A 57,671-nucleotide genomic window follows, 5' to 3' on the forward strand; every position below is an offset into this window, starting at 1 on the left:
TGATTATTTAGAGCGCGTAGCAAAACCCTATTTTCAAGCTGTCGTTCACTGGCTTGAAACCATTCGAATCGGACTATTAGGACGAGAAATGTACCAAGCAATTGAAGAACAGTTACCAAAAGAAATCTATCACTGGCATTTGAATCCTGGGCATTTAGTTTCGGATGATGAATGGATGTCGTCGCCTATTTATCCAGATTCAGCCATTCGCTTGGAAAGTGGCATGCTCTTTCAAGTGGATATTATTCCTTCTGTACCTGGTTATACAGGGGTGAGTGCAGAAGAATGTGTGGCTTTGGCTGATGAAACATTGCAAAAAGAGATTCAGCAAACTTATCCAGACATGTGGCAACGGATTGCGACACGCAAAGCCTATTTAAAGGAGACATTGAAGATTGACTTACCAACGGAGGTTTTACCAATGTCTAATTTAGTTGGTTACTTACGGCCTTTTTATCTAGCTAAAGACAAAGCTTTGTGTGTAGAAAAACCAGCTCCTAAATGAGTAGGCTCCTTTTTTGAGTTTCTTTTGGGCCTTATTTATAATCAATATAGCAAAGGAAGAACACCAGAAGAGAGGCGTGATGGTAAATGCACTATCCTGAACATCTGAAACAAGCAGTTTTAGCTAAAGCGAAAGACTTACCATTAGAAGGTTTTGTGGAAGGGCAAGGTCCGCAACAGCCAAAAGTGATGCTGATTGGGGAAGCCCCTGGAAAAGAAGAAATTAAAGAAAACGTACCATTTATAGGGCGTTCAGGTCAATTGTTGATGGAACAATTACAACAAGTTGGCTTAAGTCGTGAAACGGTGTATATCACCAGTGCGGTTAGGAGTCGACCTTTTTCTGTGAAAACGAAGCAGATTGCAAAAACGGGAGAAAGAGTAACCAAATTTCCTAATCGAACGCCAACCAAAGAAGAAATCAAAATTTTTGCGCCTTTGCTTGATTGGGAGATCGCTGTTTGCCAACCTGAACTAATTTTGACACTGGGGAATATTGGGTTGCAACGACTTTTAGGACCAAAGCCAACAATCACTGCAGTGCACGGAACGGTCATTCAGTCGCCCATTCAAACATTTGATGAGCAATCACAAAGCTATCATTGGACGCAGAAAACCTATCAAATCATTCCACTCTTCCATCCAGCGGCTGTCTTTTATAATTATCGTTTAAAAGAAGTCGTGAAAGAAGATTGGCAAGTAGTTCAAAAACAACTGCAACTGCTTAAGAAAGTTTAAAATGAGAAAAATAAAAGGATGGTTGTTTTTTCGAAGAGAGAATGCTACCCTAGAAGTATCAATAAATAGACAGATTATTTAATCGCTGGGTTGAATAATTGAAGGATTCTGATTTTTGCGTAAGCCTTGAAGCAAAAAGAATGAGTCCTTTTTTTGTTAGAAGGAGATTTGGGTATGGAGCAAACACAGCAAAACCATTTTACTGCGTTGTTTTATAAAAATGTTCTGTTAGGAATTTTAAGTATGGCGGCGCAATCAATTTTTATTTTGGCGGACACATTTTTCATTGCAAATGGGATCGGCACCGAGGCGTTGGCGGGGCTTAACATTGTCTTACCACTCGTTAATATTATTAATGGATTAGGTTGGATGTTTGGCGTTGGCGGCGCTACGTTGTTTTCGACCACGGTTGCGCAAAAAGAAATCAAAAAAGCTAATCAGTATTTTAGTTTAACGATTGGGTTAGTTTTCGTTATAGGGAGTCTCTTTACTTTAGCGAGCTTGATTTTTTCCGATCAAATTATTCGGGGACTTCAGGGGACCGGTGTCTTGTTTGGTTTGGCAAAGGAATATTATATGATTTACCTTAGCTGTTCATTATTATTTATTTTAAACAATTGCTTGATTACTTTTTTAAGAAATGACCATAATCCTCGTTTGGCAACGATTGCTTTTGTCAGTGGGGGAATTGTCAATATTATCTTGGACTATGTCTTTATTTATCAATTTGGGTGGGGCATGGCAGGTGCGGCCATTGCAACGGTGATGTCACCTTTAACAAGCTTAATCCTGATTACGTTGCATAAGTGGTCGCCGCAACGAGTTTTACGTTTTGAAAAGTTTAAAGTGAAATTTCAGGATGTTCGAGAAATTATGTCGATTGGTTTTTCTTCCTTTTTAAATGAATTTTCTTCGGCCTTTGTCATGTTTTTATTTAATATTGTTTTGTTAAACTTAGTTGGTCATGTGGCGATTTCAGCTTATGCGATTGTTGCCAACCTCAATATTATTGCGATTGCCATTTTTACAGGGATTGGGCAAGGGGCGCAACCATTACTCAGCAGATATTATGGTTTAGGGGAAACGAAGGTGTTGCGTAAATTTGTTAAACTTAGCTTTATTACGTACTTGGTCGCCGGCTTCCTGTTCTTTTTAATCAGCCAAGTGTTTACGGGACAAATTATTGAGGTCTTTAATAGCGAAGGGAACGACCAGTTGGCGCAAATTGCTAGGACAGCCATCCGCTTATATGCGATTTCCTTCTTGTTTACAGGATTGAATTTTATGGGGATTTATTACTTTTCGGCAGTTCGTAAACCGAAAATGGCGCTAATGATTTCCTCTTTGCGTGGATTCTTTTTAATTGTGCCAGTTTTATTTATTTTGGTGAAATTACTAGGATTAACCGGTGTTTGGCTAGCCATGCCCGTAGTTGAATTTGTTACGTTTGGACTAATGCTTGTGGGCTACCTTGCATATCGAAACTATTTGAAAAAAAGAGAAGCAGTAACCTGATGTTGGTTACTGCTTCTTTTTTGCTTAGTTTACATAGTTTTCAGTTAAAGTCATGAATTGTTCCACATCTTTTAGGACTTGATCAATGCCGGCTTGCCAGAAATCAGGTTTTGTTAAGTCAACATTTAAATGTTTTTTCGCTAATTCTTCGCTTGTCATCGAAGCAGTGTCTCTTAATAACGCAATGTATTGGTCTTCAAAAGAACTGCCTTGTTGATTGGCATACGCATAGATACCCATGCTGAATAGATAGCCAAAAGTATATGGGAAATTATAGAAAGGCACATCATCAATAAAGAAGTGCAATTTGCTCGCCCAGAAATGAGGATGATAACTGCCAAGACTATCTTTGTAGCTTTCTTTTTGCGCCGCTAACATTAATTCAGTAATATCTTCTTCCGCTACTAAACCTTTTTGGCGCGCTTGATAAAAATTATTTTCAAAGATAAAACGCGCATGAATGTTCATAAACATAGCAATGGCATTTTGCATTTTTGTGTCTAAAAGGTTAATCTTTTCAACATCTGATTTGGCCTCTTTTAAGGTGGCGTCAGCAACAATCAATTCTGCAAAGGTACTAGCTGTTTCTGCTACGTTCATGGCATACTCTCGATTCAATGAAGGTAAATCCCACATCACGCTACTATGGAAAGCGTGACCTAATTCATGGGCTAAAGTAGCTACTTCGTTGATTGAATTGCCAAAGGTCATGAAAATCCGCGACTCTTGTGTTTCAGGTAATTCTGTACAATACCCCCCAGGACGTTTGCCTGGACGATCTTCAGCTTCAATCCAACTTTTTTCAAAAGCCATTTGGGCAAAATCGGCCATTTTCGGACTGAATTTACGGAAATTTTCTAAAATAAAGGCAGCGGCTTGATCAAAGGAATACGTTTTTTCTTCTAAATCACCTAAAATAATTGGTGCATCTTGGTCTTGCCAATCCATTTTTTCTTTGCCGAATAATTGCGCTTTGCGCGTTAGAAAGTCGACGAATGGTTGTTTATTTTTTTGGATGGTTTCCCACATAACCGTTAATGTTTCTTGACTCATTCGATTATAGTTTAAGGGATTTTCTAAATAATCTGTAGTGCCATGCAATTTGTAATCAGATAAACGGAACCCATCCAAGTGATTTAGGGTGTCTGCCAAAATTGAAGCTTTGCCACTCCAAGCTTTCTCCCAGGCTGTAAACAAACGTTGACGAACCTTTTTATCAGGATCTCCCATCATGCGGTTAAAGGCTTGGCCTGCAGATAGTTCTGTCACAGAGCCATCTTTTTCTTCAAAAGGAATCACAATGGAAGCAACAATCGTATCGTAATGTGTACTCCAAGCATTTAAACCATCTAGAGAAAGCGTATTGATGATATTTTCTTCTTGTTCGGAAAGCAGTTTTTTTCCATCACGGCGTAATTCATTTAAGCGAAAAGCCATTGTTTTAAACGGTTCTTCGGCTAACAGGTCTTGCCAATGTTCTGCTGAAATCTCGGTGATTTTTTTAGTAAAAATGGTTTCAGCTAATTGAATCGCTGGCAACAGATTGTATAAATCACCTGATAAAATTTTGGCCTTGGTATCATTAGTATTAGCAGAAATTAAAGCAGTTAAAAAACTATTACATTGTGAAAAGCCATTTGAGATTTTCCCTTGTAACGTTAAAATTTCAGCAAATTGTTCTTTGCCTTGGGCACTTTCTGGTGTCCATTCTGTGATTAATTGATGGTACTCTTTTGTCTGTTCGGTTAATTGAGTCATTCGTTGGCTAAGTTCTTTGGACTCGCTCCCATTGGGGAAAATACTGTCTAAATCCCATGTAATAGAATAGGTCATATCCAATCCTTCTTTCATTTTTTTCTTTTCAGTATATCATAAGACCTAAGAGAAGTTGTTTCTTTTTCCCTCGAAACCGACTATAATAAAAAAGAATTTTCCGTGGCAGGCACGGGGCAACATGAAACCAAGAAAAGAGGATTATATGAAAAATTATTTGAAAGATAGTAATTTATATTTAGTCATTGCGTTTGTTATTATGGCCATTTTATTTTTCAGTTCATCACAGACGTATGAACAGCAATCACAAGTTGGTCTTTTAGATAAACTTCTGAGCAGTCATCCTTTTGAAGAACAATTAAAAAATATTTCTTTTCAATATGCTGGCAGTGAAGTGAGCATTCAAGCTAGTGGTTATAGTAAATTTGTTGAATTTTTTATTCGTAAGGGAGCCCATTTTGGTACGTATTTTCTATTAGGTGGTAGTTGGTTTATTGGATTAGTGCCAAGAATCAAAGGTCTGTTTTTAACAGCTGTTGTTTCCTGGCTAGCTGCTACTGGCTATGCAGGTTTAGATGAATTTCATCAAATGATCACAGGCGGAAGGACCCCTCTTTTTCAAGATGTTATGTTGGATGCCATGGGTGCTTTGACAGCCATCGTCATTTGTTTGGTGGTTCATGGTTTGAAGAAAAATAAAAAAAGAAGACGCTAATTTAGAAGAGCTTCGTTTATTCGTCAGAAAGGTGGGTAAGCGAGGGTCTTTTTTTGGTAGCGCTTGTTCCTAACTGAAAAGAAGAGTAGAATAAAGGAGAATAGTAACGAAAAGTCAGGAGGAATCAAGGATGTCAGGACACAGCAAATGGAGCAACATTCAAGGGCGTAAAAATGCGCAAGATGCCAAACGTGGGAAAATTTTCCAAAAAGTTTCAAGGGAAATCTATATGGCGGCAAAAGCAGGTGGCCCTGACCCCGCAATGAATCCTGCTTTACGTTTAGCAGTCGATAAAGCTAAGTCAGCCAATATGCCCAATGATAATATTGCTCGCGCCATAAAAAAAGCCAGTAGTGCTGGTGAAGGGGAACATTATGACGAGGTAACTTATGAAGGATACGGGCCAGGTGGCGTGGCAGTTTTAGTTCATGCACTAACAGATAACCGCAACCGAACGGCCACCAATGTTCGCGTCGCGTTTACTCGAAATGGTGGCTCTTTAGGTGAAACGGGTTCGGTGAATTATATGTTTGATCGTAAAGGCTATATTGTCATTAAGAGAGAAGATCATGCAATTGAGGAAGACGACATGCTAGAAGTCGTTTTGGAAGCAGGCGGCGAGGATTTAGAAACATCACCAGAAGTATTTGAAATTTACACAGCACCAGAAGATTTTACAGCGGTTCGCGATGCTTTAGAACAAGCAGGTTATTCATTAGCACAAGCTGAATTAACAATGGTTCCGCAAACCTTACTAACCTTGAACGAGGAACAAAAAGCGCAATTAGAGCGCTTGGTTGACAAGTTAGAAGACGATGATGATGTGTCAGAAGTATTTACCTCTGCAGAAAATCTATAAAATAAAGGGATGCTTGGCGTCCTTTTATTCATAAAATGAAAGCGGATACAGAATGGAGGGCATTTTGAAAAAGAGAATTTGTTTACAAGCAATCAGGGAAGAAGCGGAAGCCTATTATCGTAACGGTGATTTTTATTGCTCGGAAGCGATTGTGGCGACCATTCGGCAACACTTCGATGCGGAGATTCCCATTGAAGCTGTGGCCATGGCTTCTGGGTTTCCTGTAGGTGTTGGAGGAGCGAAGTGTATTTGTGGTGCTCTTTCAGGCGGGGTTATGTGTCTGGGCTACTTTTTTGGTCGGACAGAAGCCAAAGGAGAACAAGTAAATAAAACGATGGCTTTAGCCAACGAATTGCATCAAAGTTTTCGACAAAAGCATCGAGTGGTTTGCTGCAGTATTTTGACAAGTAAAATGACGATGGGTTCACCTGAGCATATGGAACAATGCATTGGCTTTACTGGAGAAATCGCTGAAACAACCGCAAAAATTATTGCACGAGAACTTGCTTACGAATTAGTCTAGTAAAAAATGAGAGAGGAGCAACCAGATTCATTCACCTGAATCTGGTTGCTCCTCTCTCATTTAATGCGTAATCAATTAACCAAGTACTTTTTCATAAGCTTCCACTTGAGATAAGACACGTTGGAGCTGTAATTCATTTTCAATATAGTTGATTGAATTACCTAAATCTTCTTGGCGGTTTGTTTCTAAACGATCGACTTCTTTTTTTGCTTCGTTCAATAAGTGTAGAACTTCTTCCTTAGATAACATGTACTCACCTCCTTGCGCAGTTCATCTACTATTAGTGTACTCCTTTTTTTCAAAAAAGGGCAATAATAGGATATTAAAAAACAAAAATAGCGGTCCTAACCGCTATTTTTGTTCAATCATGGCGTTGTTGTGCTAAAATCGCTTCGATTCGTTCTCTTTGATCTGCCAAAAAGTGAGGCAAATAAAGGGGGATTTCATCAAAGTTTGAGCTTTGATTTTCATAGGCTTCGGCATCTAGCAGGCCTTTTTGTGTGGCTATTTCAAATAATAAGTGGTTCGGTTCTCTAAAATACAATGATTTGAAAAATTCACGGTCTTTAATCCCTGAGTTTGTAAAATTCTTTTCATCCAACAGGCTGTCAACTTGCGTTAATTCTTGCGTATCTTCCACCCCAAAGGCGACGTGATGAACGCCACCAATTCCTTCAATGGCAAGCGGATTGGTACGGTCATCAATGATGTGCACCTCTTGATAAAACTGTGGATGATGATTTTCCAGAACGGTTACTTCATGCGCAGTTTCAAAAAAAGGTACTGTTTCTTTTTCATGCCAATGTAAATAATCCACTAAAGGTTGTTTGGTAGCTGCGGCATATTGGACGCGTAATTGAATTGCATCAATGCCTAAAATTGCATGTTCTACTGGAATTTCAGCATGCTCAGCTGGAAAATAATCTTCCGCATTTTCAAATTCACGTAACGGAACAAGCGCCATTTGCGTATTATCGGGCGCTTCAAAACGTAAAATTGGGTGTTGGTTAAATGTTTCCACACCATAGTGGCAGATACCCGCTTGCTCAAGACGTTCTGCCCAAAAATCCAAAGAGGCGCGCGTTGGTACTTTTAAAATAGTTCGTTCAATCGTATTTGTCCCAAAGGATTGATCTTGGCCATCATTCAATTCAAAAAAAGTTAATTCGGTACCTGTTCGTTGCTCATTATCTGAGAAAAACAAGTGATACATGGTGTGGTCATCTTGGTTGATCGTTTTCATTAGTAATTTTAATCCCAGTGTATTATGATAGAAGTCAAATGTAGGCTTTATCAATCGATTTAAAATAGAGATGTGATGAATTTGTGCATACATAGTAAAATTCCTTTCTTGGAGGTTTATTAAATGAAACAATTTTTTCAAAAAGGGTCGAAACCTAATCAATTAGTTGTCGCTTTCCATGGTACTGGTGGCAATGAATATCAATTATTAACCACCATCGCAACCCTTTATCCAGAAGCGAGTGTTCTAAGTTACTTAGGGACAGAAGGTGTAGGCGAACAGCGACGCTTTTTTGCGCCATTAGTCAATGGAGCATTACCTCGTGCTAACTTTGATGAGCGAGTGACGGCGTTTCTAGAAGAAGTTTGGCAACCGCAAAAGTTATACGATGAAGTTATTTTTATAGGGTACTCTAACGGTGCCAATTTTATTTTAGGCCTGTTAGAAAAGAACCCGACTATTGCTAACACTGTTATTTTACTGCATCCAAGCAATTTAGGCTATCAATATGTATCTGGTGAGTTTGCGACAAAAGTGATTGTCACAACAGGGGCTCAGGATGAGTTGAGTATTCCGGGACAAGTTCTTTCTTTAGCTAACCAATTAAAGAAACATTTTCCAGTTGACTTTTTGCTCGTTGATGGCGGTCATGGCTTATCAGAAGAAGAAGTAACGAAAATAAAAGAAGTTCTTTAAAAAACAAGCTGCAACCACTTATCAGCAAAGGTTGCAGCTTGTTTTTTTATGTGTGTTTAAATAATTTAGTTCTTTTTATTAATGAAAGCTTCCGCAAGTGCAAAGTCTCCTGCGTAAGGTTCATCTACGCCGTTTACTTTTTGATAAAGGTCGGCGCCTTTACCAGCTAAGACAATCGCATCATCAGCCGTTGTGCTTAAAGATAATGCGTGAGCAATTGCTTCGCCACGATCTAAAACGGTGTAAACAGGCATTTCTTTGGTAATATGGGTTTGAATTTCTTGGCAAATTTTTGCTGGATCTTCACTGGCTGGGTCATCGGTTGTTAGGACTGCAACATCAGCCAATTCAGAAAGAACCCTACCAAAGTCTTTGCGGCGAGAAATCGCTTTGTCTCCCGTGCTACCGACAAGAACAATTAAGCGGCCGTCAGGATGTTCTTCACGGACAAAGGTTAAAAGATTCTTCAAACTGTCATAGTTATGAGCGTAATCAACATAGACGGTTGCACCATTGGTATTCGTTAAAGATTCCATCCGGCCAGGGACGGTGGTTGCTGCGATCCCTTGTTGACACTCTTCTTTTGAAGCTCCCACAAGGACACTAGCAATCGCCGCACTTAACGCATTACCTTTGTTAAAATCACCACCTAAACGAAGGTGATAAGAGCCGGCCAATCCTAACGCATCTGCAGGACTTTCAACGATAAAACGTAAGGAATCCTCTGAAGAAACAGCGAATGAATAGTCTACTTCTGGAGCCGGCTGACTGCCATAGACAATGGCAGGGACTTTTTGCTGTTGTGCAGTTTCTTTAAGTAATGGAAAATAATCAGCTTCGTGATTCAACACAATGACTTTAGAATGTGTAATCAATTGACGTTTGCAATAAAAGTAATCGTCAAAGGTTGGATGTTCAATTGGACTGATATGGTCGGGGGTAATGTTTAAAAAAATGCCGACATCAAAAAATAACTTGTAGACACGATTAGTTTTGTAGGCTTGGGAAGAAACTTCCATAATAAAATGAGTCATCCCGTTAGCAACAGCGGTTGCCATCATTCGATACAAGTCCAAAGATTCGGGTGTAGTCAAGGCAGATTTAAAGAATGTTTTGCCATCTAATGTCGAATTCATGGTAGAAAGCAAGGCTGTTTTTTGTTGTGTAGCAACATCTAAAATATATTTGGTGAAATAAGCCGCTGTTGTTTTACCTTTGGTTCCAGTAAAGCCAATCAGTTTTAATTTATTTTGTGGATAATCATAAAAAGCCATGCTTAACACAGCCATTGCTTTTTTAATGTCAGTCACGATAATTCCTAGTTGTGCAGGAACCTCATAAGGCACCTCAGAAACATAGATTTCTAGGCCGTCTTTTACAGCATTTTCTAAATAGATTTCTTTAAAGTTTAATCCTTTACAAAAAAAGAGTGTTTTTGCTGTTACGTCTCTCGAATCGTAAGAAAGAGCCGTTACTTCTCGTTGACCTAACGTGTCGGAAAGAGTCAAGTGCCAGCCTTCTGGTGAAATAAATTCTTTTAATAAATCTTCTTTTTCTAAGCAATCGCGAATTGCGAATAATGAAATCGTCACTTTTTTTGCCTCCAAACGTTTCAACGAAATTTCAAAACTGATGTCATTATAGCATTATTTTTCTTTTAAAAAAACCATCTCGTTAGCGTGAGAAAATCCATGAGAAATGTTAAAATAGGATAATTCTTCGAGAAAGTCGTTGCATATCCCAAGATGAACAATTAAAATAAAGAAAGCATACTCAAAGAATATTGGAGGACAAAATGATCAATCAACCAAATTCAGTTGATCAACCAATCCTGACGAACCAAGAAAAAATGGTCAAAGGCTCAGCTTGGATGACAGCTAGTAATATTATCTCCCGCATGTTAGGGGCGATTTACATCATCCCCTGGTACGCTTGGATGGGCGAGCACGGAAACGAAGCGAACAGTTTGTTTTCAATGGGGTATACGATTTATGCCTTATTCCTAATGATCTCTACCGCCGGAATTCCAGGTGCGATTGCCAAGCAGACCTCGCATTATAATTCATTGAACGAATATAAAATTAGTCGACAGCTTTTTTATCGTGCCTTACAACTAATGGGTGGCTTAGGTGTGGTTTTTGCTATTGTGATGTATTTGGCATCTCCGGCATTAGCAGCTTTGTCTGGCGGAGGACCTGAATTAGTTCCAACAATGCGTTCATTAAGTTTAGCCGTTTTAGTTTTCCCAAGCATGAGTGTCATTCGCGGTTATTTCCAAGGAAATCAAGAAATGATGCCCTTTGCTTTATCACAAATTGTTGAACAAGTAGCACGAGTTTTTTACATGTTATTAACTGCTTTTATTATCATGAAAGTCTTTGAAGGTAATTACGTTACAGCGGTGACCCAAGCCACTTTTGCGGCATTTATTGGGATGCTCGCAAGTTTTGCGGTTTTAGGTTATTACATGTACAAACAAAAACCATTATTTGATTATTTAGAAGAACACAGCGCCAATGAGCATGAGATTGCTCCAAAAGAGTTATTGAGTGAAACTTTTAAAGAGGCGATTCCTTTTATCGTAGTTGGCTCAGGGGTGACGGTCTTTAAACTTGTCGATCAGTTTACTTTCTCAAACTTTATGCGTTTGTTTACGGATTATTCAGATACCCAATTACGAGAGCTTTTCGGTATTTTTAATGCCAATCCGGACAAATTAACCATGATTGTCGTGGCTTTAGCGACTTCGATTTCGGCTACTGGATTACCGTTGATTACAGAAGCGGTCACCTTAAAAAATCACCGTGAGTTAGCGCGTTTGATTAGTAATAATTTACAACTTTTTGTGTTTGTAATGTTGCCAGCAACATTCGGTATGATTGTTTTAGCGCAACCACTATACACTGTTTTTTACATGCCAGATGCTTTAGGCACTTCTTTATTAGTGCAAGCTTGTTACGCTAGTTTATTCTTGGGCTTGTATATGTTAGTGTCAAATATGTTGATGGGGATGTATGAAAATCGTGACGCAATGCGTTATTTAGGAATTGGTTTAGCAGTGAAATTAATCGTGCAATTCCCCGCAATCCGTTTATTTGAAGTTTACGGTCCGTTATTAGCAACGATGATTGGCTTTACGGTTTCTTGCGTATTGATTCTAAGAAGAATTCGTCAAGTGACACGTTTTAATTACAAATTAACCTTACGGCGAACATTGTTAATGTTCTGTATTACAGTCATCATGATGATTATCGCTTTGATTTTCCGTCAGTTCTTGTATCTATTTTTAGATCCAACTAGACGTTTCCAAGCCTTCATTATCGTTGTAATTGTGGCTGCTGCAGGAGGCGCTTTTTATGGCTATTCGGTCTTGAAGATTCGCTTAGCTGATCGTTTATTAGGGAAAAATGCTGCAAAATTACGTGCAAAATTCAATATTAAATAATAGCTGATTGAACTCCTTTCAGCAGATTCTCTTAAGAGACAAGGCTTGAGACATCGATCGATTCGATTTATGTCCCAAGCTATTTTTTTAAAGGAAAGAGGAATGACGATGCGTTTAGATAAATTTTTAGCCGATGTTGGTATCGGTAGTCGTAAAGAAATCAAACAATTGTTAAAGAAAAAAGTCGTTACGGTGAATGGTGACGTCGTAAAAGAAGCCAAAACACAAGTAAATGAAGAAACAGATCAAATTGCCTTGATGGGAGAAATTCTTACGTATCAGAAATTCTTTTATTACATGTTGCATAAACCACAAGGTGTCATTTCTGCGACGGAAGATCAGCGAGATGAAACGGTAATTGACTTGTTAACTGATCAGGATTACCGTGCCGACTTGTTCCCAGTTGGTCGCTTGGATAAAGATACCGAAGGCTTGCTTCTGTTAACAAATGATGGCCAGTTAGCGCATCAATTATTATCACCCAAAAAGCATGTGGATAAAGAATATTTAGCTGAAGTTGAGGGACTTGTGACAGCGGAAGATTGTCAACTGTTTGCGCAAGGATTTGCCTTGAAAGATGGAGAAATGGTTAAACCAAGTCGCTTAGTCATTGAGACGATCAATGAGGAAGAAGGGACTTCCGTAGTCCGTTTAGTGATTCAAGAGGGAAAATTCCATCAAGTCAAACGGATGTTAGCCACTGTAGGCAAACCTGTGACGTATTTAAAACGATTACGAATGGGCGAACTATGGTTGGATGAAACGTTAGAACTAGGGGAATATCGGCCCTTAACAGAAGCCGAATTGCAACAACTACAACCTAAACAATCATGCCTCAATTAAAATAAACAAAAACCCAGCCCTTTCTGCGGAAAAGATAAAAAATTTCTCGAAAAATAGTGTCGGGTTTCTTTCTTTTTCTGCATAAAATGGTATGATTGACTATGTAGAACTTTATGAATAGGAGTGACAACAAATGACAATTGATTGGACAAAAGAAGTCGAAGCACGTAAAGACGACTTATTAGAAGATTTACAAAACTTATTACGGATCAACAGTGAACGTGATGATGCGCAAGCAACACCTGAAGCGCCCTTTGGACCTGGACCAGTTGCTGGCTTAAAACACATGTTAGCTTATGGTGAACGTGATGGCTTTACGGTGAAAAATGTCGACAATTACGCTGGACACATTGAATATGGTGAAGGCGACGAAACGTTAGGAATTTTTGGTCATATGGACGTTGTTCCTGCTGGTGATGGTTGGGAAACAGATCCTTATGAACCAGTCATTAAAGATGGCAAAATTTATGCACGTGGCGCGAGCGATGATAAAGGCCCAAGTATGGCTGCTTATTACGCAATGAAAATTATCAAAGAATTAAGCTTACCCGTGTCTAAAAAAATTCGTTTCGTAGTAGGAAGTGACGAAGAAAGCGGCTGGGGCGATATGGATTACTATTTCCAACATGAAGAAGCGCCAGACTTTGGTTTCTCACCAGATGCTGAGTTCCCTATTATCAATGGGGAAAAAGGAAATGTGACTATTCGTTTAACTTTCCGAGGCGGTAACGGCGCTGATTATAAATTAGAAAGCTTCAAATCTGGTTTACGTGAAAACATGGTTCCGGGAACAGCAGATGCTGTTGTAACGGCTGCTTCAGCAGACGAAGCGGCTTCACTAGCTGCTAGCTTTGAAACATTCATCAAACAAGAAGCAAAAATTTCAGGTAACGCAGAACTTTCAGATAAAACAGTGACTTTCCATGTAGTTGGTAAAGGTGCTCACGGGGCTAGCCCACAATCTGGAATTAACGCAGCGACTTTCTTGGCAACTTTCTTAAATGATTACAGCTTTGCAGAAGGCGCATATAGCTTTATTAATACCATTGCTGAATTTATTCATGAAGATTTTTATGGCGAAAAATTAGGTGTGGCTTTTGAAGACGAAAAAATGGGTAAATTGACAATGAACGCTGGGATTGTTAACTTTGATCCAGAAAATCCTGAAAATAGCTTAGTAACATTAAACTTCCGCTATCCAAAAGGAACTTCAGCAGAAGAATTACAAGCAAAAGTTCAAGCAACAGTCGGTGAAACGGTCACTGCAACACAAGGAGATCGCAACCAAGAACCGCATTATGTGCCAGTTGATGATCCATTGGTGGCAACGTTACTACAAGTTTACGAAGACCATACAGGCGAAAAAGGCCAAGAACAAATCATTGGTGGCGGTACTTATGGCCGCTTATTAAAACGTGGTGTTGCCTATGGCGCAATGTTCCCTGGCTACACAGACACAATGCACCAAGCCAACGAATTTATGGAATTAGATGACTTATTCCGAGCAGCTGCTATTTATGCAGATGCGATTTATCGTTTAGCGAAGTAAAGTAAAAAAGCTGTTTTCGATTTTCGAAAACAGCTTTTTTTTGCAATTTTTGCCTTTTAAAAACCCAAAATCAGAACCGTCAATTTACTGAAAATTTCTTGCAAATCAAAGGATCCCACGATACGATAAATAGGAGAAAACGCAATGAGTGAAACACTTATTGTTAACTATTTAATCAAAGGACGTGTGAAGATGAATGTAGAAGAATTAGTTCAAAAAGCAAAAGATTTAATTGGAGAAGGCAACGTGGAACATGCGCAACAATTCATTGAAGAACATAAAGATGAATTAGGCGAACACTATCATAAAATCACAGCGATGTTAGCTGATACAACGACCGATGGTTTGTTTGATAAAATTAAAGGATTGTTTCAATAGTTGAAAAAATCTGAGATAAAAGTGTTTAGCTCCAAGAACCAAGTAGGTACGATGATTTCATCTGTTCATGCTTCACAGTGAAACATTGCAACTCTCGCCGTTTAACAGTTTTTGAGCGTGGAGCAAAAATCCAAAGTGATTTTTGTCCCACGCTCTTCTTTTTTTATTTAACTTTTAACCATTGTTTTGGCAACACATACGCAATTGGATTAAAAAGATAATCCGCTCCCCGTTTCACCACAGGCATATTCGTAATAGCTAAAATGAAGAGGGCTAAGAAGAAAAGTGCCAAGATTCGGAAAGTAAACCATTCTTTAAAGAGTGTGTCTAATTGCAAACCACTTTCCAACAGAATAATTAAGGGCATATGCAAGAGATAAGGGTAGAGGGTATCTTTTCCGAGGGCGCTTAAAGGTAACTTTCGTTTCGGCAATAATGCAAACCAAGAAAGAGACACCAATGCTGCAGCAACGTAAAAGAACAGCTGAATGAAACTACTATATTCAAAGGCCGGACTAATTTCAGCGTAGGAAGCCCAACCAGTTAAGAAACCCCAAAATTTCGTTGCCAATGACCATTGACTATTTACAAATAAAAAGGAGCTTAAAATTACGCCTATCGCTGCCCATTTGACTTTGCGATGATCTAAAAAGGTTTGCAGCTTTTGAATATCCATTAAGTAGCCACAATAAAAGAAAGGGAAGAAGCCCAGAGTCCGTCCTAAAGACAAGAAACCTTCCACAGGCAAATAGCCTGAGGCGCAGCCGATAACAATGATGATTGGCAACATGATTTTCGGCTGAACGCGCTGAAGAAAGATGGTAATTAAGTAGAAACTTGCTAAGGAAAGTAAGTACCAAGGAACGCCCGTTTCGTTCAGTAAATCAAAATTCATTTTATTTGCAAAGGCGAAATTAGCAAGCGTAATCAACAACTTCGCTAAGAGATAAAGCCAAACAAAGGAAAGTAAGCGTAGATATTTTCGTTGTTTAATTGCATGTTTACTAAAGAGTCCAGAGACAAAAATAAAGGCTGGCATATGGAATGAATAGATCCAAAAGTTGATTGTTTCCATGAGTCGTGAAGGAGAAGCTTCACGATCTAAAATATGCCCAAAAATCACTAAGAAAATTAAAAAAAGTTTCACGTTGTCCCATTTATAAATTCGCTTGTCGTTTTCCATAACGATCACTCCTTTTAGTAAAAAACAGTTCACTTTTGTTTAAGGCAGAAGAGGACAATTTTTCCATTCATTGAGTAGATAATTGTAGATACGAACCGGCAGCCGTTAAATGAGCCCCCACATACTTGCGCTTAAAACAAAAAATTAGGCAGGATGTTAGTCTTAAATTATACTGAAAGAGTGACGATCCTCCAAAGATTTTGTTTATTAAGAAGTGAAAGATGCGGTGAAAATAAATGATAAAATTTCAAAATGTTTCAAAAGTATATCAAGAAAATGCTGTTTTGTCCGATGTGAATTTAACAATCCAACAAGGCGAATTTTTTGTATTAGTAGGGCCGAGTGGTAGTGGAAAAACGACGACTTTGAAAATGATTAATCGGCTCATTGAGCCAACGACAGGTGAAGTGGCTCTCAATGAACAAGCGGTAACCAATTATCCTTTACGTGAATTACGACTAAAAATTGGCTATGTTCTTCAGCAAATTGCCTTATTTCCTAACTTAACCGTGGCGGAAAATATTGAGTTGATTCCTGAAATGAAAAAATGGCCCAAAGAGCAACGCAGAGAGCGAACCATTGAACTATTGAAAAAAGTTCAGCTGGATCCTGAGGAATATCTGCATCGTAAGCCAGCAGCGCTTTCAGGAGGCGAACAACAACGTATCGGGATTTTACGCGCCATTGCAGCCGAACCAGAAGTGATTTTAATGGATGAACCTTTTAGCGCGCTAGATCCGATTTCAAGACATCATCTTCAACGTTTGGTGAAAGAACTTCATCAGGAATTAGCGAGTACCATTGTTTTTGTGACCCATGATATGAATGAAGCTTTACTGTTAGGAGAGCGCATCTGTATTATGGACGCTGGCAAAATTATTCAAGTCGATACGCCAGAAGCCATTCAAAAACATCCGAAAAATAATTTTGTCGGTCAATTTTTCAAACAATCTTCGCCAGAACTAGCGAACTATTGTGGCGCTGACTTGACTGCATTTTTAGAAGCCGCAGATGAGACGATTGAGCCAGTGCCGACTGTTTTCATGGAAACCAATTTAAAAGAGATTGTCCAACTCATTAATGCGCAAGAGAAAGCAAATTTAGTAGAAAAACAACAAGTTTTAGGGTGTATCACCTCAAAAACGATTACTCGTTTTATGGAACAGCTGTTGGAAAGCGAGGAACAGTAGATGCAAGCACTGATTGAAACTTTTTTCGCTCGAAAAGAAGAATATCTGCAAGCGTTAATCGAGCATATGCAATTGTCCTTTATCTCGTTATTATTCGCTGCGTTGATTGCAATTCCTTTAGCCATTTATTTAACAAGTCATCGTAAGTTAGCGGAAAGTCTGTTACAAGTGACTGGGATTTTCCAAACCATCCCTTCTTTAGCCTTGCTAGGCTTACTGATTCCGTTAATTGGTATTGGTCGACCACCGGCAATTGTTGCGCTAGTGATTTATGCCTTATTCCCAATTTTACAAAACACCTATACTGGTTTGACGGAAATTGATCCTTCGTTAGAAGAAGCCGCAGAAGCATTTGGGATGAGTAAAAAAGAAAAACTGTTTAAGTTTGAGTTACAAATGGCATTACCATTTATTATTTCTGGGATTCGAACGGCTACCGTTTTAATTATTGGTACGGCCACGTTGGCGGCGTTAATTGGAGCAGGCGGTTTAGGGACCTTCATTTTATTAGGAATTGATCGAAATAATTTATCGTTGATTTTTATTGGAGCTCTTTCATCAGCTGCACTAGCAGTCTTATTTAATTATGGAATTCATTGGTTGGAAAAAGCGAATGGGCGGCGACTAATCATTGGTGGTACTATTTTAGGCCTTTTGTTAGGTGGTTCATTTTTCTGGAATCAACAAACTTCTTCAAAGGAAAAACAGCTGACAATTGCTGGCAAATTAGGAGCGGAACCAGATATTATTATTAATATGTATAAAGCCTTAATTGAAGAAAATAGCGACATTCAGGTGACGTTAAAGCCAAACTTTGGCAAGACTACTTTTTTATATAATGCCTTGAAATCAGATGAAATCGATCTTTATCCGGAATTTACAGGAACAGTGATCGAAACCTTTTTAAAAAATCCTCCTCAGCTAGACAATCAACCTCAAGTAGTCTATGAAGCGGCACGCGCTGGCTTGAAAAAACAAGAAAACCTTACTTTGTTGAAACCGATGCGCTATGAAAATACGTATGCCGTCGCAGTTAAACGCTCATTTGCAAAAGCGCATCAATTAAAAACGATTAGTGATTTACAGAAAATTAGCAATCAGTTGAAAGCAGGTTTTACGTTAGAATTTATTGATCGGCAAGATGGTTATAAGGGATTACAAGAAAAATATCATTTAAATCTGAATGTCCAATCGATGGAACCGGCGTTACGCTATCAAGCGATTAATAATGGTGAGGTAAATGTGATTGATGCTTATTCAACGGATAGTGAATTGAGACAATACGATTTAGTAACGTTAGAAGATGATCAAGCGCTATTTCCGCCTTATCAAGGAGCACCACTTATTAAAACAGCAACGTTGGAAAAATATCCAGAATTAGCAGAAATATTGAATAAATTGGCAGGAAAAATTAGCGAAGAAGAAATGAGTGAAATGAATTATCAAGTCAATGTGGAAGGGCAAGATCCTAGCATAGTGGCGAAAGACTATTTAAAAGAAAAGAATCTTCTTAAATAAGTATTTTTTACTGAAAAAGACTGGTATATAAACATTTATCCAGTCTTTTTCAGATAAATAAAGAGTTTAATGTGAAAAGTACCTGTATTTTTACTCATTTTTGGATATAATAAAAGAAATGAATGGAGAGGAGTGGTCTATATGAAAAAAGCAGAACGTCAACGTTTGATTAAACAATTAATTATGCAACAAGAAATTGAAACACAAGATGAATTAATCACTCGTTTGGAAGAACTTGGCGTCCGAGCCACTCAAGCGACTGTTTCAAGAGATATCCGTGAAATGAGTATTGTTAAAACACATGGTGCAGATGGTCGTGTCAAATATGCAATTTTTTCTCAAGCACAAGGCACAAGCAGTGAAGAGAAATTACGAGAATCAGTAAAAGATTCAGTTGTTCGAATGGAGCGAGTACAATTTATTGTCATCTTGCATACAGAGATGGGGAATGCCGATGTGGTGAGTAACTTTTTAGATGAAGTAGCTTATCCAGAAGTGGCTGGTACAGTGGCTGGTGCGGATACGATTATTGTGATTACACGTTCAGAAGAGGATGCGGAACACTTTATCGAACGCATCGAAAATATGATTTTTTAAAATTGAAAGCATCAATAGAAGGGAGTTTTTTTCTTGGTAGAATTGAAAGCGCTACAAAACGGTTCGGATATTCGGGGAATTGCTTTGGATACGGAAGAGCAAACTGCAACATTAACCGCAACAGCAGTAGCCGAGATTGCGGTGGGCGTGGTTCGTTGGTTACAGGACAAAAAACAGCTGCCACGAAAGGCGCAACAGCGCCTGACAATTGCAATCGGACATGATAGTCGTCTAACGGCGGAGCCGATTAAGCAAGCATTAGTAGATACGTTTCTTTCATTAGGTATTCAGGTGATTGACGTTGGTTTAGCTACGACGCCTGCTATGTTTATGGCTACTCAATTTCCAACGCTTCAATGTGATGCAGCGATTATGATTACAGCTAGCCATTTGCCTTATTACTTTAATGGCTTGAAGTTCTTCACAGCAGAAGGTGGAGCAGAGAAAGAAGATATTCGGTATATTTTATCTCATACTGATCCGCTGACGGCCAATGAAAATGGCACACTGATGAAGCAAGAGTTACTGCCAATTTATGCGGAGCATTTGGTGGAAAAAATCCGCCAAGGAATTCATTCGCCAGAAGAGAAACCTTTACAGGGCTTTCGAATTATCGTTGATGCGGGTAATGGGGCTGGGGGCTTCTTTGCGGAGCAGGTTCTTCAAGTTTTGGGCGCTGATACGACGGGATCACAGTTTTTAGAACCAGATGGGCATTTTCCTAATCATGTACCTAATCCAGATAATTCTGAAGCAATGAAAAGTATTCAAACAGCTGTTTTAGCTAATCAGGCAGATTTGGGCATTATTTTTGATACAGATGTAGATCGTTCGGCCGTAGTGGACCAATCAGGTGAGGTACTAAACCGAAATAATTTAATTGCTGTTTTAGCGGCAATCGTTTTAAAAGAAGCGCCTGGTAGTTATATTGTGACAAATTCGCCAACCTCAAGTCATTTAAAAACATTTATTGAAGAAAAAGGCGGCCAACAGATTCGTTATATTTCTGGTTACCAAAATGTCATTAATAAAATGATTGAATTGAATCATGGGGGCTTTCAGACACCGTTAGCCATTGAAACCAGTGGTCATGCAGCGTTTCAAGAAAACTACAATCTGGATGATGGTGCATATGTCGTGGCAAAAATTTTAATGTTGTTACCAGAATTGAAACAAAACAATCAAACGTTAGGTGATCTGATTGCTACATTGAAGCAACCGGCAGAAACCAACGAATTTCGCTTCAAAATTACTGCGGAGGATGTTACTTGTTATGGGCAACAAGTCTTGCGAGACTTTGAATTGTTTGTAGAAAATCAAGCAGACTTTGCTGTGGACCGTGAAAACCAAGAAGGTGTTCGGGGAAACGTGTCTGGTCAATATGGCAGTGGGTGGTTTTTGCTACGCTTAAGTCTGCATGAACCGTTGCTTGTTCTTCAGGTAGAGAATGACCAAAGCGATAAAAATGCGTGTGTCATCGAAAAAATTGCCACTTTTTTACAAAAATACGAGGAAATAGATAGTCAGCAAATAGAAAATAATTTAGGAAATTAAAGGTGTTCTTATGGAAAATGTCTTAAAAGGAAAACACATTGGCTTTTCTCATTTTAGAGAAGAATATATCGAACATATTGCAAAACAGCAATGGGATAATGAATTGCTTCGACATTTGAGCTGGGATGCTTTACATCCGTGGGGGCTTGAAGAATGGAAAGATTTCACAATTAATAAAGGAGAAGATGATCGATTTCTATTTGCTATTTTAGAAAATACGACAGAGGAATTTATTGGTTGGGTTTCGTTGTCTGATGTACAGTTGAAAAATAGAGGGGCCAATTTAGGGATTGCTATTTTACAAAAAGAGCAACGTGGTCAAGGATATGGCTTTGAGGCGGTGTCTTTAATTTGTAAATTTGCTTTTTATGAATTGGGTTTGCACAAAATCAGATTAGCTGTCAATAGTAACAATCAAAAAGCGATTCAAGTTTATGAAAAAGTAGGCTTCAAAAAAGAAGGAATTGATAGAGAAGCGTTATTTCAAGATGGCCAATGGCTGGATATCTACAATTACGGAATTTTACAAAAAGAGTGGCTACAAATGATTAAGGCTGAGAGTTAGCTCAGGAACTGTTTAACACCAAGACACTAAGCAAACGCAGATATGCCGTTCTCAGCAGTGAATGTGCGGTAAAATAAAAAAGCAGAAGAAATCGGCGGTTACCGTCCGATTTCTTCTGTTTTTTTACCATAGGCCAGGCGCTGCAGTCACAACGATTTGTTTTTTTGTAAACGGATGGAGTAAATGAAGTTGTGAAGCATGGAGCATTAAACGAGCTGCCTGCGATTTTGGGTTGTATAACGGATCACCAATAATTGGATGCCCTTCGCTAGCTAAATGGACCCGAATTTGGTGCGTCCGACCTGTTTCTAAAACACAGGTAACTGCGGTTTGATTGTTAGAAAGAGCTTGGACCACTTGGACATGTGTAATCGCTGAATCCCCTTTTTGAGGATCAATCCGTCGTTTCCGGCGATCATGCCGATCACGACCAATTGGCTGATTGATTGTCTGTTCTTTTTGGTTAAAGTGACCAGCTACAATCGCTTGATATTGGCGGTAAATTTGTTTTGTTTCTAATAAACGCCCTAAAATAGGTAAGACAAAAGGATTTTTAGCAAAGACAATCGCACCACTGGTTTCTTTATCTAATCGATGAACGACATAAGGGACCTGATTTTTCTCAGCTAAATAGGCAGCAACATGATTTAACAAGGTGTCTGTTTCCTGTGGCTGATTTGGATGGGTTTTAATGCCATAAGGTTTATTTACAATCATTAAATGTTCGTCTTCATATAAAACCTTCACACGCGTTGCTTCCCCCAAATGAATAGTGGGACGCACATAATCGGTTTCTTCAAACGTTAAGGTGACACAATCGCCAGCTTGGACTGGAAAATGAAAAGCAGCTGTTTCTCCGTTGATTTTGACATTTTTTCGCGTGCGTAAAAAATGGCGCACTTTTCGAGGGACTAGCCACTCATTTTCTAATAGTTCTTTTACAGTCATTGTTGAAAAATTTTCAGGTAATCTCATTGAATATTCCACCAAATCCCACCTTTCACTGATTCGCTATTTAGTGTAACAAAGCTACTCAAAAGGTCAAGTCAGAACGGAAAAAAAGCTGAAATTTGTTAGAAAGGCAGTTCCTTGAGAGATTCTTAAACAAATTTACATAAAAAACGAAGAAAAGCATGATAGAATAGAGGCTAAATAAAGACTCGTTTCTAAACGTAAGCAATTATTTACCTCTAGTGAAGGCCATATTTCCTTTGCTATAGCGAAAAGACCATTGAAATTGTTTTTCAAGAATTTTTCATGCTTTAGACCTAGGTCGTACCCACAAGAATATGGTAGACTTAGCCAAGAAACGTAAACAGAGGGAGTACTATGGACAATCTTAAACAATTTTTTAGTAAAGTCGGTGTCGGATTACGTCATTTTTGGACGTGGATAAAGCCTTATTTAATACAATTCCATCAAGCCAGAAAGCGGATTTGGAAAAAGTATCAAATCAATAAAATTTTCTTGTTAATTGGTTTGGTAGTCGCTTTAGGTGCCAGTATTTATTTATTTTACTTAGCCAAGTCCGCAAACGTTGAGACCCTAAAATCGGGGCTAAGTGAATCAACACGCGTTTATGATGAATCAGGAAAAGAAGTCGGAAAGTTATTCGGGCAAAAAGGGACTTTTGTGGAACTGGATAATATTTCTCCTTATATTCAAGATGCGGTTATTTCAACTGAAGATCGCGGGTTTTATCAACATAAAGGGTATTCCATCAAAGGGATTGCCCGTGCGGTTGTTGGAAAATTGACCTTTGGGAAAATCGGTGGCGGTGGTGGCGGAAGTACAATTACGCAGCAATTAGCCAAAAATGCTTACTTAACGCAAGAGCAAACGTTAGATAGGAAAGCCAGAGAATTATTCTTAGCGATTGAAATCGAAAAGAAATATTCGAAAAAAGATATCTTAGCAATGTATTTAAATAATTCTTATTTTGGTAATGGTGTCTGGGGCGTGCAAGATGCAGCTCGTAAATACTTTGGCGTGGATGCGTCCCAAGTTACAGTGGGGGAAGCCGCAACGCTAGCGGGCATGTTAAAAGGGCCAGGAATCTATAACCCAATTGATTACATTGACAATGCCACAGCGCGACGGAATACCGTTTTACAACTTATGGTCGACAATAAAAAACTGTCTCAAGAAGAAGCCAATCAAGAAGCGAGTGTTAACTTAGCGAGTCTATTAAATGACACCTATGTTGGCGACGAAAATAGTTACAAATATCCATATTATTTTGATGCGGTAATTGATGAAGCGGTCAATCGTTATAAATTTAAAGAAGAAGATATTTTAAATAAAGGCTACAAGATTTACACTTCTTTAAATCAGGAGTATCAAGATGCGATGGATGCAACTTATAAAAATGATGCACTATTTCCACCCAATGCAGAAGACGGTGCCATGGTTCAAAGTGGCTCTGTAGCTATTGATCCGAAAACCGGCGGCGTGCAAGCACTGGTGGGCGGTCGAGGGGAACACGTTTATCGAGGCTTTAACTTTGCAACGCAAACAAAACGTTCACCAGGCTCGTCCTTAAAACCAATTTCAGTCTATACACCAGCTTTAGAGGCTGGCTATAAACCAGACTCTATTTTAGAAGATAAACCACAAGATTATTATCCAGCGCAAAACTATAGCCGCACGTACAGTGGAGAAGTTCCTATGTATCAAGCCTTAGGAGAAAGCTTAAATTTACCAGCGGTGTGGTTATTACATCAAATTGGTTTAGATAAAGGCTATGAAAAAACAGAGAAATTTGGCATTCCATTATCGGAAAAAGATCGATATTATGGTTTAGCACTTGGGGGATTACAAACGGGTGTTTCGCCACTAACCATGGCGGGAGCTTATAGTGCCTTTGCCAATGAAGGCTATAAAACTGAAACGCATTTAATTACAAAAATCGTCGACTCAACTGGCGCAATTGTAGTTGATAATACGAAAGTCAAGAAAGAGCAAGTCATTACCAAAGATGTTGCAGATGGGATTACAAGTATGCTACTAGGGGTCTTTAGTTCTGGGAGCGGGGTCAACGCACAACCAGCAGGCTACGTAATGGCTGGTAAAACAGGTACGACAGAAACCAACTTCGATAGTAGTAAAACGAACGATCAGTGGGTGATTGGTTATACACCAGAAGTTGTCATTGCTACTTGGTTAGGCTTCCAAGAAACCAGTAAAACCCATTATTTGGAAGGCAGTAGCGCTACGTATGCCTCACAAGTGTTCAACAGTCAAGCCAGTGGCATCTTGCCACAAGTCAAACAAGCACAATTTCCTGTCGCGGATGCTTATGCCACAGGTGGGAAAGTTGTTGATAGCAACGATAGTTTAACCGGTGGTGCCAATTCTAATTGGCGGGATAACTTAAAAGACTTTGGAAACTCTGTTCAAGATGGCGCTAGCAATTTCGGAGATACATTGAATGAAGTTGGGGGACAAATTAAAGACGGCGCGAAAAAAGTCAAAGACAAGATTGAAGGAATTTTCGGAGGCTTATTAGGAAATTAGTTGGGAAAACCTAAGAGAAATGGTACAATAAAGATGAAACTATTGAGAAAAGAGGGATTCCATTGAGTAACATTTATGATACAGCCAATCAGATTGAACGTGAACTACGTGAGTTAGACGAATTTAAAGCATTACAAGCAGCGTATGAAGAAGTAAAAGCAGACGAAGCAGCTTACACATTGTTTAAAGAATTCCAAGGATTCCAACAAGGACTTCAAGAAAAACAAATGCGCGGCGAAGAATTCACGGATGAAGATGCTGAAAAAGCACAAAGCATTGCAACGAAAGTGCAAGAAACAGCAGTTATCAACGAATTAATGCAAAAAGAACAAGCGTTTAGCTTAGTTGTCAATGATTTAAACCGAATTATCATGACTCCTGTGCGTGATATGTATAACGATTAATTTACGTAATTGAACTCTGACAAGTTGTCTATAAGACAATTTGTCAGAGTTTTTCTTTTACTGAAAATAAAAAAACGAACAAATTTTCGTATGTTTTTACTGACCAAGCTGGCAGAAAATGATATGATAAAGGGAGGAGAAAAGGAGGGGAAACGATGAAACTATTGCATACAGCTGATTTACACATGGATCGGTCTTTTGAAGGGTTAACTGGGATCCCGATAGCCTTAGCGAAGCGCTTAAGAGAAGCTAATCAACAATTGTTAATGAATATCGTAACAGTTGCCATTCGAGAAGCGGTGGACTTGGTTATTTTTGCAGGAGATACGTTTCATCAAAGTCAGACCTCTATTTCAATGCAAGCCCAATTGATGGCTGCATTAGAACAGTTGAAACAAGCAGAAATCCCTGTGATTCTAACATTTGGGAATCATGATTACTATAAAAAAGACCGCTATTGGTTTTCTTTTCCAGACAATGTCTTTTTATTTGAAAAAGAAATGGTTGAGACACTGTATTTTGAAACGAAAGCGGGCGAACAAGTGGCTGTTTCAGGGTTTAGTTATGAGCATCCCTGGATTGATGAAAATAAAGCACTAGAATTTCCTATCAAACAAGCAGAATCTGACATTCATATTGGGATTTATCATGGAGACACCAGTCGGAAAGCGCAACAAAATTATGCTCCGTTTACATGGAAGGATTTAAAAGCCACTGGTTATAATTATTGGGCATTGGGCCATATTCATCAGCCACAAATTGTTAGTGAACAACCGCTAATTGTTTATCCTGGAACACCTCAAGGGCACACGAAAAAAGAACAGTCTTTACAAGGGGTTGCAGTGGTCACACTTTCCCAAAATCAAGCGACTGTTCAATTTGAAAAAGTCGCAGAAATAGATTGGACGAATGAAGAAGTATCTCTTGCGCAATGCCGTGACACCCAAAGCGTTTTGTCTTATCTTGAAACCAGTTTGCTGACGAAGTGGCATGCGCATCAGCAACAGCAATTGATGGCGTTGACACTGAAAGAAACGCAACATTTGGATGTGACCGTGGTGCAAGCCATTGTCAATGGTGAACTATTAAGCTACTTACAGCAGCAGCTTTTACAAAAAACGCAAGGTGATTTTTTTGTTTATCGCCTACTATTGCAAGCAGAGGAACCAACGAAAGAACCGATCTATTTAGCCGCTAGTCCCAACTTATTAACGGCATTAGAAAAAACATACTTAGATCCAGTTATTTTTGAAGATACCACCAAGGAATTGTTACGTTATCCAGAATTTGCTGGAATTTTTTCAATGGATGAGCAGTGGCGATTAGAGAGCTTGCGCCTAGCACATGAGCAAATTAATGAAGACTTTACTATTCAGGAGGACCCACTATGAAATTACTTGCAGTAGAGATTGTGGGCTTTGGAAAATGGCAACAACAGAAAATTACATTTGAATCTGGTAATCAATTGCTGTACGGCGCAAATGAAGTTGGCAAGTCCACATTGTATCAATTCATTCAAGCAATGCTGTTTGGTTTTCCCACAAAGGGCAAAAGAAAACGCGATTACGCACCTAAAAATGGTGGCTCGTATGGTGGTCGTTTGTGGTTGGCACATCCTGTGTTTGGGGAAGTTCAAGTCGAGCGTTTTAAAGAAAAAAATAAAGGGCAAGCAATCATTTATTATCAACAACAAATGGGGGATGAGAAAACCTTACAGCAAATGTTACATCCGCTAACGAAAAAGTTATTTCAAGAGGTTTTTACTTTCCAACAAGAACAATTAATTACGAGTGACAAGTTGACAGAAGAGGAACTGCAAACATCCTTGTTAGCCATTGGTGTTTCTGGTAGTCAACAACTTTTGACTTACCGAAATGCGTACTTTAAAGAAGCACAAAAAATCTTTAAAGGTAAAGGACAGCAGCCATTACTCAATCAGAAGTTGGCGGCTTATCAAGAACTAAAAGAGCAAATTCAAGAGAAAGAAGCGCAGCAACAAACTTTTCAACAATTAGAAGAAACGATTCGCGAAACAGAACAACAGCGAGTGACACTGCAACAGCAATTAAAAGAAACGCAACAGGACTTGTTACAGGTTGCGGAACAGCAACGTCACTTTCCCTTGTACGAAGAATGGCAGTCGCTACCTGAAGAAACAGAGAACGTTGTTTTAGTAAAAGAAGACCAAGTTCAATTAGAAGAAACCTTTCAAGAATATATGTACCTAGATAAAGAACGACAACGTTTGACCAAAGAGTTATCTCTTCAGTCAGAAGCGCTCGATGTTCCAGAAGGCTATGCTTTTTACCTAGAACAAGAAGCATTGATTCAACAATTGTTGAATCAACGCTATGATATGCAACAATTGATGACGGAATCGGAATGGATGACCCAAACCTTTGAGCAAAATCGTCAAGAAATGGTCCTTTTAGAGAACGAATGGTCATGGTCGCCTGAACGACCACCACAGCTTTTCTATGACAACGAAACCGTTCAAAAGTGGCGCCAACAACAAGTTGCGTATACGCAAGCTCTTCAAAAAGGCCAAGAACAGAAAGCATTCTTGGCTTCTCAAATTGAAAATCTGGAAGACCAGTTAACGGATTTTGAAAAAGCGCATGCCGCATTTTTTGGTGAAGCGACGCGTGCCCAAAAAGCGCAGAAAACAAGTCAGCCACTATGGTTATTGTTAGGAAGTATCCTTGCATTACTCGGTTTCTTTTTGCCAAGCCCTTTAAAATGGGGCCTAGTTCTCGTGGGAGTTAGTCTTATCGCAAAAGAAGTGATTGGCTACGCCACTAGAAAAGAAGATTCCTCTGATGAAGTGAAAGAAGAATGGCAGACGAAACTTTCGCAACTAGATTATTTAAATGAACAGTTCCAACAAGCGCTGAATCAAGAACGTGAGGCACAACTGCAAGTGGAACAACTTGAACAAGCAGTAGCGGAGCAAGCCCAAGTCCATCAATTAGGAAAAATGCAACAAATTGATACTTTAATGAATCAGCGGGAATTGATTACGCGCTATTTATTGCTTGTTCAAACAAATGAAGAACTCATGAGTCAATTGAAGGAAAATCAACAAAAACGCCAAGTATTTGAAGAACAAGTCTTCCCATTGATGACGCATTTACCCTTACAAGGAAAGAGCCTTTCCGAAAAGTTACACTTTTTAGAAGGGTTTGCTGAAGAAATGGAGAAAGTTCGCTTTGCTCAAGAGTATCAAGCAGATGGCTATCTCAAACAGCAGTTACGAGAGTTGAAAACTAAACAGCAAGAAGCATTAACACGAATTCAGCCTTTACTAATTCGTTATCGGATTCTATCAATCGCTGATGTTCCAAGTAGGATTCAACAGCTGACCACTCAGCAAGCTCAAGTTGGTCGTGGGCAAGAATTAGCGACACAATTAGGCAATCTGTTTCCAGAAGCGGTAACAGAAGCAACGTTAAAAGACCGTTCTCTACAACTAATGCAGCAACAAGCACTAGAAGAAAGCCAGTTAGATAAAATACAAGAGCAGTATCAAGCGTTGATTTATGAAAAACAACAATTAATGACGGATGGTACCTTAGATGAGTTGTATCAACGACAAGCAATTTTAAAAGCGGAAATCAAAGAACTAGCTCAACGTTGGTCTGGGTATCAACTGGCGGGGCAACTGCTAATGGACCTATTAACAGAGCTTTCGGAACAACAATTGCCCAGCTTATTACAGTATGCATCAAGCTACTTTGCACTTTTAACAAATCAGCGTTATCAATCAATCCAAGTAGCCGAAGGTCAACTAGTTGCGGTGACGAAAGAACAAGAAATGTTTTATTTACATGAATTATCAACTGGCACTAAAGATCAATTGATGATGGCTGTTCGTTTTGCCTTTTTAGCAGTCCAAGGCGAGCAACTGATTTGTCCAATTATCATTGATGATGGCTGGTTACACTATGATCATCAAAGAAAAGCCCAATTAGCTGAATTATTTACTAAGTTTGGTCAAAAACAGCAAGTCATTTGTTTTTCTTCTGACCAAGAAATGGTAAGCTATTATCAGGACTTACAACAAAGAGTAATTGCGTTAGAAGGAGGAAGCGTCAAGTGAAAAAATTACGTGAATTAACAGTAGAAGAACTTTTTGAATCATTTGTTCTAATTAAAAATGCCGATGTGCGTGTAGCTAAAAATGGGAAAAAGTTTATTGCCTTTACCTTTCAAGACACATCTGGCACGATTGACGGAAAATATTGGGACGCCTCTGAGGATGAAATTACACGATTTACTGCGGGGAACGTTGTTTTACTGAATGGGAAACGAGAAGTTTATCAAAATAAACCCCAAGTAAAAATTTTACACATGCGTTTAGCGACAGCAGAGGAACCAAGCCAACCAAGTTTATATATGGAACGAGCGCCTTTGAAAAAAGAAGAGATGGTCGAGGAAATCAATCAAGTAATTTTTGAAATTACCAATGCTCATTGGAATCGTATTGTGCGCTATCTCATGACGAAATACCAACAAGAATTTTATGAATTTCCTGCAGCTAAACGGAACCATCATGCTTTTGCGAATGGCTTAGCTTACCACACTGTCTCAATGTTGCGACTAGGCAAAGCAATTGCTAAGGAATATACTGAAATTAACACGTCACTATTATACGCGGGGATTATTTTACATGACTTAGGAAAAGTTTTAGAATTATCTGGTGCTATTACGACAGAATATACGGTGGCAGGGAACTTAATTGGTCATTTAGTTTTGGTGGATGAGGAAATTACCAAGGCGTGTTTGGCTTTGAAAATTGATGATCGAGAAGAAGACGTTGTCGTTCTTCGGCACATGGTCTTAGCCCACCATGGATTGTTGGAATATGGCTCACCTGTGCGACCAAGAATTATGGAAGCGGAAATCTTACATCAAATTGATACCATGGATGCGTCCATTCAAATGATGCTAGGGGCAATTCGTCAAACACAGCCTGGGGAGTATACGGAACGAATCTTTGGTTTAGATAACCGCAGTTTCTATGTTCCAAAAGATAAATAAAAAAAGGGAGTGGTCAATCGACCACTCTCTTTTTTATGCTTATTTAGAAGAAGATTCTGTTGTTTTGCTTGAAGAATCTGTTGCTTTTTCAGAGTCGCTTGTTTTGGTATCACTTGTTTTAGAATCACTTGATTTTGATTCTTTTTTCTCTGAAGAAGCGCTTGAAGATTCAGTTTGCATGTAGCCTGCTAAAGCGTTCTTGAAGGCATCATCTTTAATTTTCACATTGGCCGCTTTTAATTCGTCACTAATAACTTTTGCTTGGAATGTTTGATCGGCTAATTTTGTCTCTTCAGCAATTTTCTTGATCTCTTTTTCATAAGGTTTCATGTCATTGCCTTTTGCTTTGTTTTTCGTCATTTTCACTACATAGTAAGTTGTTTGGTACGTTTGTGCGTTTGTTGCAGCAATTGGTTCTGATACTTCGCCGTCTTTTAGTTTGAAGGCTGCTTCTTTAACTTCGGCAGGAACAGTTGTTGATTGTGAATCAAATTTAATTTTACCGCCGTCTTTTTTCGTTGCAGCATCGGTTGATTTGTCTTTGGCAATTTTTGCGAAATCGCCGCCGTCAGTGATTTCTTTCTTGACAGCTTTGGCATCATCTTCTGAAGCAACTTGGATAATTTGTGCTTCTACTTCTGGATGGAAGCTTGCCCAAGCTGTTTTTAAGTCTTCATCTGTAATTTTCAAGTGATCTTTCAAACCTACTTGCATTGCTTCGGCTTGTTTTAATTGTTTCTTGAATGATTTTTCAGTTAAACCAGCTTGTGTTAGTGCATCAGAGAATTTTCCGCCTTGCGCTTCCACTTGTTTTTTAGCGTCATCAAATTTCTTTTGAATGGCTTTGTCAGTTACTTTGTCGCCATATTTTTCTTCAAAGACTTTATAAATAACCATTTGGCTAAACGCTTGTTGGCTCGTGCTTTGTTCTTTAATTTGGTTATAAAAATCATCAACAGTAATTGTTGAACCTTTCATTGTTGCGATATCTTTTGAACCGCTTGAACACGCTGCTAAACTAAAAACGGCCATTGCGCCCGCTGCAGCTAAGATTAGTTTTTTCTTCATTCTCTTATGCACTCCTGTTTTTTTTAGTTTTATTTCTGTTATAACTATACCATACCTCATTTTGAAAAAGAAAGAGTCTCAGGCATAGTTTCAAACAAAATTCGTATTTACGTCACACTTTTTATTTTTTTAATAACAAAAGAAATAATTAACATCAAAGACTTTACTTTTGCTTGTTAGTTTGTGTGTCAGGTAATTCAGCCGTAATTTTGGCAATTTGTTCTTTAATTTGAGCAATCCGAGGTTCCGCTTGGAATTTGAAATCAGTGATTTCTTGTTGCAGGTCTTTTGAAAATTCAGTTGCCAGTGGAACGTTTTCTTCGACAACTGCCAAGTTTCGTTGCACCTGATCCCAGTCATTCGTGACTTGATTTTTCAGTGAACGATAGTCCTCTAGCTCATTGATTAAATGCTGACGTGTTTCTTTCCCGCTTCTTGGAGCAGCCAACAAACCGCCAATGGTACCGGCAGCTGCGCCAAAAAAGAGGCCTTTAATAAATTTTTTCATTTAGTTCACCTGCTTTGCAATGGTTTCAGCAATTTCTTGCATCGCTTCGGCGGAATAGTCCTCTTGATGATTGCCAAAATGAATTGAGAAATCATCTTCTTTTGAATAACGGGGAATCAAATGAACGTGGGAATGGAAAACGGATTGATAAGCCACTTCCTTATTGTTATTTAAAATGTTTAATCCTTCCATTTCTGGAAAAGCTTTTTCTAATGCTCGTGCTACTTTAGGAATACGAGCAAAGACGTCGCTTGCTAAAACGTCATTATATTCAAAAATATCAGCAACGTGTTGTTTTGGAATCATTAAGGTATGTCCTTTGGTCACTTGTGTGATGTCTAAAAACGCGTAGACTTTCTCGTCTTCATAGACTTTATAACTTGGGATTTCGCCGTTGATAATTTTACAAAAAATACAATCATTCATGAAAAATTCCTCTTTTCTCTAGGTTCTTTCCTTTACTTTACCACAAGTTGATTTCTCTGTGGATGAAAAAGTACGTGAGTTCGCTAAAAAGTTCGTTTCATTTCGTGTATAATAAGAGAAAGAAAAAAATCCATTTAATTAAGGGAGTAATTTTTGAATTCTTGGTTCGCTTAGGGTTTAATAATGGTAGAGAGAAAAGGTTGGAGGCAAAAGAAATGAGCTTAACAATTGAACATTTAACAGGAGGTTACGGCCATATTCCTGTCTTAAAAGATATTAATTTTGACGTCAAGTCTGGTGAAATGGTTGGTTTAATCGGCTTGAATGGTGCGGGGAAAAGTACCACCATCAAAAATATTATTGGGTTACTTACGCCGCAAAAAGGCAAAATTATGATTGACGGGGAAACATTGCAACAAGCCCCTGAAGAATATCGCAAAAAAATCGGGTATATTCCGGAAACACCTTCTTTATATGAAGAATTAACATTGAAAGAGCATATCGAAGTAACGGCCTTGGCTTATGATATTCCATTAGAAGAAGCATTCAAACGAGCAGAACCATTACTAAAAACGTTCCGTTTAGACAATAAATTGGAATGGTTCCCTGCTAATTTTTCAAAAGGCATGAAACAAAAAGTCATGGTACTTTGTGCATTCTTAATTGAACCGAGTTTATATATTATTGATGAACCGTTTCTAGGCTTAGATCCTTTAGCAATTCATGCTTTATTAGAATTAATGGATACGATGCGTAAGCAAGGGGCAGCAATTTTAATGTCCACGCATATTTTAGCAACAGCTGAAAAATATTGTGATCGTTTTGTGGTGCTACACGAAGGGAAATTACGGGCAAACGGTACAATGGCTGAATTACGTGCAGAATTTAATTTACCAGAGTCTTCTTTAGATGATATTTATCTTGCCTTGACGAAGGAAGAAAAGGTGGGGTAACATGGGCGAATTTTTTAGTCAACGTTTGTCACGGCATTTCAAAAAAATGTCCAAGTACTTGCGCTATATTTTAAATGATCATTTTGTTTTAGTCTGTATGTTTTTATTAGGCGGATTAGGTCTGTACTATTCCCAGTTGTTAAAAGAATTACCTCGTGATTTTGTTTGGGGCAGACCGTTAATTCTGTTGGGCTGGCTGCTACTCATTCAAGTTGGTAAGTTGGCTACTCTGACAGAAGAGCCAGACAAGGTTTTTTTATTACCAAAAGAAAAACAATTCGCTGCTTATCTGAAACGAGCGCTGCGCTACTCTTTACTTTTACCGATTGTGGTCAGCTTTCTAGGAAGTGGCCTATTGATGCCGTTGATTGTAGTCACAACGGGTTGGTCGTTTCAAACCTTCTTTTTATTTTTGGTCATGCTAGTTTGTATGATTTATACACATCTTAGTTTACAAAGCTATGGGCTCTATCATCTTTCGTCAACCACTTACCGTAGTTGGTGGTTCGTTTGGTTGATCAGTAGTCTCTTGATTATGACGGGAGCCATTTACTGGACGCCTTGGGTTGGTGTGATTGGTGGCATCATCTTGGCCGTTTGTTTATCGAGTATTTGGCAAAATAAGATGAAACAGAGTTTCTTGGATTGGGAAAAAATGATCCAAAAAGAACAAAACAGAATGCATAGAATTTATAAATTCATTCAGCTGTTTACAGATATTCCTGAAGTGAGTAGTACAGTGAAACGCCGTAAATACTTAGATCCTCTCCTCGGAGTAGTCAAAAAAACATCTGAGAACACGTATGCTTACTTATTCATTCGGAGCTTTTTACGAGGTAGCGAATATAGCGGCTTATTGTTTCGTTTGATTTTGGTTGGTGGCGTGCTACTCTTCTTTTTACAAGAATTCTGGATTGCGTTGGTAGTTGCTCTATTGTTTGTCTATTTAATCGGGTTCCAGTTGATTCCCATGTACACGCAATTTGATTATATGGTGATGACACAGCTATATCCAATTTCAATAGAAAAAAAACAAGCAGCGATTCGCCGGTTAATTAGCGGCGCATTATCTGTTGCGGCCATTATTTTTGGTGGGATTGTCTGCCTTCGTTTAGGCAGTTTGCAAAATAGCTTGATCATTCTGGGTGCCTTAATTGTAGAAGTTGTGATTTTCACTAAAATGTATGTTCCAATGCGCTTGAATAAGTTATAAAGATGAGAAAACCCAGCAAAATTTACAAAAGAACCACATAGAAGCTTGACGAAGCAAGGTTTGGCGACTAAAATGGTAATTGCTGTAAAAATTGCAATAAAATTGTGTTGAGATAGGAGATAATTTCCATGGAATTTCAGTTGGATAAAGACTGGCGTCTGCAGCCGATAAAGGGCGCAACTGGTCAAACATACATGGGAATAAAAGAAACAGAGAAAGTGTTCATTAAACGAAACACTTCTCCACTTCTTGCAGCATTGTCTAAAGAAGGGTTAGCCCCGAAGATGATTTGGACAAAGCGGACAGCGAATGGCGACGTACTAACAGCCCAAGAATGGCTGGAAGGACGTTTATTACATGCGGACGAAATTGGCAAACGCAATGACGTGATTGACGTGTTATACCAATTGCATCATTCCAATTTGCTGAAAGACATGTTGAAAAAAATTGGTGGCGAAGTTTGTACCCCGCTAACAATGTTGAAAGAGTATAAGCGTCAACTACCTAAAGAATTAAAACGAAACAGTTATTTAAAAGAAGTAATCACTTATTTATATAATCATTTACCAGAATATCCAGAAACTAGTTATGTAGCTGTCCACGGCGATGTGAATCATCGGAATTGGTTAGTCTCGAATAATTATCTCTATTTAGTAGATTGGGATTCTGTGATGGTCGCGGACCCAGCGGTAGATTTAGGAATGATTTTGAGTCATTATGTGCCTCGTTCCGGTTGGAATCAATGGTTACTATCTTATGGTTTAATCCCGAATGAAAGTACGGTTCAACGAATTTATTGGTATGGTTTATTTAGCTTTTTACAAGAGATTGTTCGTCATCACCAAGAGGGCGAAAGAAGAGCAATGACTGCAGAAATTTTACAATTAAAACGAATGTTTAGTAGTTAAACTAATTCATTTAACATCCACACAGGCTGGCGAATTTCACCAGTCTGTTTTTAAAAGAAAGGAATTTTAAATATGCGTGTAAGAAATAGACCCGGAGCAGCGGAATATATGGCAAAATATCCACAATATGTGGTAGAAGGTCCTGAAAAATGGCAAGGGAAATGGCAAGAACGTTTTGGCAATAATCATCCCATCCACATTGAAATTGGTTCAGGTAAAGGTCGTTTTATTTATGAAATGGCTAAAGCACATCCTGAAATTAATTATATTGGTATCGATATGCAATTAAGTATTTTATCGATTGCATTAGATAAACTAGTGGCCGATCCGTTACCTAATCTACAGTTATTGCGAGTAGACGGCGAAGCATTAACAGAATATTTTGCTGAAAATGAAGTAGATTTAATCTATTTAAATTTTTCAGATCCTTGGCCAAAGAAAAAACATGAAAAACGTCGTTTAACGTATAAAAACTTTTTAGCGACAGATGAAATTATTTTAAAACCAAATGGAGAAATTCATTTTAAAACGGATAATCAAGGGCTCTTCGAATACTCATTAAGTAGCTTTTCTAAATATGGCATGATTATTGAACGTGTGTGGCTAGATTTGCATAATAGCGAGTTTGAAGGCAACATTATGACAGAATACGAAGAAAAATTTTCTAGTCGTGGTCAACGAATCTATCGAGTAGAAGCACGTTTTGTTGCAAAATAAAAACAAGCATTCCTTTATTTTAAGTGAAGGAATGCTTGTTTTTTATTATTTAAGAAAGCCTAAGTTGTCGTTCTTAGAGCATAGGCGTCCAATAAAATTCTGGCCAGAATGGATAATGGTAACCGTGAACGCACTTCATAATCGGGGAAAAAGGAGCCTTCTGATTTGAAGCCTACGAACGGAATTTCAATGTATTTCATTAAACTAGAGTGTTTGCTTGCAGTTAAAAGGATAGTCCCAATTTCTGAGTCGTAACAGTTTTTACCAGCGACAACTAATTCTTGGGTTTCTCCGTTTAAAGAAACAAAAAGAGCCACATCTTTTTTTGATAACTTTTTACTAATATTTTTAATAATTTCTGGGTCCGTATGCAGTTCACAGTATTTGCCAGCCAATTGAAACTTAACCATCATTTCCTGAGCAATTAATTCTGAAAAACCTCTAGCAAAGATAATAATCCGTCGAGAAGCTTTGATTTTTTGGATCGCATCTTCGATATTACCAATTTCAATCATGTTAATCGTGCGAGTTACTTCTTCTTCATTCTTTAAAATGGCTGTCCGAATTCCTCGGTCTACTTTTTCTAATGCTGAAAAATTTATATTTTGGTTTTCTTTATCTTTCAAGTGATGCTTGAAGGATGTGAAACCTTCATAGCCTTTCTTTTTCATAGTTCTTACAATCGTCGCAGTTGATACGTTGGCTCGTTCGCTTAATTTTACAATGGAATAATCAGGGATTTCTAAAATATGTGTTTCGATAAAATGCCAGAGATATTGCTCTGACTCACTCAATTTTTGTTCCATAATGGCCAGCCCTTCTTTCTTTCACTAAAAAAACATTTATAAGCCTATTTTTAATGAAAAAAAATAAAAAAGCTAGAGAAATTATGAAATTGTAAATGTTTTCTATATTTTTGCGAAAGAATGAAAACCTTTACATGATATTTTGAGACATAATAAAGAGGAGAAAGGAGGAACTACAGTGACTATTTATACATGTACATTAAATTTAGCCATTGATTTATTTATCGAAACAGAAGAGCTAGTTCCTTTTGTCGTGAATCGCACGAAGGAAGATGATATTCAAGCAAACGGGAAAGGAGTCAATGTTTCCCTAATTTTAAAGATGTTAGGGATTGATAATACCGCTTTGGGAGTCAAAGCTGGTTTCACTGGGAACTATGTCGAGGATTATTTAAAAGAAAAAGAGATAACCACTGATTTTATCGAAGTCGCTGGCACAACGAGAATCAATGTGTTTACAAAAGTTACCCAAGATCAAAAGGAATACAAATTAGTCAATAAGGGACCAAAATTATCTGAAGAACATGTACAACGCTTTTTGAAAAAAATTTCAGCGTTACGTAAAGGGGATTATTTGTGTGTATCAGGAAGTTTACCACAAGGGGTTTCGCCAAGTATTTTGATTGAAATTAGCCGAATTTGTTTTGAAAAGCAGGTGTTCTTAATTTTAGACAGTAGTTATGAAGAAATTTTAGATTGTTTGCCTTATCAACCATTTTTATTGAAACCAAATGAAGAAGAACTTCAAGAGTGGTTTCATGCAAAAGTGCAGACTAAGGACGATTACATTTTTTACGGACAAGAATTACTGAAGCGGGGAGCCAAAAATATTTTACTTTCTTTAGGTAGTGAAGGGGCTTTATTTATGAACAATGAAAAGGTTCTTTCAGGTAATTCACCAACTGGAATGGTTGTGAATACAGCTTGTTCAGGGGATGCAATGTTAGGTACCTTTTTAGCTGGTTGGCATCAAGGACTATCATTGGAAAAAAATTTAAAAAGAAGTATTGCAGCAGGTAGTTCAACAGCATTTCGCAAAGGATTGACAGATTTTTCAGATGTTCAGGAGTTAGAGCAACAAATAAAGATTCAAGAGGAGGAATAAACAGATGGCTACGTATCAATTAATAGCTGCTACAGGTTGTCCGACGGGAATAGCGCACACGTATATGGCACAGGAGGCATTGGAACAAGCTGCGAAACGTAAAGGTATTACGATTAAGGTTGAAACACATGGTCAGATTGGTATAGAAAACGAGTTAACCCCTGCAGAAATCCAAGGAGCGGAGGCAGTCATTATTGCCGCCGACAAAGACGTTCAAGCAGAACGTTTTGCTGGGAAACGAATTATTGATGTCCCTGTCAGTGTGGGGATTAAAGAAGCAGATCGCTTAATTGAAGAAGCACTCGCAGGCAAAGGATCGATTGCGGCCGAAAACCAAGCAGTGGACGAACTTGAACAGGAGACACAAATTTCTTCAGGAAATGTTGGACATAGTATTTATAAAAACTTAATGAATGGCGTCTCTCACATGTTGCCGTTTGTAGTAGCAGGCGGCGTTTTAATTGCTCTTTCTTTTGCTATTTGGGGCATTTATTCATTTGATCCAGAAAGTAGTCAGTATAATGCTACCGCTGCTATGTTAAAAAGTATTGGTGATGCCTCAATGGGCATGATGGTGCCAATCTTATCTGCGTATATCGCAGAGGGGATTGCCAAACGACCTGGTTTGGTTGTGGGCTTTGTCGGTGGTTTGATTGCTAACACTGGTGGTACTGGCTTTTTAGGAGGGATATTATCTGGTTTCCTTGCTGGGTATTTCATTCTTTTATTACAAAGAGTATTTAAAGGTTTGCCTAAATCATTAGATGGTTTAAAAGCAATTTTCCTTTATCCAGTCATTGGCGTTGCAGTTATTGGTATCACTATGTCTTTACTAGCAGATCCGATGAAAGCTGTTAACGAAGGAATGATGAGCTTTTTAGCTAGTTTCCAAAACTCCAGTCCGTTGGTTTTAGGAATAATTGTGGGTTGTATGTGTGCCTTTGATATGGGAGGTCCAGTTAATAAAGCGGCCTATGTTACTGGGACGGCACTCTTAGCTCAAGGAAATACTTCTTTTATGGCAGGAGTTTCTGCTGCCTGCATAGCGCCACCTTTAATTACAGGCTTTGCTACATTATTCTTTGGAAAATACTTTGACACAAATGAACGCAATGCGGGGCTAGTGAACTTTATTTTAGGCTCCACACATATTACAGAAGGCGCTATTCCGTTTGCGGCAAAAGACCCATTGAAGGTTTTACCAATTATGATGCTCGGATCTTCAATTGCGGCAGTCTTAACGTATATGTTTGGGGTACAAGTGCCAGCACCTCATGGAGGCTTTCTTGTTTTACCAGTTGTTACTCACGCTGTTCAATGGGTTCTGGCAATTTTAGCTGGTTCATTGGTAGGCGGTTTATTGCTAGGTTTTGTACAAAAAAGTAGAATCGCCAAACAAGAGCAATCGTTATCAAAAAAATGAAATAACAGGAATTAGGAGTGGATGGAATGGCTTTTATTAAAGAAAATCATATTTTTTTAAATCAACAGTTACAAACGCAAGAGGATGTTTTTCACTTTTTAGCAAAAAAATCAACAGAATTGGAAGTTGCTCAGGACGCACAGGAAGTTTTCGATAAACTGAACGAGCGAGAACAAGAAGGAACAACGGGGATGATGAATGGATTTGCGATACCTCATGCAAAAGCAGCAACGATTCAACAAGCGGCCATTATCATCGTTACCTTGGACCAAGGTGTTGAGTGGCAGAGCCTTGACAACCAATTAACGGAGTTTGTGATTGCGCTGTTTATTCCAGATGCCGAAGCTGGCACGACACATTTGAAATTACTCTCTTCCGTTGCGCGCCTCCTATTAAGAGAAGAAGTTACTTCTGGACTGAAACAAGCAAGTTCGCCAGCTGAAATTGCTACGTTACTAAATAATCAATTAGGAGAGGGAACAGAATGAAAAAAATTAGTGAACAAAAACGTAAACATTTAGAAAATCTGGTAGATGATCAAGGGATTATTGGCGCACTAGCCATTGATCAACGTGGGGCTTTAAAACGCATGATGGGAAAATACAAAGAGGTGACTGCGCAAGAAATCAGTGACTTTAAAGTATTAGTATCTCGTTGCTTAACACCAGAGACTTCAGCAATTTTGTTGGATCCAGAATATGGCCTAGCTGCTGCTGAAAATCGAGCACAGACTTCAGGTTTGTTACTTGCGTATGAAAAAACGGGCTACGATGCTTCGACACCAGGACGGTTACCCGATAGTCTTGATGTTTGGTCGGTTAAGCGTTTAAAAGAAGTGGGCGCAGACGCGTGTAAATTTTTACTTTACTACGATGTTGACGAAAGTGAAGCAACCAATGAACAAAAGAAAGCTTATATAGAACGGATTGGTTCAGAGTGTTTAGCCGAAGAAATTCCATTCTTTTTAGAAATTGTCTCTTATGATGCAAACAATTCGGATAGTGCTTCAAAAGAATACGCTAAAGTAAAACCGCACAAAGTAATTGAAGCGATGAAAGAATTTTCAAAGGATCGCTATAATGTTGATGTTTTAAAAGTAGAAGTCCCTGTGAACATGAATTTTGTAGAAGGTTTTGGCACTGAAAGTCTTTATAGCCAAGATGAAGCGCAGGCTTTTTTCAACATGCAAAGTGAAGCAACACAACTTCCATTTATTTTCTTGAGTGCAGGGGTTAGTGCTACGATGTTTCAGGAAACATTAAAATTTGCAAAAAAAGCAGGTTCCTCGTTTAATGGAGTCTTATGTGGTCGCGCAACTTGGGCAGACGGCGTGCTTCCATTTGTTCAACAAGGTTCTGAAGCAGCCGTTGCGTGGCTTGAAACAACTGGTAAAACAAATGTTGACGAATTAAATCAGGTTTTAAGAGAGAGCGCAGTATCAGTCTTTGAAAAAATACAGTAATTAAGCTGAAAATATTTACTGAATTTGAACTAATTGGTCATCTGAATTAAATTTTTTCAGAAATCGTCTTCTTTAAGTGAACTCAATGTACGCAAACTCAAAAGATATGATATAATTATTTCGATATCGATGTATGAACACCCAAAAAGTAACATTGCTTTACTTTATTTGGGGAAAGTTGGGGTATTATGGGAATTCCTAAAGAAGGCGAGTTTGTAACCATTCAGAGTTATAAACATGACGGACATTTACATCGAACGTGGCGTGATACGATGGTACTAAAAACGAGCGAGTATTCTTTAATTGGTGTGAACGATCACACGTTAGTAACGGAATCCGACGGACGTCGGTGGGTGACTCGTGAACCAGCCATTGTTTATTTTCACAAGAAATATTGGTTCAATATAATAGCAATGATTAGAGAAAAGGGGGTTTCGTATTACTGCAATCTGGCTTCGCCATATGTTTTAGATGACGAAGCGTTGAAGTATATTGATTATGATTTAGATATCAAGGTTTTTCCAGATGGTGAAAAACGTTTACTAGACGTTGATGAATATGAATTTCATAGCAAACTAATGGATTATCCAGAAGATATTGACTTCATTTTAAAAGAAAATGTCAAGACTTTAGTGGATTGGATTAATAACGAAAAAGGCCCCTTCTCGCCCGAATATGTAGATATCTGGTATCAACGTTATCAACAGCTATCAAAAAAATAGCCGATGTAAACAGCCCACAAAAGGAGCTTGGAGCATTAGCCAAAATGGCTAATGCTCCAAGCTCTAAATTTTCCGATTTAATTGGTGTTATAGTTCTTTATTCATTTCGTAGTGTTCAATGCCAGCATCCATAAAAGGTGCTCCTGTTTTTTGATAACCTAAACGTTCATAGAAGCCTACAGCGGTGACTTGTGCTCCTAGAGTAATCTTGTGGTAGCCTTGTTCTTTGGCAAAATTTTCCGCCGCTTCCATAATCATTCGTCCATAGTCGGCGCCACGGTAAGCTTTTTCAACGGCCATTCGTTGTAATTTCATAACGCCATTTTCTAGTGGAAGCAAGCGACAAGTTGCGACAGCTACATGATCCGTGTACAAAACAAAGTGAATACAATGTGCTTCATATTCATCGATTTCCATCTCTTCTGGTACCCCTTGTTCCGCTACGAATACGCGTTGACGAAGCCGGACAGCATCTAAATAAAGATCACTCATGGTATCTTTTGTTTGAGCTACATGCATAGAAAAACCCCCAAGTTCAGAATCTGTTTCTATTTTATTATACCACGAAAAAGTTCTAGCAATGAAGTATTCTCAATGACTGAGGGGGGAAGGTGTGATAAAATAAAACAGCAACAATTGAACAAAAATAAAGGAGGAGCCGCTGTGATTAATCGATTTAAAGAATCGAAATTATTTTTCTGGTCAGTTGAATTACTTGTCGTGGCCATGCTATTATTTATTGCTTCGAAAATTAATTTCTTATTTGCACCGATTGGGACATTCTTTTCAACGTTGTTTGCCCCAGTCTTAGTAGCAGGCTTTTTGTATTATTTACTAAATCCTGTGGTCAATCTACTAATGAAGACGAAAATGAAACGAATTTATGCCGTCTTACTGGTATTTTTATTACTAATCATCGCATTAGTTCTGATCTTATTAACAATTATCCCTAAGTTGGCAGATCAGCTAGCTAGTTTAGCATCAAGTATGCCGGATTTCTTTAAACAAGTGGAGACCTGGATTTATGAGATTGCGGAGTTACCTATTTTTAAACAAATTGATTTAACAAGCTATATTGAAAAAATGGATATTTCTTATGCCAATATTATCCAACAATTTTTAAGTAGTTTATCAAGTAGCTTAGGTTCAATCGTATCAACGGTGGCGTCAACCACCATTGTTTTGGTCACTGCGCCATTTATTTTATTTTATATGTTAAAAGATGGAGATAAGCTAGTACCAGCGATTCAACGCTTTTTACCTGAGAAAAGAAAAGATGATATTGTGGATCTTTTAGGACAATTGAACCAAACCTTATCCAGTTATATTAGTGGACAAGCGATTGAATGTTTATTTGTCGGTACATTTACGATTATTGGGTATTCATTGCTTGGCGTTCGTTATGCCTTTTTATTTGGTGTCATTGCCGGCTTTACGAATTTGATTCCCTATCTAGGCCCTTATCTAGGATTAGCGCCCGCTGTCTTAGTGACCATCTTTAATGAACCCGTCAAAGCAGCCTTATGTTGTTTAGTGGTGCTAGTGGTTCAACAATTGGACGGAAATATTATTTATCCAAACGTTATCGGAAAATCTCTAAAAATCCATCCATTAACGATTATTTTAATTTTATTGGTGGCAGGAAATTTAGCAGGTTTGCTAGGTATTTTCCTCGGTGTCCCATTTTACGCAATCTGCCGGACCATTATCTACTATGTTATTGATATGGTCAAAGCGGGTCGTAGTGAAAAAGTTACCAATGCCGTTCTTTTAGGGAATGAAACAAATACGAAAGAAAATAACGGTTAATGATTGAATCCGCTAATCTTTCGTGCTATGATTTTATGGATTAGGATAGAAAATAACCTGTCATAATACTGATTGTGTCTGTTTCTAAGCCTAACCATAAAAAGAGGAAGAACGTTAAAAGAGTACGAAAGTACAGCCTCGGAATTATCAACAATTAAGGAGAGAGAGAACATTATGAATAATGCTGACCCTGAGAGTCAGTCGCTAATTGCGCAACTTCTATTATTAGTCGTGTTGACGTTTATCAATGCCTTTTTGGCAGCGGCGGAAATTGCAGTCGTATCTGTTAACAAGAATCGTGTGGAACAAAAAGCGGAAGACGGCGACGCAAAAGCTCAAAAATTGCTTAAGGTATTGCAAGACCCCAATAACTTTTTATCCACAATCCAAGTAGGGATTACTTTGGTTAATATCCTATCTGGTGCTTCATTAGCAGAGACTTTATCTAGTCGTTTGGCCCCTGTATTAGGTGGCGGCGCCGCAGCTAAGAGTCTTGCCAGTATCATTATCTTAGCTTTGTTAACGTACGTTTCTATTGTATTTGGTGAATTATACCCTAAACGAATTGCTATGAATAAATCAGAAGAAGTCGCTCAATTGACTTCTGGTGCAGTCCGCTTTTTAGGAGTTATCGCGCGTCCCTTCGTTTGGTTGCTATCGGCTTCGACCGATTTATTATCCAAAATCACACCAATGACTTTCGATGATGCCGATTCGAAGATGACACGAGATGAAATGCGCTACATGCTTGAAACAGAAGGTGTTTTGGAAAACGAAGAACTAGAAATGCTACAAGGTGTCTTTTCATTAGATACAAAAGTGGCACGAGAAGTAATGGTTCCTCGGACAGACGCATTCATGGTTGACATCCAAGATGATGTCCAAGAAAACATCAATTTAATTTTAGGAGAAAATTATTCTCGGATTCCTGTTTATAGTGAAGACAAAGATAAAATTGTTGGTATTTTACATACCAAAACGTTACTAAAAGCTGCACGTAATTTAGGCTTTGAAAACATTGAATTAGGCGCGATTATCCAAGAACCATTATTTGTCCCAGAAACCATTTTTATTGATGATTTACTTTATGAGTTAAAACGAACACAAAACCAAATGGCGATTTTACTAGATGAATATGGCGGTGTTGTCGGTTTAGCAACACTAGAAGATTTACTAGAAGAAATCGTTGGTGAAATTGACGATGAAACAGATGAAGTAGAAAATTTATATACACAAGTGGCTGACAATGAATATTTGGTTCAAGGACGCATGTTAATTGACGAATTTAATGAAGTATTTGAAACAGATTTACACATGAGCGATGTTGATACAATGGCAGGTTACTTAATTACAGCATTAGGAACCATTCCTGATGAAGGGGAAAAACCTTCTTTTGAAGTGGGCAATATTAAGTTAACTGCTGAAGAAATGGAAGGCACACGTTTGCTAGTCTTACGCGTTCATTTCTACGATGAAGAAACTGTCGATGAAGAACCAGAAGAAAATCGTCGTTTTTTCCGTAAAGAAATGGAAGATGACGAACCAAGACGTTAAAAATAACCTGTGACATCAGTCGTTTTGACTAATGTCGCAGGTTTTCCTTTTAAAAAACAGCCAACAGCAGCTCTTTATTCTCAAGGCTTGACATGATATACTAGCAAAGGTTAATCAAAAATTATGCTGAAGAAAATAAATAAATAAACATCACAAGTGATAAGGAGATTTTTATGACGATCAATCAAAAAGAAGCAGTCGATAGTCGCCGTACGTTTGCGATTATTTCCCATCCGGATGCTGGGAAAACAACGATTACTGAACAATTATTATTATTTGGGGGCGCCATCCGCCAAGCTGGAACCGTCAAAGGGAAAAAAACAGGGAACTTTGCCAAATCTGACTGGATGGAAATTGAAAAACAACGGGGAATTTCGGTAACGAGTTCTGTGATGCAATTTGACTATCAAGACAAACGGATTAATATCTTGGACACCCCAGGGCATGAGGATTTCTCAGAGGATACGTATCGGACATTGATGGCCGTAGATAGTGCTGTGATGGTTATTGACAGTGCCAAAGGGATTGAAGCACAAACGAAAAAACTTTTCCAAGTTGTTAAAAAACGTGGTATTCCAATTTTTACTTTTATTAACAAATTGGACCGTGACGGACGGGAACCATTGGAACTTTTAGAAGAATTGGAAGAACTATTGGATATTGAATCTTATCCAATGAACTGGCCAATTGGTATGGGAAAAGGCCTAGAAGGTCTATACGATATTTATAATGAACGTGTGGAATTATATCGTCCAGAAAATAATGGTGGGGAGCGTTTTATTCCTTTAAAAGATGGCGATATCCCAAGTGATTTACCATTGCACAATAACAGCGTTTATCAACAAGTGTTGGAAGATGTTGAGTTATTGGTAGAAGCAGGCGATGAATTTAGCGAGGAAAAAATCGCTCGTGGTGATCAAACGCCAGTCTTCTTCGGTTCTGCTTTGACAAACTTTGGGGTTCAAACATTTTTAGAAACCTTCTTACAATTTGCGCCTGCGCCACATGCGCATAAAACAGAAGAGGGTGGCGAAGTAAGTCCTTACGAAAAAGAATTTTCAGGCTTTGTCTTTAAAATTCAAGCGAATATGAACCCAGCCCATCGTGATCGAATTGCCTTTGTTCGAATCTGTTCAGGTGTTTTTGAAAGAGGCATGGACGTGACTTTAGGTAGAACAGGCAAAAAAGTCAAATTAAGTAACGTGACGCAATTTATGGCGGATGCCCGTGAAAACGTCACAGAAGCTGTTGCAGGCGATATTATCGGTGTGTACGACACAGGAAATTACCAAATTGGCGATACTTTGTATGAAGGGAAAATGAATGTTCAATACGAAGAGTTGCCGTCATTTACCCCTGAATTATTCATGAAAGTGACTGCCAAAAACGTGATGAAACAAAAATCTTTCCATAAAGGAATTTACCAACTGGTTCAAGAAGGAGCCATTCAATTATACAAAACATATTTAACAGAAGAATATATCATTGGTGCAGTAGGTCAATTGCAGTTTGAAGTTTTCCAATACCGAATGTCCAATGAATACAATGCTGAAGTGGTAATGACGCCAATGGGTTCTAAAATTGCCCGCTGGATTAATCCAGAAGATTTAGATGAACGCATGAGCTCTAGCCGAAACATTTTGGCACGGGACCGCTTCGACCAACCATTGTTCTTATTTGAAAACCAATTTGCGGAACGCTGGTTTGCGGATAAATATCCAGATGTTGAACTGAAAAGTTTGATGTAAAATTAATTTGTAATCAATCAGTAGCTGAATCTTTAGAAGATTGAAGCTCGGCGCAGTCATTCTCAAGATGATTGCGCTGAGCTTTTTCTTGTTATAAGGTATTAAAGTAGGCGTGATTGTTTTTTTTGAGATAGAATACTTACTATAACGAACCTATCAAGGAGTGGACAAGAACATGAATTTTTATGGCATCGAGTATTTAAAAAGCCAATCTAATTTAAATGATTACTTAAAGTATTTTTTTATTTTTGCTTTGTTAATCGGGCTAGTCATTGTGTTTAGTTTTTATGTGCGACATCAAATTCAAACGAAATATCGTGAATTAAGTATTATTATTTTTTTATCATTATTATTTGTTTTAGGGGTTCAATATTCCAATTATCAACTGAACCAAAATCAGCATTCACAATCTTCACAAATGGTACATTTTGTCGAACAAGTGGCACAGGAAAAAAAGGTTTCTCCAGAAAAAGTTTATGTCAATGGTACACAATTGGCTGACGGAACCATAGTTAAAATTGACGAAGTCTTTTATAAAATGAGTTTAAGTACGGATCAGCAGTCTTATACGTTACAAGAAACGTATTTATTAACACCAACGATTGAAATCATAAAGTAAAGTGAGGGAAAATTAATGCAGTTTTATAGTCCAATTATTATTAAATTTGCTTTAGGTATTATTTGTTTAATTGTCCAAATTAATTTGATGGGAAAAGGGAATTTGGCGCCCACATCGGCTATGGACCAAGTGCAAAACTATGTATTGGGGGGCATTATTGGTGGTGTTATTTATAATGATTCAATTACGGTGCTCCAATTTGTATTAGTGTTAATTTTGTGGACATTATTAGTCTTAATTTTAAAATTTGCAAAAGAACACAATCGCTATGTGAAGCAAATTGTGGATGGTAAACCCATTACTTTAATCAAGGATGGACAGGTTGTGGTGAAGGAATGTTTGAAAAATGGTATTTCTGCAAATGATCTAATGTTTAAATTACGAGCAAATGGTATTTATGAAGTCCAGCTTGTTAAACGGGCGGTTTTAGAACAAAATGGTCAATTAACAATCGTCGAATATGGCGATGAAAGTATTCGTTATCCGATTATTGTGGACGGTCAAGCCAACATGGATGTCTTAGAGTTAATCAAAAAAGATGAGCACTGGCTATTAACGCAAATCCAAGAACAAGGCTTCCAAAGATTACAGGAAATCTATTTAGGTGAGTATTTATCTGGACAGTTAAGTTTATCGCCGTATGAAGAAAAAACGATTGCTTAGCTATACTTTTCATTCTACTTATATTAAAATTAAATGGTAATTCAATGAGTTTCAAAAGGAGGGAAAATGAAAACTAAAAAGATAGTTGTCGGGTTATTTTGTTCAATGATTATTTTAATGGGGTGCCAACCAGATCAACGAACTGAAAAAATGAAAGAAAGTACTGAAGCAGAAGCAGTCCAAGTAACGAGTGGTGTCTCGGAAGCCACTAATGCCACTTCTGTAAAGCAGGAGGAGCAGGCAAACACGAATAATCAACCAAAAGAGAGTGCTGCCAAAGTGAGTTATGAGCGTAATGGACATACCTTTGAAGTTGATGCTGTTTCTGGCGCTACAGTAGAAGCTAATAATGGACAATCAGGAATTAGTCCAGAAGAAAAAGCTCAAAAGATGTATTGGTCAGGTCGTCCAGAAATCGGGGAAGTTCAAGGGGATTATTATCATCATGAAGTCGTGTTTGATGGCGGCTATACGGCTTTAATTGATGTAGTTGTTAAGGATCAACAAATTCAGTTAGTGGAATTTGATGAACGTGGACCTAAAAACTATTATTCTGAAGAATGGGCAGGAGTGACAAAACGTTTATCCGGCTATGCAAATTTTCAAGCGAACAACGCCCGAACTGATCAATCGTTAGTGACCGTTGTTAATACGATGACTTTTCTAGAAAATCAAATGGTTGCTGAAAATCGTCTAGATGGCGCATTCCAGACAGCCAAAGGTCAATCCAATAGCGCTAATAATGGTTATCTTCCTGCTGCTAGGGCTTTAGCCAAGGAAATCAAAGAACCCTCAAAAGAACATTATACAAGTCTAACAGAAGATTTTGGGGAGGGGCTTTCTGGACGTTTAACTGTTATTACGTTAAAAGATTCAGGGAAAATAACCGATCTTCGTTATGATGAATATTTTGCAGATACAGAAGAAGAGATTAAAGACGCAAAACTGAAGGCTTATTCTCGCCAATCAAAATATTTTTCTAAAGATTATGCTCAAAAATCGGGGGAGAATTTCAAAAAAGAAGTGGATGACTTAAGAAAAAAAGCAATCGAGGAAAATAAATTAGTCAGTCCGACAAATGAGGAAGCCTGGTCGAAAAATTATCAAAGGCTTGTAAAAAAAATAACGTCACAATAAATTAAAAAAACTGCCAAAGTGGGGAAACTTCGGCAGTTTTTTTTAGTTTTCCATGAGGGAAACTTTTAATGGAACAGACACTTCGGTCACATGATTTAATTCAATGATAGAAATTTCATCTGGGTCATAAGCCTCTTTAGGTAATCGTTTTAACAGTTTTGCTAAAATTTCTTTTACTTCTGTCGGACGAATGCGACGATTTTTATTCATAATCAGAACTTCCACATGGTGAGCTGCTTCTGAATAGACAGCGGTCGTGTTTCCTGCTGAGTAGACTTTTACAAAGTAAGCATCCGTGTTTTCCAATTGTTTATTTACTAATTGTTTGTAGCTATTGGTCACATTCACTAATTTCATTTTATCACCTCATTATAGTTGTGTGCTGCAAAAGAGCGTTTCCAATTATGTACAGGAGTTCCAGATTGAATTTTTTCTATGAGGAACAAGTATACGAATATCTTTCTTCTATTATAGTTTTTTTTGATGAAAATAAAAAGTGAAAAGCATAAAAAAATCCGCACGCATTGTTATTAATGCGTGTGGATTTTTGATTATTCTGCTTGGTCAGATGTTGAAGTTTCCGTTTTAGTCACTTCTTGTGCGCCAGTTACGATAATTTTACCTTCGTTATCTACCGCTGCGACTAATTGATGATTTTCAGGATGATCTAGATAGTATTCAGCAATGCCGTCTTCAATTTGTTCTTGAATTGTTCGACGTAAAGGACGAGCGCCCATTGCAGGATCATAACCTAAATCAACGAGTTTCTCTTTGACTTCTGTTGGAACCTCAATGTGTAATTTTTGTTTAGCTAATAAGCCATTTACTTCTTCTAACATCAAGCTGACAATGTTCATCAGGTTTTCTTTGCTTAATGCTTTGAATTCGATAATACCATCGAAACGGTTAAGGAATTCGGGGGTGAAGAAGTTGTTCAATTGACCTAAAACAGATTTAGTCACACCTTCACGGGCAGCGCCAAAGCCAACGTTGGCTTCCACAGCACCTGTTCCAGCATTACTTGTCATGATAATGATGGTGTCTTTAAAGCTGACCGTACGACCTTGTGCATCTGTTAAACGACCATCGTCGAGAATTTGTAAAAACATGTGTAAAACATCAGGATGCGCTTTTTCAATTTCATCCAATAAAATTAAACTATAAGGATTACGACGGACTTTTTCTGTGAGTTGTCCAGCTTCGTCATACCCAACATAGCCTGGAGGAGAACCAATCAGTTTAGAAACACTGTGTTTTTCCATATACTCACTCATATCAAAACGAACCATCGAATCTTCTGAACCGAATAGCTCAAAAGCTAATTGTTTTGCTAATTCTGTTTTACCAACGCCTGTTGGCCCAACAAATAAGAAGGAACCAATTGGGCGGTTTTGTTTGCCTAGGCCTACACGATTGCGACGAATCGCTTTAGCTACTTTATCGACGGCATCATCTTGTCCGACAACATGAGCTTTTAAGTCAACAGCTAAATTTTTCAATTGGGTTTGTTCTTTTTCTTTTAAGTCACCGACAGGAATGCCAGTTTTTTGTTCCACAATGGCTTCAATATCTTTTTCAGTGATGACGGGTGTTTCTTCATCGCTGATTTGTTTTTCTTTCATTGCTTGTAATTTATTGATTTGATCACGATAATAAGCCGCTTTTTCAAAATCTTCTTCTGCGGAAGCTTGTTGTTTTTGTTGTTCCGCTTCTGCTAATTTTTTATCAATTGTTTTTGGATCGACGAGTTGAATAGTTAGATTCATTTTTGAACCAGATTCATCTAACAAGTCAATCGCTTTATCTGGTAAAAAGCGATCTTGAATGTAACGGTTGGATAAGTTTGCTGCTGCGTTAATCGCTTCATCTGTATATTTAACATGATGATAATCTTCATAACGTTTTTGCAAACCATGTAAAATCGTTATGGTTTCGGCAACGGTTGGCTCATCTACTTGGACTGGTTGCATCCGACGTTCTAAGGCAGCATCTTTTTCAATAATACGGTACTCATTTAAAGTTGTGGCACCGACTAATTGTAATTCACCACGTGCTAAGGCTGGTTTTAAAATATTGCCAGCATCCATATTACCATCACCAGCAGCACCAGCACCCACAATTTCATGGACTTCATCAATAAATAAAATGACATTTTCAGCTTCAGTGATTTCTTCAATCAATTTTTGCATCCGTTCTTCAAATTGTCCGCGAATACCAGTTCCTTGAACAAGTGAAACCACATCTAAACGAATGACTTCTTTGTCCAATAATTTTTGCGGCACATCGCCATCGACAATTTTTTGGGCTAAACCTTCGACAACAGCTGTTTTACCAACACCTGGTTCACCGATTAAAACGGGGTTGTTTTTTGTACGGCGATTTAAGATTTCAATGACACGCTTAATTTCTTGGTCACGTCCTACCACAGGATCGATATCTCCTTGGCGTGCCGCTTCGGTGATGTTAATCCCATACTCGCCTAGTAAACCTTGACCAGCGCCAGCGCCTCCGCGAGGGGGTTGACCTCCATTACCACCATCACCAAATTGAGTGGGTGGTGTTTGTTGTTCATAAGGATTACCTTGTTGCATTTGGCGAGAAAGAGAACGATATAAATCGTCTAAACTCCCAAAGCCAAAAGGGTCTTGTCCCATATTTTGAGGGGAATTATTTGCTTGATTTTTTAATTTTTGATAGCAGCTTTGGCAATAGTCTAGTTGTTTTCTTTGACCATTCACATTTGCATATAAATGAATTGTTGCTTCATTTTGTTGACAATTTTGACAAATCATTGAATGAAACACATCCTTTCAAAATAACTGAGGCCAGAAAAATAGTTGTTTGCTCTATTATTTCTAGTAAACAGACCATTTTTCCTCAAACCAGCCAAGTACTAGATAGCAGGAATAAATTCTGTCTATAAAACCACTTGACCATTTTTGACCTTTGAGGTTATTATAGCATTTTTTGTAAGAGAATCAAGTAAAAGACCTTGTTTAAAAAAAGGCAAAGATTCGATTTTTTTACAGACAATTGCGCCATTTTCAAGTAAACTATAAGAGTTGATATTTAAGAGAAAGAGTGGTGAAATCAATGGCTGAAAATCCTTTTGTAGAAAAAATTGCTTCATTAAAAGCTGGAGAAATCTCTGAATTAATCGTGGAGCAAAATGAATTTTTCCAATTTCGTGATGCTTGGATTTCTTTGCCTGACCGCGCGGAAATTGTTGGAGAAGCGGGGTTAAATGGACGAATCATTTATCGTTACCAAAAAGAGGAAGAATAGTCAGTGCAAAACATCACGAAATTTAAGCAAAAAGTGTTGTGTAAGATAGAAAAAAATGGTAATCTTAGAAACTGAAAGGGTCTTTTTTCGAGTAGACGTTTGATTTTAGCGTATCAAGAAAGGAAAACCCTAACATAAAAATTTTTTATTTACGAAGGAGACCGATTTATATGGAAAAGAAAGAATTTCACATTGTAGCAGAAACAGGAATTCACGCACGTCCAGCTACTTTATTAGTACAAACTGCAAGCAAATTTAACTCAGATATTAACTTAGAATACAAAGGTAAATCTGTTAACTTAAAATCAATCATGGGCGTTATGTCTTTAGGCGTTGGTCAAGGTTCTGACGTAACAATCACTGTTGATGGTGCTGACGAAGCTGAAGGAATGGCAGCAATCGTTGAAACATTACAAAAAGAAGGATTGGCTGAATAATGTCTGAGATGCTAAAAGGGATTGCCGCAAGTGATGGCGTTGCTGTTGCTAAAGCTTACCTGCTAGTTCAACCTGACTTGTCTTTCAACAAAACTTCCGTAGAAGATACTGATGCAGAAGCAACTCGCTTAGACGATGCTTTAGCAAAATCTACTGAAGAGTTGCAAGCAATTCGCGACAAAGCAGCTCAAAGCCTTGGTGAAGCAGAAGCGCAAGTTTTCGATGCTCATTTAATGGTTTTATCTGACCCAGAAATGGTTGGTCAAATCAAACAAAATATCCAAGACAACAAAGTCAATGCAGAAGCTGCCTTGAAAGAAGTTACGGATATGTATATTGGTATGTTTGAAGCAATGGACGATAATGCTTACATGCAAGAGCGTGCAGCAGATATTCGTGACGTTGCCAAACGTATCTTAGCACATTTATTAGGTGTGACTCTTCCAAATCCTTCAATGATTAACGAAGAAGTAATCGTGGTTGCCCATGACTTAACACCTAGTGATACTGCACAATTAGACCGTACGTATGTTAAAGCCTTTGTGACAGACATCGGCGGACGTACTTCTCACTCAGCAATCATGGCTCGTTCGTTAGAAATCCCTGCAATCGTTGGTACAAAAGAAATTACTGACAAAGTAAAAGCAGGCGATATTTTAGCAGTGAACGGAATCATTGGGGATGTTATTATTGACCCAACAGATGCTGAAAAATCTGAATTTGAAGCAGAAGCAAAAGCTTATGCAGATCAAAAAGCAGAATGGGATAAACTAAAAAATGCAGAAACAGTGACAGCTGACGGCAAACATGTTGAGTTAGCTGCAAACATTGGTACACCAAAAGATTTAGAAGGCGTACACAAAAACGGCGGCGAAGCTGTTGGTTTATATCGTACAGAATTCTTATACATGGATTCATCTGACTTTCCAACTGAAGAGGACCAATACCAAGCGTATAAAGCAGTTCTTGAAGGAATGGAAGGAAAACCAGTTGTGGTTCGTACAATGGATATTGGTGGGGACAAAGAGCTTCCTTACCTAACATTACCACACGAAATGAACCCATTCTTAGGTTACCGTGCATTACGTATTAGCTTATCAGAACTAGGTGACGGCATGTTCCGTACACAAATGCGTGCATTATTACGTGCGTCTGTTCATGGTAACTTACGTATCATGTTCCCAATGGTTGCTACTTTGAAAGAATTTAGAGCAGCGAAAGCAATCTTTGAAGACGAAAAACAAAAATTAGTCAACGAAGGTGTTGAAGTTTCAAACGATATCCAAGTAGGTATTATGATTGAAATTCCAGCAGCTGCCGTATTAGCTGATAAATTTGCCAAAGAAGTTGACTTCTTTAGTGTTGGAACTAACGACTTAATCCAATACACAATGGCGGCAGACCGTATGAACGAACGCGTTTCTTACTTATACCAACCATACAACCCATCAATCTTACGTTTAATTAAAAATGTAATTGATGCAGCACACGCTGAAGGTAAATGGGCTGGTATGTGTGGTGAAATGGCGGGCGATCAAACAGCTGTTCCATTACTATTGGGTATGGGCTTAGATGAGTTCTCAATGAGTGCTACATCTATCCTTAAAACACGTAGCTTGATGAAACGTCTAGACACAACTAAAATGGCTGAACTTGCTGACCGCGCATTAAAAGAATGCGACACGATGGAAGAAGTCGTTGCATTAGTTGAAGAATATACAAAATAATTAAGTGATTATGAAAGCACATCGACAATTGTCGATGTGCTTTTTTATTGTTGCGATTCACGTATTTTTTTCTTGAAATAATAAATCGTGCTTCCCAAAATGAATAGAAAAACCAGCGTGATGCTACTCACCAGTTTCCAAGGGAAATTGGTGTGTTTTTCAGGTGGGAGGTTGACGGCGGTAGCATTGTATTTTTTAGCTTCTTTTTCTTGGATGACTAAGTGTTTTTCCCACGAATAGTCTTGATAGCCATCGTTTGCTTTGATTTTTACAGTATAATTTCCAGGAACAAAAGGTTGTTCCTTTAAGTCAATCCGATAATTAAAATTTGTATTAGGAGCCATTGTTAACGACTCTTGGTGATTTTCGTAGCGAGGTTTGGTTTCTTTTTCATAATACAAAGAGGCATCGACTTGTAATTTTTTAATCATAGCCGCTTGTTTGTTTTGGAGATTCATTAATACGCGGTTACGACCGTTAGCTTGATCGGTTTTTACTTCATTTAAAGATAATTCTGGCTGAACAGGTTCATCTGTTTCACTAAGTAAGACACCGACTACATAAGAAAAACGATTATTGATGGCCACACCGTTTTCTGAGTGAGCAGGTTGTTCATCTGACTTTTGTTCAAAGTAGAGTCCTCCTAAAACGTACCCATTAAATGGTTTTTCCGGTAAAGTAAGCTGACATTCAACAGTCTTGGTTGAGTGTTTAGGTAGGTGGATTTCTTTTGGCAATTGCGCAATCTCATTAAAAGTAAAAGGTGCAGACGGATCTTTTTTTGTTTCAGCATGAGAATAATCTGCCAAGCCATTATCATTAGTAATCGCTGCATTGGCTGAAGCTAGCACGGTAATGTCGTTGGCTGTTTGATTCGTTAGTTCGATTTGTAGCTTTTGTGTTTGGTTTGGAGCGACACGTAAATCAAAATAACTTGTCTCTTTGGTTCGTTGATTGTCGGGTAAAATGGCTTTTACAGAAAAAGTCATTTCGCTTGCTTCTACAGAATAAGAGCCAATAAAAAATAAAAAAATGATGACGCTAATAGCATGGAGCCATTTAAAAAGCTGCTGATTCATAGTGTGCACTCCTTTTTGACAATTTTTTATAACAAGGTATTGCATGAAGTTGTTTCATGCAATACCTTGTTTGTTTTCTTTTAAAGTGGTGTATCATCCAAAATCCAAGTAAGCGTTGTTTTATATTGTTTAGCTGCAACTTTTTTCGTTGTCGCAGGAACAGTTAATTGAATGCCTTGAGCAGCGGTCGCTCCGCTACCAAAAGCTAATGTCCAAGTGCCCATTCCTGTTGAAAGAGCGGCAGTCGCCACAGGAGAAGTGGCGGCACCAGTTGGATCCAAGGTTACTGGGACCGTTAATGGCGCCAAAGAAAGTAACTGTGTTGAATTGGGTGTTGCTGCTAAAAAGGTCAAGGATGCATTATCCAAAACAGCGGGTGTTGAATCACTTGTAGCAAATTGCGCACTCTGTTTAACTGATAATTTCCAGCCAAGATTTAGACCACGTTTGTCAGTTACTTGAACATAGTTTGGCACGCTAATTAAATCGCCAGTACTATTTTGCACTTGATCCAGTTGTGCCGAATAGATCGCTGTTCCGGCTTGAATTTGTTTTGATCCAAAATGGATATTTGAAACATAGTCAATACTAAGGGGTCCGGCTGTACCAGGTTGATGAGGATCAGCAGGATTAGGTGTCACAGGCTGAGAAGGGTTCGTCGGGTTGACAGGTGGCGTGACAGTATTATCAAGAGCAAACGTAATATCAGCGTTGGATTGAATAGAAGCGACTTGAGCTGCTTCAACTTTTGGACTATTTAAAAGCATAAGAGGCGTAGCAACGAACAAAATGCTTGAAATGCGCACGATCTTTTTCATTTTTTATTCCTTCTTTCTTGTTTATTTTTAACTTTTAAAAAAGCTAAATCCTAATTAGAGGGGTGTATCAGAAAGAATCCATTGTAATTCGGCAGTGTAAGATTCTTTGACCGTTAAATTAAGGTCAGGAGCAACGCTTAAAAAAAGTCCATTTTGTTGGTTCCAAGGAATTTCTACATTGTTATCGTCCGTTGCGGTGTATTGATAAACTTCGGTTGCTAAAGAGGAGAGAGGAAAATCACTGCCATTTTTTCGATAAATGAAAGCTTGCTGGATCGTTTTATTTGTAGAAGTTGAATGCATGGGCTGACTCTCTCTTACCAACAAGTGCCATGGTGTTTTTGCAACTCGACCATCGGCAATGAGGAAAGGAGCGCTGATGGTCGATGGTGAGTATATGGTTCGTTTGCTGGGAAAAGGTAAATTTTTAAAGGAAACTGTAGTTGGCATCTGCACAAAACGGAGGGTACCGTTTTTGATAGGTAAAGACTGTTCCTTAGTGATTGGCGTAATTGGCGTTCCGCCACCATCATTGCCAGTAACCGTGCTAGAAAATAAAAGAAATTGGTTTATCCATTCTTCTGTAACCGTTGCTGTATATTGTAAGGTGAATTGTGTATTAGCTTCCGTAAAATTATCTGCTGGCAGCGAATTGTGATAACTCCAATACGGCAAACCAGTGGGACTATCAGTTAAAAGTTGAAGCCCAGCTATTGGCGTACTTAAACCTGCTGCTGATTGTTTTGTTAATGTAGCAGCTGAAAGTTGGGACAGTCCTTTAGGCACCGTTGCTCGTAATTGCTGATTCATCCACGTTGCTGGTTGATTGGTTAAACGTGTGGTTAACGTAAAACGAATGATTTGACCACTTACGACAGAGTTTGCAGCTTCCCAGAGCCCTTGTGCATTTTTCCGCTCAATGATTTGCGTGACCGTTAGTTGAGGCACAGGATAAGCAACTGTTTGAGAAACAGTAGAACTGGTTAGCAAAGGCAGGCCAGTGCGATTGCTGAGCCCTTGGGCCCACAAGCTGACCGTTTCTCCTCCTTGGAAAGTGGGTAAATTAGCAAATTGAAAATGGCCATTGGAATCTAAGGACGTTGTGAAAATAGAACCACCATTTATTTGTACTTTAA

General features: G+C 38.3%; 55 protein-coding genes (2 of these 55 only partly in view). 39 read left to right on the forward strand and 16 right to left on the reverse strand.

Annotated features, from left to right (window positions below; genetic code table 11):
• From IGM04_RS02000 to IGM04_RS02010, 3 genes are all read left to right on the forward strand, one after another.
• Positions 1 to 505: the 3' portion of a M24 family metallopeptidase gene (locus IGM04_RS02000; protein WP_086317638.1), read on the forward strand. Its footprint begins 896 nt before the window's first position; only the last 505 of its 1,401 coding nucleotides appear in the window; its start codon lies off the left edge, out of view; the stop codon is at positions 503 to 505.
• Positions 506 to 591: 86 nt separating this feature from the next.
• The gene (locus IGM04_RS02005; RefSeq protein WP_086317639.1) at positions 592 to 1,242 is read left to right on the forward strand and encodes a uracil-DNA glycosylase; all 651 of its coding nucleotides are present in this window, start codon (positions 592 to 594) and stop codon (positions 1,240 to 1,242) included.
• Positions 1,243 to 1,416: 174 nt separating this feature from the next.
• Positions 1,417 to 2,757, forward strand: coding sequence for an MATE family efflux transporter (locus IGM04_RS02010; protein ID WP_086317640.1), 1,341 nt, complete (start codon positions 1,417 to 1,419; stop codon positions 2,755 to 2,757).
• A gap of 24 nt (positions 2,758 to 2,781) precedes the next feature.
• Here the strand turns inward: IGM04_RS02010 and IGM04_RS02015 are convergent, their stop codons facing one another.
• Positions 2,782 to 4,608, reverse strand: coding sequence for a M3 family oligoendopeptidase (locus IGM04_RS02015; protein WP_179189090.1), 1,827 nt, complete (start codon positions 4,606 to 4,608; stop codon positions 2,782 to 2,784).
• Positions 4,609 to 4,735: 127 nt separating this feature from the next.
• Between IGM04_RS02015 and IGM04_RS02020 the strand changes: the two genes are divergently transcribed.
• The 3 genes from IGM04_RS02020 to IGM04_RS02030 all read left to right on the forward strand — a co-directional run bounded on the left by IGM04_RS02020 (position 4,736) and on the right by IGM04_RS02030 (position 6,627).
• A complete protein-coding gene (locus IGM04_RS02020; RefSeq protein WP_002366143.1) occupies positions 4,736 to 5,245 on the forward strand; it encodes a VanZ family protein in 510 nt (169 codons plus the stop codon).
• 130 nt (positions 5,246 to 5,375) lie between these two features.
• Entirely contained in the window at positions 5,376 to 6,104 is a 729-nt protein-coding gene (locus tag IGM04_RS02025) for a YebC/PmpR family DNA-binding transcriptional regulator (RefSeq protein ID WP_010821401.1), read from the forward strand.
• Positions 6,105 to 6,156: 52 nt separating this feature from the next.
• On the forward strand, positions 6,157 to 6,627 hold the full coding sequence (locus IGM04_RS02030) for a C-GCAxxG-C-C family protein (RefSeq protein ID WP_002384891.1): 471 nt from the start codon (positions 6,157 to 6,159) through the stop codon (positions 6,625 to 6,627).
• 75 nt (positions 6,628 to 6,702) lie between these two features.
• Here the strand turns inward: IGM04_RS02030 and IGM04_RS02035 are convergent, their stop codons facing one another.
• Positions 6,703 to 6,876: a hypothetical protein gene (locus IGM04_RS02035; protein ID WP_002355495.1), complete on the reverse strand. Its 174-nt coding sequence runs from the start codon at positions 6,874 to 6,876 to the stop codon at positions 6,703 to 6,705.
• Between the two features lie 112 nt (positions 6,877 to 6,988).
• Complete coding sequence (locus tag IGM04_RS02040) at positions 6,989 to 7,963, reverse strand: ring-cleaving dioxygenase (RefSeq protein ID WP_086317642.1); 975 nt, start codon at positions 7,961 to 7,963, stop codon at positions 6,989 to 6,991.
• Positions 7,964 to 7,993: 30 nt separating this feature from the next.
• On the opposite strand from IGM04_RS02040, the gene IGM04_RS02045 reads away from it, so the two are divergent.
• Positions 7,994 to 8,566 (forward strand): alpha/beta hydrolase, encoded by a 573-nt coding sequence (locus IGM04_RS02045; RefSeq protein WP_002358653.1) that lies wholly within the window; start codon positions 7,994 to 7,996, stop codon positions 8,564 to 8,566.
• 65 nt (positions 8,567 to 8,631) lie between these two features.
• Here IGM04_RS02045 and IGM04_RS02050 read toward each other — a convergent pair whose 3' ends face one another.
• Positions 8,632 to 10,158 (reverse strand): UDP-N-acetylmuramoyl-L-alanyl-D-glutamate--L-lysine ligase, encoded by a 1,527-nt coding sequence (locus IGM04_RS02050; protein WP_086317643.1) that lies wholly within the window; start codon positions 10,156 to 10,158, stop codon positions 8,632 to 8,634.
• Between the two features lie 203 nt (positions 10,159 to 10,361).
• On the opposite strand from IGM04_RS02050, the gene IGM04_RS02055 reads away from it, so the two are divergent.
• The 4 genes from IGM04_RS02055 (at position 10,362) to IGM04_RS02070 (ending at position 14,781) form a co-directional block, all read left to right on the forward strand.
• Complete coding sequence (locus IGM04_RS02055; protein ID WP_086317644.1) at positions 10,362 to 12,011, forward strand: putative polysaccharide biosynthesis protein; 1,650 nt, start codon at positions 10,362 to 10,364, stop codon at positions 12,009 to 12,011.
• Between the two features lie 108 nt (positions 12,012 to 12,119).
• Positions 12,120 to 12,854, forward strand: coding sequence for a pseudouridine synthase (locus IGM04_RS02060; RefSeq protein WP_179189092.1), 735 nt, complete (start codon positions 12,120 to 12,122; stop codon positions 12,852 to 12,854).
• Positions 12,855 to 12,987: 133 nt separating this feature from the next.
• On the forward strand, positions 12,988 to 14,403 hold the full coding sequence (gene pepV / locus IGM04_RS02065; RefSeq protein ID WP_010828537.1) for a dipeptidase PepV: 1,416 nt from the start codon (positions 12,988 to 12,990) through the stop codon (positions 14,401 to 14,403).
• 144 nt (positions 14,404 to 14,547) lie between these two features.
• Complete coding sequence (locus IGM04_RS02070; protein WP_002355504.1) at positions 14,548 to 14,781, forward strand: hypothetical protein; 234 nt, start codon at positions 14,548 to 14,550, stop codon at positions 14,779 to 14,781.
• A gap of 163 nt (positions 14,782 to 14,944) precedes the next feature.
• Here the strand turns inward: IGM04_RS02070 and IGM04_RS02075 are convergent, their stop codons facing one another.
• Positions 14,945 to 15,964 carry an acyltransferase family protein gene (locus IGM04_RS02075; protein ID WP_002355505.1) on the reverse strand — a complete coding sequence of 340 codons (1,020 nt, stop codon included), beginning with the start codon at positions 15,962 to 15,964 and terminating at the stop codon, positions 14,945 to 14,947.
• Positions 15,965 to 16,200: 236 nt separating this feature from the next.
• Between IGM04_RS02075 and IGM04_RS02080 the strand changes: the two genes are divergently transcribed.
• The 5 genes from IGM04_RS02080 (at position 16,201) to IGM04_RS02100 (ending at position 21,388) form a co-directional block, all read left to right on the forward strand.
• Positions 16,201 to 17,154 carry an ABC transporter ATP-binding protein gene (locus IGM04_RS02080; protein ID WP_002358670.1) on the forward strand — a complete coding sequence of 318 codons (954 nt, stop codon included), beginning with the start codon at positions 16,201 to 16,203 and terminating at the stop codon, positions 17,152 to 17,154.
• Entirely contained in the window at positions 17,155 to 18,672 is a 1,518-nt protein-coding gene (locus IGM04_RS02085; RefSeq protein WP_002355507.1) for an ABC transporter permease/substrate-binding protein, read from the forward strand. It begins immediately after the preceding gene.
• A gap of 141 nt (positions 18,673 to 18,813) precedes the next feature.
• Positions 18,814 to 19,269, forward strand: a complete 456-nt coding sequence (argR, locus tag IGM04_RS02090; protein ID WP_002355509.1) for an arginine repressor — start codon at positions 18,814 to 18,816, stop codon at positions 19,267 to 19,269.
• Between the two features lie 33 nt (positions 19,270 to 19,302).
• A complete protein-coding gene (locus IGM04_RS02095) occupies positions 19,303 to 20,823 on the forward strand; it encodes a phosphomannomutase/phosphoglucomutase (RefSeq protein ID WP_086317646.1) in 1,521 nt (506 codons plus the stop codon).
• A gap of 10 nt (positions 20,824 to 20,833) precedes the next feature.
• Complete coding sequence (locus IGM04_RS02100) at positions 20,834 to 21,388, forward strand: GNAT family N-acetyltransferase (RefSeq protein ID WP_086317647.1); 555 nt, start codon at positions 20,834 to 20,836, stop codon at positions 21,386 to 21,388.
• Positions 21,389 to 21,511: 123 nt separating this feature from the next.
• Here the strand turns inward: IGM04_RS02100 and IGM04_RS02105 are convergent, their stop codons facing one another.
• Positions 21,512 to 22,375, reverse strand: a complete 864-nt coding sequence (locus IGM04_RS02105) for an RluA family pseudouridine synthase (protein ID WP_002364824.1) — start codon at positions 22,373 to 22,375, stop codon at positions 21,512 to 21,514.
• Between the two features lie 342 nt (positions 22,376 to 22,717).
• Between IGM04_RS02105 and IGM04_RS02110 the strand changes: the two genes are divergently transcribed.
• The 5 genes from IGM04_RS02110 to IGM04_RS02130 all read left to right on the forward strand — a co-directional run bounded on the left by IGM04_RS02110 (position 22,718) and on the right by IGM04_RS02130 (position 30,348).
• On the forward strand, positions 22,718 to 24,904 hold the full coding sequence (locus IGM04_RS02110) for a PBP1A family penicillin-binding protein (RefSeq protein WP_086317648.1): 2,187 nt from the start codon (positions 22,718 to 22,720) through the stop codon (positions 24,902 to 24,904).
• 62 nt (positions 24,905 to 24,966) lie between these two features.
• Positions 24,967 to 25,308 carry a YlbF family regulator gene (locus IGM04_RS02115; RefSeq protein ID WP_002355518.1) on the forward strand — a complete coding sequence of 114 codons (342 nt, stop codon included), beginning with the start codon at positions 24,967 to 24,969 and terminating at the stop codon, positions 25,306 to 25,308.
• A 155-nt stretch (positions 25,309 to 25,463) separates the two neighbouring features.
• Positions 25,464 to 26,699: a DNA repair exonuclease gene (locus IGM04_RS02120; protein WP_086317649.1), complete on the forward strand. Its 1,236-nt coding sequence runs from the start codon at positions 25,464 to 25,466 to the stop codon at positions 26,697 to 26,699.
• Positions 26,696 to 29,407, forward strand: coding sequence for an ATP-binding protein (locus tag IGM04_RS02125; protein WP_086317650.1), 2,712 nt, complete (start codon positions 26,696 to 26,698; stop codon positions 29,405 to 29,407). The genes IGM04_RS02120 and IGM04_RS02125 overlap by 4 nt, the downstream gene beginning before the upstream one ends.
• Positions 29,404 to 30,348, forward strand: a complete 945-nt coding sequence (locus IGM04_RS02130) for a 3'-5' exoribonuclease YhaM family protein (protein WP_002373338.1) — start codon at positions 29,404 to 29,406, stop codon at positions 30,346 to 30,348. Before IGM04_RS02125 ends, IGM04_RS02130 begins: the two co-directional genes overlap by 4 nt.
• 39 nt (positions 30,349 to 30,387) lie before the next feature.
• Here the strand turns inward: IGM04_RS02130 and IGM04_RS02135 are convergent, their stop codons facing one another.
• The 3 genes from IGM04_RS02135 to IGM04_RS02145 form a co-directional block, all read right to left on the reverse strand.
• On the reverse strand, positions 30,388 to 31,416 hold the full coding sequence (locus IGM04_RS02135; protein ID WP_033594561.1) for a peptidylprolyl isomerase: 1,029 nt from the start codon (positions 31,414 to 31,416) through the stop codon (positions 30,388 to 30,390).
• A gap of 163 nt (positions 31,417 to 31,579) precedes the next feature.
• On the reverse strand, positions 31,580 to 31,924 hold the full coding sequence (locus IGM04_RS02140) for a YtxH domain-containing protein (RefSeq protein ID WP_002355526.1): 345 nt from the start codon (positions 31,922 to 31,924) through the stop codon (positions 31,580 to 31,582).
• Positions 31,925 to 32,350, reverse strand: a complete 426-nt coding sequence (locus IGM04_RS02145) for an HIT family protein (RefSeq protein WP_002355527.1) — start codon at positions 32,348 to 32,350, stop codon at positions 31,925 to 31,927.
• Between the two features lie 215 nt (positions 32,351 to 32,565).
• Between IGM04_RS02145 and IGM04_RS02150 the strand changes: the two genes are divergently transcribed.
• The 4 genes from IGM04_RS02150 to trmB all read left to right on the forward strand — a co-directional run bounded on the left by IGM04_RS02150 (position 32,566) and on the right by trmB (position 36,141).
• Positions 32,566 to 33,303 (forward strand): ABC transporter ATP-binding protein, encoded by a 738-nt coding sequence (locus tag IGM04_RS02150; protein ID WP_002363160.1) that lies wholly within the window; start codon positions 32,566 to 32,568, stop codon positions 33,301 to 33,303.
• Position 33,304: 1 nt separating this feature from the next.
• Entirely contained in the window at positions 33,305 to 34,516 is a 1,212-nt protein-coding gene (locus IGM04_RS02155; protein ID WP_002371475.1) for an ABC transporter permease, read from the forward strand.
• A gap of 128 nt (positions 34,517 to 34,644) precedes the next feature.
• On the forward strand, positions 34,645 to 35,424 hold the full coding sequence (locus IGM04_RS02160; protein WP_002355531.1) for a phosphotransferase family protein: 780 nt from the start codon (positions 34,645 to 34,647) through the stop codon (positions 35,422 to 35,424).
• Between the two features lie 72 nt (positions 35,425 to 35,496).
• Positions 35,497 to 36,141, forward strand: coding sequence for a tRNA (guanosine(46)-N7)-methyltransferase TrmB (gene trmB / locus IGM04_RS02165; protein ID WP_002371476.1), 645 nt, complete (start codon positions 35,497 to 35,499; stop codon positions 36,139 to 36,141).
• 59 nt (positions 36,142 to 36,200) lie between these two features.
• Here trmB and IGM04_RS02170 read toward each other — a convergent pair whose 3' ends face one another.
• Positions 36,201 to 36,947: a MurR/RpiR family transcriptional regulator gene (locus tag IGM04_RS02170; protein WP_002363162.1), complete on the reverse strand. Its 747-nt coding sequence runs from the start codon at positions 36,945 to 36,947 to the stop codon at positions 36,201 to 36,203.
• Between the two features lie 178 nt (positions 36,948 to 37,125).
• Between IGM04_RS02170 and pfkB the strand changes: the two genes are divergently transcribed.
• The 5 genes from pfkB to bph all read left to right on the forward strand — a co-directional run bounded on the left by pfkB (position 37,126) and on the right by bph (position 41,659).
• The gene (gene pfkB, locus IGM04_RS02175; RefSeq protein ID WP_086317651.1) at positions 37,126 to 38,052 is read left to right on the forward strand and encodes a 1-phosphofructokinase; all 927 of its coding nucleotides are present in this window, start codon (positions 37,126 to 37,128) and stop codon (positions 38,050 to 38,052) included.
• 4 nt (positions 38,053 to 38,056) lie between these two features.
• Positions 38,057 to 39,475, forward strand: a complete 1,419-nt coding sequence (locus IGM04_RS02180; RefSeq protein ID WP_002355535.1) for a PTS fructose transporter subunit IIC — start codon at positions 38,057 to 38,059, stop codon at positions 39,473 to 39,475.
• A gap of 26 nt (positions 39,476 to 39,501) precedes the next feature.
• Entirely contained in the window at positions 39,502 to 39,963 is a 462-nt protein-coding gene (locus IGM04_RS02185) for a fructose PTS transporter subunit IIA (protein ID WP_002358680.1), read from the forward strand.
• Positions 39,960 to 40,937 (forward strand): tagatose-bisphosphate aldolase, encoded by a 978-nt coding sequence (gene lacD / locus IGM04_RS02190; RefSeq protein ID WP_086317652.1) that lies wholly within the window; start codon positions 39,960 to 39,962, stop codon positions 40,935 to 40,937. Before IGM04_RS02185 ends, lacD begins: the two co-directional genes overlap by 4 nt.
• Positions 40,938 to 41,125: 188 nt before the next feature.
• Positions 41,126 to 41,659 carry a biofilm phosphatase Bph gene (gene bph / locus IGM04_RS02195; RefSeq protein ID WP_002355538.1) on the forward strand — a complete coding sequence of 178 codons (534 nt, stop codon included), beginning with the start codon at positions 41,126 to 41,128 and terminating at the stop codon, positions 41,657 to 41,659.
• An 87-nt stretch (positions 41,660 to 41,746) separates the two neighbouring features.
• Here the strand turns inward: bph and IGM04_RS02200 are convergent, their stop codons facing one another.
• Positions 41,747 to 42,178 carry a GNAT family N-acetyltransferase gene (locus IGM04_RS02200; protein ID WP_002384912.1) on the reverse strand — a complete coding sequence of 144 codons (432 nt, stop codon included), beginning with the start codon at positions 42,176 to 42,178 and terminating at the stop codon, positions 41,747 to 41,749.
• Between the two features lie 75 nt (positions 42,179 to 42,253).
• Between IGM04_RS02200 and IGM04_RS02205 the strand changes: the two genes are divergently transcribed.
• The 6 genes from IGM04_RS02205 to IGM04_RS02230 all read left to right on the forward strand — a co-directional run bounded on the left by IGM04_RS02205 (position 42,254) and on the right by IGM04_RS02230 (position 49,189).
• Positions 42,254 to 43,468, forward strand: coding sequence for an AI-2E family transporter (locus IGM04_RS02205; RefSeq protein WP_002384914.1), 1,215 nt, complete (start codon positions 42,254 to 42,256; stop codon positions 43,466 to 43,468).
• 174 nt (positions 43,469 to 43,642) lie between these two features.
• Entirely contained in the window at positions 43,643 to 45,022 is a 1,380-nt protein-coding gene (locus tag IGM04_RS02210) for a hemolysin family protein (protein ID WP_002363168.1), read from the forward strand.
• 173 nt (positions 45,023 to 45,195) lie between these two features.
• Complete coding sequence (locus tag IGM04_RS02215) at positions 45,196 to 46,770, forward strand: peptide chain release factor 3 (protein ID WP_002355543.1); 1,575 nt, start codon at positions 45,196 to 45,198, stop codon at positions 46,768 to 46,770.
• 175 nt (positions 46,771 to 46,945) lie between these two features.
• Positions 46,946 to 47,389 carry a DUF3290 domain-containing protein gene (locus tag IGM04_RS02220; protein WP_002355544.1) on the forward strand — a complete coding sequence of 148 codons (444 nt, stop codon included), beginning with the start codon at positions 46,946 to 46,948 and terminating at the stop codon, positions 47,387 to 47,389.
• Positions 47,390 to 47,404: 15 nt separating this feature from the next.
• Positions 47,405 to 48,052, forward strand: coding sequence for a DUF421 domain-containing protein (locus IGM04_RS02225; RefSeq protein WP_002368017.1), 648 nt, complete (start codon positions 47,405 to 47,407; stop codon positions 48,050 to 48,052).
• A 66-nt stretch (positions 48,053 to 48,118) separates the two neighbouring features.
• Entirely contained in the window at positions 48,119 to 49,189 is a 1,071-nt protein-coding gene (locus IGM04_RS02230; RefSeq protein ID WP_086317653.1) for a hypothetical protein, read from the forward strand.
• 42 nt (positions 49,190 to 49,231) lie between these two features.
• Here IGM04_RS02230 and IGM04_RS02235 read toward each other — a convergent pair whose 3' ends face one another.
• Complete coding sequence (locus IGM04_RS02235) at positions 49,232 to 49,546, reverse strand: DUF1827 family protein (RefSeq protein ID WP_002355547.1); 315 nt, start codon at positions 49,544 to 49,546, stop codon at positions 49,232 to 49,234.
• Between the two features lie 194 nt (positions 49,547 to 49,740).
• A complete protein-coding gene (locus tag IGM04_RS02240; protein ID WP_179189093.1) occupies positions 49,741 to 51,981 on the reverse strand; it encodes an ATP-dependent Clp protease ATP-binding subunit in 2,241 nt (746 codons plus the stop codon).
• Positions 51,982 to 52,282: 301 nt separating this feature from the next.
• Here IGM04_RS02240 and IGM04_RS02245 point away from each other — a divergent pair, with 301 nt between their 5' ends.
• The 3 genes from IGM04_RS02245 to ptsP all read left to right on the forward strand — a co-directional run bounded on the left by IGM04_RS02245 (position 52,283) and on the right by ptsP (position 54,638).
• Positions 52,283 to 52,474, forward strand: coding sequence for a hypothetical protein (locus IGM04_RS02245; protein ID WP_002366170.1), 192 nt, complete (start codon positions 52,283 to 52,285; stop codon positions 52,472 to 52,474).
• Positions 52,475 to 52,644: 170 nt separating this feature from the next.
• Entirely contained in the window at positions 52,645 to 52,911 is a 267-nt protein-coding gene (locus IGM04_RS02250; protein WP_002355551.1) for a phosphocarrier protein HPr, read from the forward strand.
• Complete coding sequence (ptsP, locus tag IGM04_RS02255) at positions 52,911 to 54,638, forward strand: phosphoenolpyruvate--protein phosphotransferase (protein WP_002361251.1); 1,728 nt, start codon at positions 52,911 to 52,913, stop codon at positions 54,636 to 54,638. Before IGM04_RS02250 ends, ptsP begins: the two co-directional genes overlap by 1 nt.
• Before the next feature lie 44 nt (positions 54,639 to 54,682).
• Here the strand turns inward: ptsP and IGM04_RS02260 are convergent, their stop codons facing one another.
• The 3 genes in view from IGM04_RS02260 to IGM04_RS02270 are tightly spaced (at most 54 nt apart) and all read right to left on the reverse strand, a layout consistent with a single transcriptional unit that may run on beyond the window.
• Positions 54,683 to 55,762, reverse strand: coding sequence for a DUF916 and DUF3324 domain-containing protein (locus tag IGM04_RS02260; RefSeq protein WP_002386937.1), 1,080 nt, complete (start codon positions 55,760 to 55,762; stop codon positions 54,683 to 54,685).
• Between the two features lie 35 nt (positions 55,763 to 55,797).
• A complete protein-coding gene (locus IGM04_RS02265; protein ID WP_002358689.1) occupies positions 55,798 to 56,535 on the reverse strand; it encodes a WxL domain-containing protein in 738 nt (245 codons plus the stop codon).
• A 54-nt stretch (positions 56,536 to 56,589) separates the two neighbouring features.
• On the reverse strand, positions 56,590 to 57,671 hold the 3' portion of the coding sequence (locus IGM04_RS02270) for a hypothetical protein (RefSeq protein ID WP_179189094.1). The gene runs 1,294 nt beyond the window's last position; only the last 1,082 of its 2,376 coding nucleotides appear in the window; the start codon falls outside the window, past its right edge; the stop codon is at positions 56,590 to 56,592.

It is taken from the genome of Enterococcus sp. DIV2385 (assembly GCF_051711925.1).
GTDB lineage: Bacteria > Bacillota > Bacilli > Lactobacillales > Enterococcaceae > Enterococcus > Enterococcus faecalis.

Excerpts from the sequence above, each read along its gene's own strand:
- IGM04_RS02110 (WP_086317648.1), top strand. The coding sequence starts at position 22,718 with ATGGACAATCTTAAACAATTTTTTAGTAAAGTCGGTGTCGGATTACGT.
- IGM04_RS02220 (WP_002355544.1), top strand. The coding sequence starts at position 46,946 with ATGAATTTTTATGGCATCGAGTATTTAAAAAGCCAATCTAATTTAAAT.
- IGM04_RS02260 (WP_002386937.1), bottom strand. The coding sequence starts at position 55,762 with ATGCAATACCTTGTTATAAAAAATTGTCAAAAAGGAGTGCACACTATG.
- IGM04_RS02205 (WP_002384914.1), top strand. The coding sequence starts at position 42,254 with ATGACTGAGGGGGGAAGGTGTGATAAAATAAAACAGCAACAATTGAAC.
- IGM04_RS02155 (WP_002371475.1), top strand. The coding sequence starts at position 33,305 with ATGGGCGAATTTTTTAGTCAACGTTTGTCACGGCATTTCAAAAAAATG.
- IGM04_RS02150 (WP_002363160.1), top strand. The coding sequence starts at position 32,566 with ATGAGCTTAACAATTGAACATTTAACAGGAGGTTACGGCCATATTCCT.
- IGM04_RS02070 (WP_002355504.1), top strand. The coding sequence starts at position 14,548 with ATGAGTGAAACACTTATTGTTAACTATTTAATCAAAGGACGTGTGAAG.
- IGM04_RS02030 (WP_002384891.1), top strand. The coding sequence starts at position 6,157 with ATGGAGGGCATTTTGAAAAAGAGAATTTGTTTACAAGCAATCAGGGAA.
- IGM04_RS02160 (WP_002355531.1), top strand. The coding sequence starts at position 34,645 with ATGGAATTTCAGTTGGATAAAGACTGGCGTCTGCAGCCGATAAAGGGC.
- lacD (WP_086317652.1), top strand. The coding sequence starts at position 39,960 with ATGAAAAAAATTAGTGAACAAAAACGTAAACATTTAGAAAATCTGGTA.
- IGM04_RS02180 (WP_002355535.1), top strand. The coding sequence starts at position 38,057 with ATGGCTACGTATCAATTAATAGCTGCTACAGGTTGTCCGACGGGAATA.
- IGM04_RS02025 (WP_010821401.1), top strand. The coding sequence starts at position 5,376 with ATGTCAGGACACAGCAAATGGAGCAACATTCAAGGGCGTAAAAATGCG.
- IGM04_RS02245 (WP_002366170.1), top strand. The coding sequence starts at position 52,283 with ATGGCTGAAAATCCTTTTGTAGAAAAAATTGCTTCATTAAAAGCTGGA.
- IGM04_RS02235 (WP_002355547.1), bottom strand. The coding sequence starts at position 49,546 with ATGAAATTAGTGAATGTGACCAATAGCTACAAACAATTAGTAAATAAA.
- IGM04_RS02045 (WP_002358653.1), top strand. The coding sequence starts at position 7,994 with ATGAAACAATTTTTTCAAAAAGGGTCGAAACCTAATCAATTAGTTGTC.
- IGM04_RS02085 (WP_002355507.1), top strand. The coding sequence starts at position 17,155 with ATGCAAGCACTGATTGAAACTTTTTTCGCTCGAAAAGAAGAATATCTG.
- IGM04_RS02100 (WP_086317647.1), top strand. The coding sequence starts at position 20,834 with ATGGAAAATGTCTTAAAAGGAAAACACATTGGCTTTTCTCATTTTAGA.
- IGM04_RS02125 (WP_086317650.1), top strand. The coding sequence starts at position 26,696 with ATGAAATTACTTGCAGTAGAGATTGTGGGCTTTGGAAAATGGCAACAA.
- bph (WP_002355538.1), top strand. The coding sequence starts at position 41,126 with ATGGGAATTCCTAAAGAAGGCGAGTTTGTAACCATTCAGAGTTATAAA.
- IGM04_RS02120 (WP_086317649.1), top strand. The coding sequence starts at position 25,464 with ATGAAACTATTGCATACAGCTGATTTACACATGGATCGGTCTTTTGAA.
- IGM04_RS02215 (WP_002355543.1), top strand. The coding sequence starts at position 45,196 with ATGACGATCAATCAAAAAGAAGCAGTCGATAGTCGCCGTACGTTTGCG.
- IGM04_RS02240 (WP_179189093.1), bottom strand. The coding sequence starts at position 51,981 with ATGATTTGTCAAAATTGTCAACAAAATGAAGCAACAATTCATTTATAT.
- IGM04_RS02185 (WP_002358680.1), top strand. The coding sequence starts at position 39,502 with ATGGCTTTTATTAAAGAAAATCATATTTTTTTAAATCAACAGTTACAA.
- IGM04_RS02010 (WP_086317640.1), top strand. The coding sequence starts at position 1,417 with ATGGAGCAAACACAGCAAAACCATTTTACTGCGTTGTTTTATAAAAAT.
- IGM04_RS02005 (WP_086317639.1), top strand. The coding sequence starts at position 592 with ATGCACTATCCTGAACATCTGAAACAAGCAGTTTTAGCTAAAGCGAAA.
- pepV (WP_010828537.1), top strand. The coding sequence starts at position 12,988 with ATGACAATTGATTGGACAAAAGAAGTCGAAGCACGTAAAGACGACTTA.
- IGM04_RS02140 (WP_002355526.1), bottom strand. The coding sequence starts at position 31,924 with ATGAAAAAATTTATTAAAGGCCTCTTTTTTGGCGCAGCTGCCGGTACC.
- argR (WP_002355509.1), top strand. The coding sequence starts at position 18,814 with ATGAAAAAAGCAGAACGTCAACGTTTGATTAAACAATTAATTATGCAA.
- ptsP (WP_002361251.1), top strand. The coding sequence starts at position 52,911 with ATGTCTGAGATGCTAAAAGGGATTGCCGCAAGTGATGGCGTTGCTGTT.
- IGM04_RS02035 (WP_002355495.1), bottom strand. The coding sequence starts at position 6,876 with ATGTTATCTAAGGAAGAAGTTCTACACTTATTGAACGAAGCAAAAAAA.
- IGM04_RS02145 (WP_002355527.1), bottom strand. The coding sequence starts at position 32,350 with ATGAATGATTGTATTTTTTGTAAAATTATCAACGGCGAAATCCCAAGT.
- IGM04_RS02020 (WP_002366143.1), top strand. The coding sequence starts at position 4,736 with ATGAAAAATTATTTGAAAGATAGTAATTTATATTTAGTCATTGCGTTT.
- IGM04_RS02075 (WP_002355505.1), bottom strand. The coding sequence starts at position 15,964 with ATGGAAAACGACAAGCGAATTTATAAATGGGACAACGTGAAACTTTTT.
- IGM04_RS02210 (WP_002363168.1), top strand. The coding sequence starts at position 43,643 with ATGAATAATGCTGACCCTGAGAGTCAGTCGCTAATTGCGCAACTTCTA.
- IGM04_RS02200 (WP_002384912.1), bottom strand. The coding sequence starts at position 42,178 with ATGCATGTAGCTCAAACAAAAGATACCATGAGTGATCTTTATTTAGAT.
- IGM04_RS02170 (WP_002363162.1), bottom strand. The coding sequence starts at position 36,947 with ATGGAACAAAAATTGAGTGAGTCAGAGCAATATCTCTGGCATTTTATC.
- IGM04_RS02015 (WP_179189090.1), bottom strand. The coding sequence starts at position 4,608 with ATGAAAGAAGGATTGGATATGACCTATTCTATTACATGGGATTTAGAC.
- IGM04_RS02225 (WP_002368017.1), top strand. The coding sequence starts at position 47,405 with ATGCAGTTTTATAGTCCAATTATTATTAAATTTGCTTTAGGTATTATT.
- IGM04_RS02265 (WP_002358689.1), bottom strand. The coding sequence starts at position 56,535 with ATGAAAAAGATCGTGCGCATTTCAAGCATTTTGTTCGTTGCTACGCCT.
- IGM04_RS02060 (WP_179189092.1), top strand. The coding sequence starts at position 12,120 with ATGCGTTTAGATAAATTTTTAGCCGATGTTGGTATCGGTAGTCGTAAA.
- trmB (WP_002371476.1), top strand. The coding sequence starts at position 35,497 with ATGCGTGTAAGAAATAGACCCGGAGCAGCGGAATATATGGCAAAATAT.
- IGM04_RS02250 (WP_002355551.1), top strand. The coding sequence starts at position 52,645 with ATGGAAAAGAAAGAATTTCACATTGTAGCAGAAACAGGAATTCACGCA.
- IGM04_RS02135 (WP_033594561.1), bottom strand. The coding sequence starts at position 31,416 with ATGAAGAAAAAACTAATCTTAGCTGCAGCGGGCGCAATGGCCGTTTTT.
- IGM04_RS02230 (WP_086317653.1), top strand. The coding sequence starts at position 48,119 with ATGAAAACTAAAAAGATAGTTGTCGGGTTATTTTGTTCAATGATTATT.
- IGM04_RS02055 (WP_086317644.1), top strand. The coding sequence starts at position 10,362 with ATGATCAATCAACCAAATTCAGTTGATCAACCAATCCTGACGAACCAA.
- IGM04_RS02080 (WP_002358670.1), top strand. The coding sequence starts at position 16,201 with ATGATAAAATTTCAAAATGTTTCAAAAGTATATCAAGAAAATGCTGTT.
- IGM04_RS02040 (WP_086317642.1), bottom strand. The coding sequence starts at position 7,963 with ATGTATGCACAAATTCATCACATCTCTATTTTAAATCGATTGATAAAG.